This is a genomic window from Paracoccus haematequi (assembly GCF_900631945.1).
Lineage (GTDB): Bacteria > Pseudomonadota > Alphaproteobacteria > Rhodobacterales > Rhodobacteraceae > Paracoccus > Paracoccus haematequi_A.
The window spans coordinates 1-54,465 of the sequence record NZ_UZWE01000057.1 but is presented as its reverse complement, the minus strand read 5'-3'; the positions used below and the strand labels follow the sequence as shown (position 1 = coordinate 54,465).

At 66.4% G+C, this 54,465-nt stretch carries 50 protein-coding genes and 2 pseudogenes; 15 read left to right on the top strand and 37 right to left on the bottom strand.

Going from position 1 to position 54,465, the window contains the following annotated elements; genetic code table 11:
- Positions 1–278: 278 nt before the first annotated feature.
- The 7 genes from PARHAE_RS17625 to PARHAE_RS17595 all read right to left on the bottom strand — a co-directional run bounded on the left by PARHAE_RS17625 (position 279) and on the right by PARHAE_RS17595 (position 8,302).
- Entirely contained in the window at positions 279–1,301 is a 1,023-nt protein-coding gene (locus tag PARHAE_RS17625; RefSeq protein WP_126155866.1) for an ABC transporter ATP-binding protein, read from the bottom strand.
- A complete protein-coding gene (locus PARHAE_RS17620) occupies positions 1,301–2,272 on the bottom strand; it encodes an ABC transporter ATP-binding protein (protein WP_126155865.1) in 972 nt (323 codons plus the stop codon). The genes PARHAE_RS17625 and PARHAE_RS17620 overlap by 1 nt, the downstream gene beginning before the upstream one ends.
- On the bottom strand, positions 2,269–3,186 hold the full coding sequence (locus PARHAE_RS17615; protein ID WP_126155864.1) for an ABC transporter permease: 918 nt from the start codon (positions 3,184–3,186) through the stop codon (positions 2,269–2,271). Before PARHAE_RS17615 ends, PARHAE_RS17620 begins: the two co-directional genes overlap by 4 nt.
- 4 nt (positions 3,187–3,190) lie before the next feature.
- Positions 3,191–4,165, bottom strand: a complete 975-nt coding sequence (locus tag PARHAE_RS17610) for an ABC transporter permease (protein WP_126155863.1) — start codon at positions 4,163–4,165, stop codon at positions 3,191–3,193.
- 20 nt (positions 4,166–4,185) lie between these two features.
- Entirely contained in the window at positions 4,186–5,799 is a 1,614-nt protein-coding gene (gene ggt, locus PARHAE_RS17605; protein ID WP_206437017.1) for a gamma-glutamyltransferase, read from the bottom strand.
- The gene (locus PARHAE_RS17600; protein WP_126155862.1) at positions 5,796–6,647 is read right to left on the bottom strand and encodes an alpha/beta hydrolase family protein; all 852 of its coding nucleotides are present in this window, start codon (positions 6,645–6,647) and stop codon (positions 5,796–5,798) included. Before PARHAE_RS17600 ends, ggt begins: the two co-directional genes overlap by 4 nt.
- Before the next feature lie 65 nt (positions 6,648–6,712).
- Positions 6,713–8,302: an ABC transporter substrate-binding protein gene (locus PARHAE_RS17595; protein WP_126155861.1), complete on the bottom strand. Its 1,590-nt coding sequence runs from the start codon at positions 8,300–8,302 to the stop codon at positions 6,713–6,715.
- Positions 8,303–8,482: 180 nt separating this feature from the next.
- Here PARHAE_RS17595 and PARHAE_RS22195 point away from each other — a divergent pair.
- A pseudogene (locus tag PARHAE_RS22195) lies at positions 8,483–8,641 on the top strand (helix-turn-helix domain-containing protein); the annotation flags it as partial.
- Between the two features lie 39 nt (positions 8,642–8,680).
- Positions 8,681–9,238 carry an IclR family transcriptional regulator gene (locus tag PARHAE_RS17590; RefSeq protein WP_241232870.1) on the top strand — a complete coding sequence of 186 codons (558 nt, stop codon included), beginning with the start codon at positions 8,681–8,683 and terminating at the stop codon, positions 9,236–9,238.
- A gap of 70 nt (positions 9,239–9,308) precedes the next feature.
- Here the strand turns inward: PARHAE_RS17590 and PARHAE_RS17585 are convergent, their stop codons facing one another.
- Positions 9,309–9,653, bottom strand: coding sequence for an NUDIX hydrolase (locus tag PARHAE_RS17585; protein ID WP_420899421.1), 345 nt, complete (start codon positions 9,651–9,653; stop codon positions 9,309–9,311).
- On the opposite strand from PARHAE_RS17585, the pseudogene istA reads away from it, so the two are divergent.
- Both istA and istB read left to right on the top strand, forming a co-directional pair.
- Positions 9,577–10,980 (top strand): annotated as a pseudogene (gene istA / locus PARHAE_RS17580) (IS21 family transposase); the annotation flags it as partial. The gene PARHAE_RS17585 and the pseudogene istA overlap by 77 nt on opposite strands.
- Positions 10,970–11,761, top strand: a complete 792-nt coding sequence (istB, locus tag PARHAE_RS17575) for an IS21-like element helper ATPase IstB (protein ID WP_019352161.1) — start codon at positions 10,970–10,972, stop codon at positions 11,759–11,761. The pseudogene istA and the gene istB, both read left to right, overlap by 11 nt.
- A gap of 57 nt (positions 11,762–11,818) precedes the next feature.
- Here the strand turns inward: istB and PARHAE_RS17570 are convergent, their stop codons facing one another.
- Both PARHAE_RS17570 and guaA read right to left on the bottom strand, forming a co-directional pair.
- The gene (locus PARHAE_RS17570; protein WP_126155858.1) at positions 11,819–12,931 is read right to left on the bottom strand and encodes a tyrosine-type recombinase/integrase; all 1,113 of its coding nucleotides are present in this window, start codon (positions 12,929–12,931) and stop codon (positions 11,819–11,821) included.
- A 318-nt stretch (positions 12,932–13,249) separates the two neighbouring features.
- Positions 13,250–14,809: a glutamine-hydrolyzing GMP synthase gene (gene guaA, locus PARHAE_RS17565; protein ID WP_126155857.1), complete on the bottom strand. Its 1,560-nt coding sequence runs from the start codon at positions 14,807–14,809 to the stop codon at positions 13,250–13,252.
- Positions 14,810–14,911: 102 nt separating this feature from the next.
- Between guaA and PARHAE_RS17560 the strand changes: the two genes are divergently transcribed.
- On the top strand, positions 14,912–15,442 hold the full coding sequence (locus tag PARHAE_RS17560; protein ID WP_164555308.1) for a CAP domain-containing protein: 531 nt from the start codon (positions 14,912–14,914) through the stop codon (positions 15,440–15,442).
- 103 nt (positions 15,443–15,545) lie between these two features.
- Here PARHAE_RS17560 and PARHAE_RS17555 read toward each other — a convergent pair whose 3' ends face one another.
- The 7 genes from PARHAE_RS17555 to proS all read right to left on the bottom strand — a co-directional run bounded on the left by PARHAE_RS17555 (position 15,546) and on the right by proS (position 22,691).
- Positions 15,546–16,877 (bottom strand): branched-chain amino acid ABC transporter permease, encoded by a 1,332-nt coding sequence (locus tag PARHAE_RS17555; RefSeq protein WP_126155855.1) that lies wholly within the window; start codon positions 16,875–16,877, stop codon positions 15,546–15,548.
- Between the two features lie 14 nt (positions 16,878–16,891).
- The gene (locus PARHAE_RS17550; RefSeq protein WP_126155854.1) at positions 16,892–17,899 is read right to left on the bottom strand and encodes a branched-chain amino acid ABC transporter permease; all 1,008 of its coding nucleotides are present in this window, start codon (positions 17,897–17,899) and stop codon (positions 16,892–16,894) included.
- 3 nt (positions 17,900–17,902) lie between these two features.
- Positions 17,903–18,637 (bottom strand): ABC transporter ATP-binding protein, encoded by a 735-nt coding sequence (locus PARHAE_RS17545; RefSeq protein WP_126155853.1) that lies wholly within the window; start codon positions 18,635–18,637, stop codon positions 17,903–17,905.
- The gene (locus PARHAE_RS17540; RefSeq protein WP_126155852.1) at positions 18,637–19,428 is read right to left on the bottom strand and encodes an ABC transporter ATP-binding protein; all 792 of its coding nucleotides are present in this window, start codon (positions 19,426–19,428) and stop codon (positions 18,637–18,639) included. Before PARHAE_RS17540 ends, PARHAE_RS17545 begins: the two co-directional genes overlap by 1 nt.
- A 114-nt stretch (positions 19,429–19,542) precedes the next feature.
- Positions 19,543–20,727, bottom strand: a complete 1,185-nt coding sequence (locus PARHAE_RS17535; protein WP_126155851.1) for an ABC transporter substrate-binding protein — start codon at positions 20,725–20,727, stop codon at positions 19,543–19,545.
- A gap of 114 nt (positions 20,728–20,841) precedes the next feature.
- Positions 20,842–21,333 carry a DUF2937 family protein gene (locus PARHAE_RS17530; RefSeq protein ID WP_126155850.1) on the bottom strand — a complete coding sequence of 164 codons (492 nt, stop codon included), beginning with the start codon at positions 21,331–21,333 and terminating at the stop codon, positions 20,842–20,844.
- Positions 21,330–22,691, bottom strand: coding sequence for a proline--tRNA ligase (proS, locus tag PARHAE_RS17525; RefSeq protein ID WP_126155849.1), 1,362 nt, complete (start codon positions 22,689–22,691; stop codon positions 21,330–21,332). The genes PARHAE_RS17530 and proS overlap by 4 nt, the downstream gene beginning before the upstream one ends.
- Before the next feature lie 131 nt (positions 22,692–22,822).
- Between proS and PARHAE_RS17520 the strand changes: the two genes are divergently transcribed.
- Genes PARHAE_RS17520 through PARHAE_RS17505 form a run of 4 tightly spaced genes read left to right on the top strand, consistent with a single transcriptional unit; the run spans position 22,823 to position 28,514 of the window.
- Positions 22,823–24,037, top strand: a complete 1,215-nt coding sequence (locus tag PARHAE_RS17520; protein WP_126155848.1) for an AI-2E family transporter — start codon at positions 22,823–22,825, stop codon at positions 24,035–24,037.
- The gene (locus PARHAE_RS17515) at positions 24,038–24,736 is read left to right on the top strand and encodes a P-loop NTPase family protein (RefSeq protein WP_126155847.1); all 699 of its coding nucleotides are present in this window, start codon (positions 24,038–24,040) and stop codon (positions 24,734–24,736) included.
- A gap of 23 nt (positions 24,737–24,759) precedes the next feature.
- On the top strand, positions 24,760–26,925 hold the full coding sequence (locus tag PARHAE_RS17510) for an RNA degradosome polyphosphate kinase (protein WP_126155846.1): 2,166 nt from the start codon (positions 24,760–24,762) through the stop codon (positions 26,923–26,925).
- A gap of 59 nt (positions 26,926–26,984) precedes the next feature.
- Entirely contained in the window at positions 26,985–28,514 is a 1,530-nt protein-coding gene (locus PARHAE_RS17505) for a Ppx/GppA family phosphatase (protein WP_126155845.1), read from the top strand.
- A gap of 7 nt (positions 28,515–28,521) precedes the next feature.
- Here the strand turns inward: PARHAE_RS17505 and PARHAE_RS17500 are convergent, their stop codons facing one another.
- From PARHAE_RS17500 to groES, 3 genes are all read right to left on the bottom strand, one after another.
- The gene (locus PARHAE_RS17500; RefSeq protein WP_126155844.1) at positions 28,522–28,785 is read right to left on the bottom strand and encodes a hypothetical protein; all 264 of its coding nucleotides are present in this window, start codon (positions 28,783–28,785) and stop codon (positions 28,522–28,524) included.
- Positions 28,786–28,916: 131 nt separating this feature from the next.
- Positions 28,917–30,554 (bottom strand): chaperonin GroEL, encoded by a 1,638-nt coding sequence (gene groL, locus PARHAE_RS17495; RefSeq protein ID WP_126155843.1) that lies wholly within the window; start codon positions 30,552–30,554, stop codon positions 28,917–28,919.
- 35 nt (positions 30,555–30,589) lie between these two features.
- Positions 30,590–30,877 carry a co-chaperone GroES gene (groES, locus tag PARHAE_RS17490; RefSeq protein ID WP_126155842.1) on the bottom strand — a complete coding sequence of 96 codons (288 nt, stop codon included), beginning with the start codon at positions 30,875–30,877 and terminating at the stop codon, positions 30,590–30,592.
- A gap of 194 nt (positions 30,878–31,071) precedes the next feature.
- Here groES and PARHAE_RS17485 point away from each other — a divergent pair, with 194 nt between their 5' ends.
- Positions 31,072–32,088: a TraB/GumN family protein gene (locus tag PARHAE_RS17485; RefSeq protein ID WP_126155841.1), complete on the top strand. Its 1,017-nt coding sequence runs from the start codon at positions 31,072–31,074 to the stop codon at positions 32,086–32,088.
- Positions 32,089–32,128: 40 nt separating this feature from the next.
- Positions 32,129–32,749, top strand: coding sequence for a DUF1345 domain-containing protein (locus tag PARHAE_RS17480; RefSeq protein WP_126155840.1), 621 nt, complete (start codon positions 32,129–32,131; stop codon positions 32,747–32,749).
- 5 nt (positions 32,750–32,754) lie between these two features.
- Here the strand turns inward: PARHAE_RS17480 and PARHAE_RS17475 are convergent, their stop codons facing one another.
- Positions 32,755–35,655: a hypothetical protein gene (locus PARHAE_RS17475; protein WP_126155839.1), complete on the bottom strand. Its 2,901-nt coding sequence runs from the start codon at positions 35,653–35,655 to the stop codon at positions 32,755–32,757.
- Positions 35,656–35,843: 188 nt separating this feature from the next.
- Between PARHAE_RS17475 and PARHAE_RS17470 the strand changes: the two genes are divergently transcribed.
- On the top strand, positions 35,844–36,854 hold the full coding sequence (locus PARHAE_RS17470; protein WP_126155838.1) for an SIMPL domain-containing protein: 1,011 nt from the start codon (positions 35,844–35,846) through the stop codon (positions 36,852–36,854).
- Positions 36,855–36,881: 27 nt separating this feature from the next.
- Here PARHAE_RS17470 and PARHAE_RS17465 read toward each other — a convergent pair whose 3' ends face one another.
- The 3 genes from PARHAE_RS17465 to PARHAE_RS17455 form a co-directional block, all read right to left on the bottom strand.
- On the bottom strand, positions 36,882–38,162 hold the full coding sequence (locus tag PARHAE_RS17465; protein WP_126155837.1) for an O-acetylhomoserine aminocarboxypropyltransferase/cysteine synthase family protein: 1,281 nt from the start codon (positions 38,160–38,162) through the stop codon (positions 36,882–36,884).
- A 98-nt stretch (positions 38,163–38,260) separates the two neighbouring features.
- Positions 38,261–38,704, bottom strand: a complete 444-nt coding sequence (locus PARHAE_RS17460) for a GNAT family N-acetyltransferase (RefSeq protein ID WP_164555307.1) — start codon at positions 38,702–38,704, stop codon at positions 38,261–38,263.
- Complete coding sequence (locus PARHAE_RS17455; RefSeq protein WP_126155836.1) at positions 38,701–39,540, bottom strand: AAA family ATPase; 840 nt, start codon at positions 39,538–39,540, stop codon at positions 38,701–38,703. Before PARHAE_RS17455 ends, PARHAE_RS17460 begins: the two co-directional genes overlap by 4 nt.
- A gap of 161 nt (positions 39,541–39,701) precedes the next feature.
- Between PARHAE_RS17455 and dksA the strand changes: the two genes are divergently transcribed.
- Entirely contained in the window at positions 39,702–40,124 is a 423-nt protein-coding gene (dksA, locus tag PARHAE_RS17450; protein WP_126155835.1) for an RNA polymerase-binding protein DksA, read from the top strand.
- A gap of 7 nt (positions 40,125–40,131) precedes the next feature.
- Positions 40,132–41,259, top strand: a complete 1,128-nt coding sequence (locus tag PARHAE_RS17445) for an FAD-dependent monooxygenase (protein WP_126155834.1) — start codon at positions 40,132–40,134, stop codon at positions 41,257–41,259.
- 60 nt (positions 41,260–41,319) lie between these two features.
- On the opposite strand, the gene glmM is transcribed toward PARHAE_RS17445, so the two are convergent.
- From glmM to PARHAE_RS17410, 7 genes are all read right to left on the bottom strand, one after another.
- The gene (glmM, locus tag PARHAE_RS17440) at positions 41,320–42,666 is read right to left on the bottom strand and encodes a phosphoglucosamine mutase (RefSeq protein WP_126155833.1); all 1,347 of its coding nucleotides are present in this window, start codon (positions 42,664–42,666) and stop codon (positions 41,320–41,322) included.
- Positions 42,667–43,638 carry a dihydropteroate synthase gene (gene folP / locus PARHAE_RS17435; RefSeq protein ID WP_126155832.1) on the bottom strand — a complete coding sequence of 324 codons (972 nt, stop codon included), beginning with the start codon at positions 43,636–43,638 and terminating at the stop codon, positions 42,667–42,669.
- Positions 43,635–44,411 carry a dihydroneopterin aldolase gene (locus PARHAE_RS17430; RefSeq protein WP_164555306.1) on the bottom strand — a complete coding sequence of 259 codons (777 nt, stop codon included), beginning with the start codon at positions 44,409–44,411 and terminating at the stop codon, positions 43,635–43,637. The genes folP and PARHAE_RS17430 overlap by 4 nt, the downstream gene beginning before the upstream one ends.
- Positions 44,412–44,457: 46 nt before the next feature.
- Entirely contained in the window at positions 44,458–45,123 is a 666-nt protein-coding gene (locus tag PARHAE_RS17425) for a cell wall hydrolase (protein WP_241232868.1), read from the bottom strand.
- Positions 45,124–45,406: 283 nt separating this feature from the next.
- Complete coding sequence (locus tag PARHAE_RS17420; protein ID WP_126155868.1) at positions 45,407–47,950, bottom strand: putative PEP-binding protein; 2,544 nt, start codon at positions 47,948–47,950, stop codon at positions 45,407–45,409.
- 76 nt (positions 47,951–48,026) lie between these two features.
- Positions 48,027–48,617 carry a peptidylprolyl isomerase gene (locus PARHAE_RS17415; RefSeq protein WP_126155829.1) on the bottom strand — a complete coding sequence of 197 codons (591 nt, stop codon included), beginning with the start codon at positions 48,615–48,617 and terminating at the stop codon, positions 48,027–48,029.
- Complete coding sequence (locus PARHAE_RS17410; protein WP_126155828.1) at positions 48,610–49,116, bottom strand: peptidylprolyl isomerase; 507 nt, start codon at positions 49,114–49,116, stop codon at positions 48,610–48,612. The genes PARHAE_RS17415 and PARHAE_RS17410 overlap by 8 nt, the downstream gene beginning before the upstream one ends.
- Before the next feature lie 162 nt (positions 49,117–49,278).
- On the opposite strand from PARHAE_RS17410, the gene PARHAE_RS17405 reads away from it, so the two are divergent.
- Positions 49,279–50,481, top strand: a complete 1,203-nt coding sequence (locus PARHAE_RS17405; RefSeq protein ID WP_126155827.1) for a phosphoglycerate kinase — start codon at positions 49,279–49,281, stop codon at positions 50,479–50,481.
- Positions 50,482–50,526: 45 nt separating this feature from the next.
- Here PARHAE_RS17405 and PARHAE_RS17400 read toward each other — a convergent pair whose 3' ends face one another.
- From PARHAE_RS17400 to odhB, 6 genes are all read right to left on the bottom strand, one after another.
- On the bottom strand, positions 50,527–50,859 hold the full coding sequence (locus PARHAE_RS17400; RefSeq protein WP_126155826.1) for a hypothetical protein: 333 nt from the start codon (positions 50,857–50,859) through the stop codon (positions 50,527–50,529).
- A gap of 154 nt (positions 50,860–51,013) precedes the next feature.
- Positions 51,014–51,472: a lytic transglycosylase domain-containing protein gene (locus PARHAE_RS17395; RefSeq protein ID WP_126155867.1), complete on the bottom strand. Its 459-nt coding sequence runs from the start codon at positions 51,470–51,472 to the stop codon at positions 51,014–51,016.
- Positions 51,473–51,542: 70 nt separating this feature from the next.
- A complete protein-coding gene (gene lpdA / locus PARHAE_RS17390) occupies positions 51,543–52,937 on the bottom strand; it encodes a dihydrolipoyl dehydrogenase (RefSeq protein WP_126155825.1) in 1,395 nt (464 codons plus the stop codon).
- 53 nt (positions 52,938–52,990) lie between these two features.
- On the bottom strand, positions 52,991–53,380 hold the full coding sequence (locus PARHAE_RS17385; RefSeq protein ID WP_126155824.1) for an MAPEG family protein: 390 nt from the start codon (positions 53,378–53,380) through the stop codon (positions 52,991–52,993).
- Positions 53,380–53,634 (bottom strand): hypothetical protein, encoded by a 255-nt coding sequence (locus PARHAE_RS17380; protein WP_126155823.1) that lies wholly within the window; start codon positions 53,632–53,634, stop codon positions 53,380–53,382. Before PARHAE_RS17380 ends, PARHAE_RS17385 begins: the two co-directional genes overlap by 1 nt.
- Positions 53,635–53,684: 50 nt before the next feature.
- On the bottom strand, positions 53,685–54,465 hold a 781-nt coding region (gene odhB, locus PARHAE_RS17375), incomplete at its 5' end, for a 2-oxoglutarate dehydrogenase complex dihydrolipoyllysine-residue succinyltransferase (RefSeq protein WP_241232867.1).

Below are 54,465 nucleotides of genomic sequence, written 5' to 3'. Positions count from 1 at the left end.
GCAGAAACCTGGCACCAGTTCCTCGACGACTTCGTTAGCGATCCTGAACTCGCGCAACGCTTCAAGGCTCAACCGCCGCGGTAACAATCGGCCGGTTACCAGACATCGGAGGACGAGCGCGGATCCAGCCCTTTACCGGCAGGCGAAGGATAGCGGCAAGTCCCGTGGCGCTCATAGCGCCGAGCATCCAAGCCAGAGGCATGTCGGCCCACGCAAAGGCCACGCCTCCGGCCGTTCCAATGACAATGGCCAGAGCGAATGTCGGGCGAAGGTCCAAATTAGGCTGCTGCCGCGTCGTTCAGGTGGCAGGCCGAGACATGTCCGGGCGCGATTTCCTGGCGCGCGGGGACCTCGATACGGCAGCGGTCATGCGCGAAGGGGCAGCGCGGGTGGAAGTGGCAGCCCTTCGGCGGGTCCAGCGGGCTGGGCAGTTCGCCCTTCACCGCGGAAAAGCGGCGTTTGCCCTTCTGGATCCGCGGTACCTCGGCGAGAAGCTGCTGAGTATAAGGATGGTTTGGACGCGCGAAAACCTCGGCGACTGGTGCCTCTTCGACGATACGGCCCAAGTACATGATCGCGACCCGGTCCGAGATATGCTCGACGACGCCCAGATCGTGACTGACGAAGAGGTAGGTCAGGCTCAGCTGTTCGCGCAGGTCCATAAAGAGATTCAGAATCTGCGCCTGGATCGACACGTCTAGCGCCGCCACGCTCTCATCGCAGACTAGAAATTCGGGCTGCACCGCGAGGGCGCGGGCGATGTTGACGCGCGCCCGCTGCCCGCCCGAGAACTGGTGCGGCAAACGCCCCTTCATCGAGGGATCGAAACCCGCTTGACGTAGATAGTTGTCGACATAGTCTGCGCGACTGCCCTTGATCATGCCATGGATCCGGGGTGCCTCAGCCACCAGAGCTTCTACATTCATGCGCGGGTTTAGCGCCGCCATCGGGTTTTGGAAGATCATCTGCGCCTTCAGGTCTGCCGCGAAGCGCTGGCCCGTGCTCATCTCGGCGCGGTCCTGGCCCTGCCAGAGGACTGAGCCGCTTGAGGGAGGCAGGATGCCCGCTGCAATACGCCCCAAGGTGGACTTGCCGCAGCCGGATTCGCCAACAAGGCCCATCACCTCGCCCTGGCGGATGGTCAGGTCTACGATGTCAATTGCATGGACTACTGGCGGGCTTTTTGCGGCGCCAAGGGCTATCGAGATGCGGCCGGCAAGGTCGGGCTTGTGGCCAAAGCGGCGCGAGACGCCGCGGAGTTCCAGCAATGGCGCAGCGGCGCCGCTGGTTGGTGTGGGCATCACGCGGTCTCCTCATGCGGATGGAAGCAGCGGTGGAAGGCCTGCGGTCCGCCGAAGCGGCCGGGTCGAGATTCGCAGGCCGCATCCGCTCGGGCGCAGCGGGTCCGGAAGGCGCAACCCTTAGGCATGTTCGCCAAGTTCGGCGTCACGCCGGGGATCTGGGCCAGCCGCGTGCCCCGGCTGTTCTGCGACGGGACCGACCGGATCAGCCCTCGCGTATAAGGATGGCGGGGCGCTGAGAGCACGTCGTCCGTCTGGCCCATCTCAACGATCCGGCCGCCATACATGACCGCGATCCGGTCGGCGAGGCCGGAGGCGATCGCCAAATCATGCGTGATCCAGATGACCGAGGTGCCGCGCTCCTCCGTCAGCCTCTGGAACTCGGCGATGATCTGCGCCTGGATCGTGACGTCCAGCGCGGTCGTCGGCTCATCCGCGATGATCAGGTCTGGCTGGTGCAGAAGGGCGATGGCGATCGCCACGCGCTGCCGCATCCCGCCCGAAAACTGGTGGGGATAGGCGTCAAGCCGCTCTTCGGGGCTCGGAATCCCGACCAGGGCCAACGCGTCCCGGGCACGGGCGTGCGCCTCGTTATGACCGATCTGCAGATGGGCGTGAAGCGTCTCGGTTAGCTGGGTGCCGATGCGCAGCACCGGGTTCAAGGTCATCATCGGGTCCTGGAACACCATCGCAATGCGGCGCCCGCGCAGCGAGCGTCGCGCCTCGGGGTTGGCCTGCGTTAGGTCCATCCCGTCGAACATGATCTGTCCCGAGCTGACCCGACCCGGCCCGTCGACGAGCCCCATGATCGAAAAGCCCGTAACGCTCTTGCCCGAGCCGCTTTCGCCGACCAGCCCCAGCACCTCACCCCGGCCCAGCTGGAACGACACCTCGTCCACGGCGCGCAGGGTGCGGCCATGCCCCACGGGGAATTCGGTCACCAGCTTGCGGACATCCAGCAGCGGGGTCATCGCGTACTCCTTGGGTTCAAAACATCGCGCAACCGATCACCGACCAAGTTGATCGCGACGATGGTGATCAGAAGCGCAATGCCGGGATAGAAACTGATCCAGTAGAGGCCCGAGAGCAGATACTGGTAGCCGTTCGAGATCAGCATTCCCAGAGAGGGCTGCGTCACCGATGCGCCGAGGCCCAGGAAAGACAGCGTCGCCTCCAGCCCGATGGCGCGGGCGACCTGCATCGTCGCGATGACGATGATCGGCGCCAGGCAGTTGGGCAGCAGGTGGCGCAGCAGGATGCGATGGGCGGGAATGCGCAGGCAGCGCGCGGCCTCGATATATTCCTTCTCGCGTTCGACCAAGGCGGTACCGCGCGAGGTGCGTGCATAGGTGGCCCATTCTGCGATAATGATCGCCAGGATCACATTGGTCACACCGTTGCCCAGAAACGCCAGCACCATCAGCGCCATCAGGATGGTGGGAAAGGACAGCTGCAGATCGACGAGGCGCATCAAAAAACCCTCGGTCCGGCCGCCGACATAGGCGGCCATCAGGCCCACCGTCGTGCCCATCAGCGCTGCCGCGACGGCCGAGACCAGCCCTACCAATAGGGAGGTTCGCAGCCCGTACATGATGCCCGACAGGATGTCTCTACCCTGGCCGTCAGTGCCGAGGTGATAGGGCACGCCGTTGAAGCTGGACGATCCGGGAGGCAGGCGGCTGTCCATGATGTCCAGCTGCATCAGGTCATAGGGGTTTTGGGGCGACAGCACTGGCGCGAGGATTGCGACCAGGACAACAGCCAGAAGCACGATCGCGCCCAGGGCTGCTAGAGGCGCCGCGAAGAACCGCGCTAGTCCCGTCCGTAAGCGCCCTGACTCTGCCAGGGCCGACGCGTCGGGGAGAATTGGGACATTCGCGTTCATCCTGTTACCCCTTTCCGTCCAGCCGCACGCGGGGATCAAGCAGCGTGTAGCTGATGTCGATGATGAAATTTAGTGTCACGAACAGCACCACCATCATCATCAGATAGGCGACCACCACAGGCCGATCCAAAAGGTTGATGCTGTCGATGATCAACTTGCCGGTCCCTGGCCATCCGAAGATGCTTTCCGTCACGACCGAAAACGCGATGAGCGAGCCAAATTCCAGTCCGATGATTGTCACGACGGGAATCATCAGGTTCTTGAGGATGTGCACCAGGATCACGCGGTTCTCCCTCAGGCCCTTGGCGCGGGCGAACTTGACGTAATCTTGGGCGACGACCTCCTGCACCCCGGCACGGGTCAGTCGCAAGATCAGCGAAGTTTTGAACAGCGCCAGGTTGAGCGCTGGCAGAATCATGTGCTGCAGCCCGTCCGCCGTTAGAAAGGACCAGCGCGCGCCCAGAAACTCCACCGTGCTACCGCGCCCGTTCGACGGCAGCCAACCCAACTCCACCGCGAAGAGGAGGATGAACATCAGCCCCACCCAAAAGGTCGGCAGCGAGAAGCCTAAGATCGAGCCGGTCATAATGACGCGCGACGAGATCCGGTTAGGGTAGAGTCCAGCATAAAGCCCCAGCGGCAGACCGATCACCAGCGCGATCACCATGGCAAGCAGTGCCAGCTCCAGCGTTGCCGGTAGCCGATCCAGGATGACGTCCAGCGCGGGACGGCCATAGACGAAACTGGTGCCAAAATCGCCCTGCGTCAGCCCCTTTAAAAAGGTCAGGTATTGCTGCCAGAGCGGCTGATCGAGGCCGAGACGCTCCACCACGCGCAGCCGTTCGGCCTGGTTGAGGTCGGGATTGACCAGGATATCGACGGGATTGCCGATGACATTGACGCCCAGGAAGACGATCAGCGTCATTGCAAAGATGACGAACATTGCCTGAATGCCGCGCCGGATGATGGTGGTGATCATGTACCAGTCCTTCTGGGGGCTCAGGCGACGCTGATTGCCATGCCGTCGCGCTGCGGATCCGCGGCACCCGACGACAGCCCATCCTTGATGCGAATGCCATGAAGGGCCGCGAAGGCATAGGTTTGGGCTGAGCGGACGACATCATAGCCATCTGCGCGCAGGGCATCTGAAACCGAGCGGCGAATGCGATTGCAGATATCGATCGAGTTCGACACGCCGACCAGCCGCGGTGCCGCGACCGCCTCAAAGATGCCCATGTCGAAATCCACTATGTTGACGATGCCCTGCGCCACGGTCGGCGCAATATAGCTGCCCCCTGGTGCCCCGATGACAATCGAGGGAACGTCGCCCTCGAAAACAATGGTCGGCGCGGCCGAACTGGCCCGGCGCTTGCCCGGCGCGATCGATGCTGGCCTGCCCGGCCGCGGATCGAAGCGTCCCATCAACCCGTTATACATGAAGCCGAGCCCGTCTGTGATCGCGCCCGACGGGCTCCCCAGCGAGTGGGTCAGGGCGACAGCGTTGCCCTCCTTGTCAACGACCGAGATATGGGTGGTGTCGCGCTGCGACATGTCCAGCCGCTCGACATTCGCGCGCTCGCCCCGCTTGATGCGTGCTGCGATTTCGGCGGCGTGCTCCTTGGCCAAAAGTTGTTCCACCGGGACATCGACATAGGCCGGATCGCCCATGTGAAGGTCCTTGTCGATCGTCATGTGCTTCATCGCCTCGAACATGGTGCGCACATATTCGGTCGAACCGTGTCCCATCGCCCTAAGGTCAAAGTTCTCCAAGATGTGCAGCAGCTCGATCATGGGAAAGCCCGAGCCGGGCGGAGGGCTGGATGCGATCCGATGCCCCCGATAGTCGCCCCAGACCGGCTGCGCCTTGGTGATCCGGTACTGCGCCAGATCCTCTTGCCCGATCAGGCCGCCGCCTGCAGCAAAGTCCGCGGCAATCTGCTGAGCAATCTCGCCTGTGTAGAAGATGTCCGACGATCCGCTTTGAGCAATCCGCTCGAGGGTCCGGGCGAGATCCGGGTTCTTCAGCAGATCCCCCACCCGACGCAGCACGCCGTCCTCGTTGAAATAAACCTGCCGCCCGGTCTTGGAAAAGCGCAGCTTGTCTACCGTATTGATCTGGCCGTCCCCGGCTTGGTCCTTGGCCCAGTACCAGTTCATGTGCGGCCGGATCATGAAACCCTCAGCGGCATAGCGAATTGCTGGCGCGATCAGGTCCGCCCAATCCCAACTGCCATAGTCCTGCAGCGCTGTCTCGTAGCCCTTCAGCGATCCGGGCGTGCAGCATGCCAAGTAACCAATCTCGGAAATGTTGTCTTGCAGTATGAAGCCAAAGCCGTCCCGGCTCTGCCCGATCAGCTTGTCCAGCCACATTTCGGGAGTCGCGGCCAAGGGTGCCAGAGCATAGAATTCCAAGATCTCATGGATGCCGCGCTTGGGCATGTAGACCTGCATCGAGCCGAAGCCACCGATCCCGCACATCTGCGGATCAACGACGCCTTGCACGAATGCGCAGGCCAGCGCCGCATCTATCGCGTTTCCACCGCGTTCCAGAACTTCTGCACCGGCCTCGACAGCTTCGGGTTGGGGGGCAACGATGGTTGCATTGCGGATCACGCGCGGATCTCCTTCAGGATGCGGGTCAGGAACGCCTTCACAGCGCCGATGCATTTCAGCCGGTCATGGGACACACCGGCAATCTCGTCAAAGGTGACGGTGACGCCAGCCGCCTCAAACGAGCGCTGCAGGCTGCGCAGCCGCTCGGGTCGGGTCTGGCCGGCCTCATTGGCGCCCTCCATGTAGTAGGCTGACCCAGGCCGGTGCGTGATCTCCCAAGTCTCCAAGTCCAGCGCGCCGACAACCATCTGTATCGGCACCCGCGCCAGAGCCTTAGCGTCGAACGGTCGGCCGAAGCGGGTAGGAAGGTTGCGCAAGCCGACCCACCAGTCGCGATCCGGGTCCAGCAGCGTCACCGAGCCCGGCGCGCCGATCGAGGCCGCCCACAGCCGTTCGGGATGAAGAATGGCGAAGCGGTGGGTGAAATGCCCGCCGCCCGAATAGCCGAACATCGCGAACTGCGACCAGTCTTGCCCGTATTTCTCCGCCATCTCGGCAACCATAGACAGCAGTACCCGATCGTAGCGAATGTCACCCTCGATCATGTATTTGTAGCCTGAGCGCGCGCCATCACCTCGCACGCCCACTGGGAAGATCGGGCAGAGGATCGCGCAATCGTTGTAAAGGCCGAACTCGGCGAAGCCGTCGCGGAATTCCAAGGCCGATGTGCGGCCTGTTCCATGCACCGCGACAAGCAGATCGATCTTGCGCCCCTCGGCAGCAGCAGGCGGCACGTAAAGAAGCATGTGAAAGCGGGGATCAGCGGCCGAGGCAAAAATCGCGGTCTCGCCATAGTCATACACCGCGCGTGCGCGCTCGGCCGCGCCGCTCGTTCCCAATTCCTGCATTGTCTCTCCTGGAGGGTCTTTTTACTCTGGGGCAGGGCACAGGGCCCCGCCCGATGAGGATGGCCTTACTCGTCGGCCAGCCGAACCTCGTAGGCCAGCGTGTACATGTCGGCGCGGGGCTCGAACCGGATATCGGCCCGCGTGCCAACGACGACATTCTCGTAATGCATCGGCAGCAGCCACTGATCATTGAAGACCAGCTTCGAAACCTCTTGCAACAGCGGCTCGCGCTCGGCCTCTTCCAAGATAGCAGTTGCCTGATCCAGCAGCGCGTTTACTTCGGGGATATCGACGCCGCCGCCATTATAGCGTCCGGTACCCTTGTCAGCATCGCGGCCCGCGATCAGCGCCACGGCGGGGTTGGACACCTCACCTGTATTGACGCCCCAAGAACCCAGAAACATCGAATATTCGCCATCCGAGTAGCGACCCGAATAGACAGACCAAGGCACGACCTCAACCTTGGTCTCGATGCCAATGCGGGTCAGCATCTGCCCGGCTGCCTGGAGGATCTGGCTGTCATTGGTGTAGCGCCCGGCGGGGCCGTGGATTGTCATTGCGAAACCGTCGGGATAGCCAGCTTCGGCCAGAAGAGCGCGGGCGGCCTCGGGGTCATAGGGGACCTCCTCGACGTCGTCCGAATGACCAAAGAAGCCTTCGGCCACGAATTGATGCGCGACGGTACCGTTGTTCTGCATCACTCGCTCAACGATGGCATCACGGTTCATCGCCATCAGCATCGCCTTGCGTACACGCTGATCCTTGAAAGGGTTGTCGATCGCCGAACCGTCCTTTGCCGTCACAAAGGGAGTTTGATCGCGCGCAACGTCCATGCCCATGTAGACAATCCGTGAGGATTGTCCGCGAACGATCTGCAAGTCGTCGCGCGCCTCGACGCGTGCGACGCCCTCGGCGGGGAGGGCTTCTATCAGGCTCAGATCGCCGGCTAAAAGCGAGGCAAGGCGACCACCCTGATCGGGAACCATCCGCAGCGTAACTTCGCTCCAGTCTGCGGGCCCGTCCATGTAGTCGTCGTTGCGCTCCAGTTGGACGCGGTCGCCGGGCGTGTAGGACACCAGCCGGAATGGCCCAGTGCCGACCGCCGCCGCGCCGCTTTCGAATGCGGCAACGTCGGCATCGGCAAATTCGCTGCTGATGATTCTGATCCGGCTGAGCGAGTTCAAGATCATCGGGTCGGGCACCGTCGTCTCGACCAGAACGGTATGCGGATCCTCGGCCGTGACCGAGGCGATGTTGCGGGTATAGGCCGCGAAGGCCTGGCTCGGCTTGTCACGAGCCCTCAGCAGCGAAGCGACGACATCGTCGGCGTCGAACCCCGATCCGTCGTGGAAGCTGACGCCTTCGCGCAGGTGGAAGCGCCAATGGGTGTCATCGACGATCTCCCATTCGGTCGCCAGCTGCGGCTTGTTTTCGGCGGCGCCGCCGCGATTGATTAGGCTGTCCCAGATATGCCGGCTGGTGGCGTTGTTGGGCGAGTTGGAATCCTCGTGCGGGTCCAGTGTCGTGATTGGAGAGGCCATCCCAATGGCCAGAGTGGCGTCCTGCGCGGCTGCCGGACCTGTGACAAGCGCAGCGGCGGCCATTGCTGAGGTCACGCAGAGGGTCGTTCGAATGCTCTTCAGGCTGATCGTCATGTCATCTCCCATGTGTCGAACCAAAGGACGATCCAGCCTTCTTGTAGGGGCTGTAGGGGTCGTCGTTGCCGGATCAAAGAGGAAACGAAACGCATGTGTCAAATTATTATTTCGGTTGTTTCGGCAGATGATACCGACAAAATAGGAAGGCTCTTGTCTTAGCCGGAAAGGGGAACGAGCGTGGAATATAGCGTAGAATCAGTAGAGAAGGCTTTTGATCTCCTGATGCAAGTCGCGCGGGATCAAGGGCTAGGTGTGACGGAGCTAGCAAAAAAATGTGGAATTACTAAGTCTCGGGCATTTCGCCTGTTGCATACAATGGAACAGCGTAGAATAGTCTCAAGGACCGAAAAGAGCACATACCGGCTCGGGACCGGGATGCTCGTGCTCGGAATCACCGCCAGCTCGCAGATCGACCTCATCCGCTTTGCGACTCCAATCCTTGAGGATCTGTGCCAGCGCGTGAACGAGACCGTACAGTTGCGCGCGGTGGACGGGACAGAGGCGCTGTGCATTGCCAAAGCCGAGCCTTCGCGGGACCTGCGCGTGCATGCGAATGTCGGCCGGCGTCGGCCGCTGTACGCCGGCTCGCCCAAATGCTTGCTGGCTTTTCAGAATGCGGCCTTCATCGACCGCTGCGTGCCGGCCAGGCCAGTGCCGCTGACCGACAACACTCCCCGCTCACGCAGGCTGATCTTAGCTGAACTGGAACGCATTCGCGAGCAGGGCTACTGCGTCAGCCGGGGTGAGGTGAGCGAGCATCAGGTGTCCTGCGCTGCACCAGTCTTCACGATCGACCACTCAATCGTTGCGACTATCCATGTCGTGGCGCCGGCATTCCGGATCGGCGATTCTGAGCTTGACCACATCATTCGGTTGACCACCCAGTCCGCCAGACGCCTGTCCACCGCCTTGGGTTGGGGCGAAAATCAATAGACGAGCATTATAGATCATTGCGGCTTTGCATACGACTTTGGATGCGAAACAACGGACCCTCTGCTGTCATTCAGCCTTCCGCCCAAATTGCAGGCAGAACCATGTCCCGCGTCAGTGGTGCCAGAACCAGCTGTCCTTGCATCTCGGGATGAACCCAGACAACTTCCTCGATCTCCGCTTGAGCTTCGAAGTCATTGTTCATCTGCAGGCGGAACACTTCGGCGGACACAAGATAGCCAGGCTCGTTCGCAGCGGGAGCGGAAAAGCAACCGAGGTAGACCGCGTCCTCCGCCTGGATGTTCAGCCCAAGCTCCTCGAAGAGTTCCCGACGGAGCGCCGCGACAGGAGTTTCACCGGCATCGATCTTCCCGCCGGGCTGCATGAAGGCTGTCGTTCCGCGCTTTCTGACAAGCAGGATTGCTCCGTCCTCGCGCAGGATCGCTGCAGCGGCTATGTGGATTTCCATATCAGCCTTTCCTCGAAGTGTGACCTTGGTCTGTGCAATAGTTGATGCCCGCTCCTGGCGCGCGGATCGGTTGCGCGATGAGCAGTCCATTGGTCGCGGCGTCTTCGTGCCCTTGGCATTCGCGCCGGGGGAGGCTTTCCAGTTCGACTGGAGTGAGAACTGGGCCGTGATCGGCGGGGTTCGCACGAAACTGCAGGTTGCCCACATCAAACTCGCACATAGTCGGGCTTTCCTGCTGCGGGCTTATCTGCTGCAGACGCATGAGATGCTATTCGACGCCCACTGGCACGGGTTCCGCGTCTTCGGCGGTGTGCCCGGCCGCGGCATCTATGACAACATGAAGACAGCTGTCGACAAGGTGCTGGTCGGCAAGGACCGGCAGGTCAACCTGCGCTTTATGGCTATGGCCAGCCACTACGTCTTTGATCCCGATTTCTGCAATCGGGCTGCGGGCTGGGAAAAGGGGCAGGTCGAGAAGAACGTTCAGGATGGCAGGAACCAGCTCTGGCAGACAATGCCGGCTTTTGCGGATCTGGCGAGCTTGAACATCTGGTTGGAGGAGAATTCTGTTCGTCTTTGGCATGAGACGCCGCACGGCACCTTGCCGGGCACGATCGCCGATATCTGGGAAGCGGAGAAGGAGGCGCTGATGGCCCTTCCTCCCGCATTCGATGGGTTCATCGAACATGGCAAGCGCGTCTCCCCGACCTGTCTGGTAACATTTGAACGTGCCCGCTACAGCGTTCCCGCCTCGTTCGCGAACCATCCGGTCAGCCTGCGGGTCTACCCAGAGAAAATTGTCATCGCGGCTGAGGGGCAGATCCTGTGCGAGCATGATCGGGTCATCGAGCGCGCCCATCACGCGCTGCCTCGCACGGTTTACGATTGGCGGCATTATCTCACGGTGATCCAGCGCAAGCCTGGTGCCTTACGCAACGGCGCCCCGTTTGCCGAGATGCCAGAAGCCTTCCGGCTGCTTCAGCAGCATCTGCTCAAGCAGCGCGGCGGAGACCGGGAAATGGCTGAGATCCTGGCGCTGGTGCTGCAGCATGACGAGCATGATGTCCTGGCCGCCGTCGAAATGGCGCTTGAGGCCGGCGTGCCGACCAAAACCCATGTGCTGAATCTTTTGCATCGCCTGGTGGATGACGGACCCATTGCAACGCCTGACCTGGACCCACCGCGGGCTCTGGCCCTTCGGGAAGAACCAAAAGCCAATGTCGCCCGGTATGACGACCTGCGCCGCCAGTTGAAGGGAGCACGACATGCGTCATGATCCCGCCAGTGCCGCTATCGTCATCATGCTCAAGAGCCTGAAGTTGCACGGGATGGCACAAGCCGTTGCCGACCTTATGGAGCAAGGCGCGCCCGCCTTTGAGGCCGCAGTGCCCATGCTCTCGCAGCTTCTGAAAGCCGAAATGGCTGAACGTGAGGTCCGCTCGATCGCCTATCATCTGAAGATCGCCCGCTTCCCCGCCTATAAAGATCTGTCGGGCTTCGACTTCGCTGCCAGCGATGTAAACGAGCCCCTGGTTCGGCAACTCCACCGGTGTGACTTCCTCGATGGCGCCCAGAATGTCGTATTGATCGGGGGGCCGGGCACAGGGAAATCGCATGTCGCGACCGCCTTCGGTATCCAGGCCATCGAACACCATCGCAAAAAGGTGCGCTTCTTCTCGACCGTCGAGCTGGTCAATGCCCTTGAGCAGGAAAAGATGCGCGGCAAGGCCGGGCAGATCGCTGACAACCTGACACGCCTTGATCTGGTCATCCTGGATGAGCTTGGATACCTGCCCTTCAGCGCCTCGGGCGGGGCGCTGCTCTTCCATCTGCTGAGCAGGCTCTACGAGCGCACAAGCGTTGTCATCACCACCAATCTCAGCTTCGCCGAATGGGCCACCGTCTTCGGCGACGCCAAAATGACCACGGCGCTGCTCGACCGCCTCACCCATCGCTGCCACATTCTGGAGACCGGAAACGACAGCTTCAGGTTCAGGGCGAGCACCGCGGCCGCCAAAACAAAGAAGGGAGCTTCAAGTGCATTGACCCAGGCATGACCCACAGAACATAACCGAAGGGTGGGTCAGTTCTCGATGACAAACCCGGGTCAGTTCTCAGCGACATTCAACAGACCGCCCATCCTCATGCGCTAGGCACTTCTCGATCCAGTCGCTATTGAAACCCAGCTCGTTGAGTAGCGTCGAGCCCGTGCGGCGCAGGTCATGCACCGTGAACGGCTCCAGCGGCAGTCCCTCCTTCTTGGCCTGTTCGACCACCGCATAGGTGACGCGGTTGAAGGTCGCGCGCGACATCGGCGCGTCCGCATCATAGCGCGACGGCAGCAGGTATCTCGAATTGCCGGCGCAGGTCTTGAGCGCGACCAGGATGTCGATGGCTTGCGCCGGCAAATAGACGTTGTGCGCCTTCGAGCGCTTCATCCGCTCCTTCGGAATCGTCCACACCGCATTCTCGAAATCGACCTCATCCCATGTGGCGTCCTGCAACTCGCTCTTGCGGACCATGGTGATGAGAAACAGCTTCATGCCGAGCCGGATAGTCGGCAGCGTGGCAACATGCTCAAGCTGGCCCAGCATGACCCGGATCTCGGCGGGCGATAGCGAACGGTCCTTGGGAACGAATGTCGCGATTGAGGAAGGACCGACCTCATCGGCGGGATTCGCGACCTTCTCCCCGTGCAGGATCGCGAAGGCGTAAACCAGCTTCACGATGTCTCGAACGTGGACCGCCGTGGCCGGCGCTCCACGGTCCTTCACCTTTGCGCACATCGCCCGCAAATCGTCGGGGCTGATTTCCGTCAGCAGACGATTCCGAAACGTCGGAAGGATGTCCCGCTCATAGATCGTGCGGCGCATGGCGCGGGTGCTGTCGGCCATCTTCGCCTCTTGTAGCCAGCGTTCGCCAAACTCGCCGAAACTCTTTGCTTCCTTGAGGCGGCGCTTTTCTCGCTGCTTCTCCTGGGCAGGTGACCGACCTTCGAGAATAGCCCGCTGCGCGTCGATCAGCTTCTCCCGCGCACGCGCCAGTGACAGGCCAGCGGCTCCATACCGGCCGAGCGTCAGGGTCTCGCGGCGGCCATTCAATCGGTAGTCGTAACGGAAGACGACCGCCCCTGAGGGCTGGACCACGACGTACATACCGTCACGGTCAGCGACCTTATATAATTTATCCTTTGATTTCAGGGCTTTGATGCCCGCATCAGTCAGCATTGGACCCTCCGAGATCGCTCATAAAACGCGAGAGAGCCCTCAAATATACCGTCAGGCCAAAATCGGCCTTCCTGAACGGCAAAATTCCCTTTTGTATCAGGGTCATAATGCCTAAAAAATACCGTCACAAGCTCTCTAAGCCGTGACGGTATAGGCATTCTGCCAATGCGACAAGAGTCGCCATACCGTCAGCCATACCGTCTATCACGAGGCTTTCCCCGCGATAGACAGCGATAGAAGACGTAGGATTTATCGAGCTATTTCAGTGCCTTATGGAGGGCTATGGCGTAAAATCGGCGGCGTTTGGATAGGCCTGAATCATTCCCATTCGATGGTGCCCGGCGGCTTCGAGGTGATGTCGTAGGTGCAGCGGTTGATGCCCTTGACCTCGTTGATGATCCGGGTCGCCGTCTCGCCCAGGAAGTCGTGGGTGAAGGGATAGTAGTCCGCCGTCATGCCGTCCACGGACGTGACCGCCCGCAGCGCGCAGGCATAGTCATAGGTGCGCCCGTCGCCCATCACGCCCACGGTGCGCACCGGCAGGATCGCGACGAAAGCCTGCCAGATTTCGTCGTAAAGGCCGTGTTTGCGGATCTGGTCGATGAAGACCGCGTCGGCCTTGCGCAGGATCTCCAGCTTGTCGCGGGTGATTTCGCCGGGGCAGCGGATCGCCAGGCCGGGGCCGGGGAAGGGGTGGCGGCCGATGAATTTTTCCGGCAGGCCCAGTTCGCGGCCCAGGGCGCGGACTTCGTCCTTGAACAGCTCGCGCAGGGGTTCGACCAGCTTCAGGCCCATCTTCTCGGGCAGGCCGCCGACATTGTGGTGGCTCTTGATCGTGACCGAGGGGCCGCCCGAGAAGCTGACGCTTTCGATCACGTCGGGATAGAGCGTGCCTTGCGCCAGGAATTCCGCGCCCTCGATGCCGTTGGCGTAACGCTGGAACACGTCGATGAACAGCCGGCCGATGGTCTTGCGCTTGACCTCGGGGTCCGAGACGCCTTCCAGCGCGCCCAGGAACAGTTCGGATTCGTCGGCATGGATCAGCGGGATGTTGTAGGTGTCGCGGAACATGGTCACGACTTCCTCGGCCTCGTTCAGCCGCAGAAGCCCGTGGTCCACGAAGACGCAGGTCAGCTGGTCGCCGATCGCCTCGTGGATCAGCACCGCCGCGACGGAACTGTCCACGCCGCCCGACAGGCCGCAGATGACCCGTCTGTCGCCGACCTGTTCGCGGATCTTGCGGATCGCCTCGTCCCGGTAACCGGCCATGGTCCAGTCGCCGGTGAAGCCCGCCAGCCGGACGAAGTTTTCCAGCATCTGGCGGCCGCCCGGCGTGTGGTGCACCTCGGGGTGGAACTGCACGGCATAGAAGCGGCGACCTTCATCCGCGATCATCGCGAAGGGCGCGCCTTGGGAGGTGCCGATGACCTGGAAACCCGGCGCCAGGGCGGTGACGCGGTCGCCATGGCTCATCCAGACTTCCTCGCGGCCGGTCTGGAACAGGCCCGCGAAGATGCCGTCGCCTTTGTGACCCTCGGCGGGGGCGATGAAGGCGCGGCCGTATTCGGCGTGGTGCCCGGCCTCGACCTTGCCGCCCAGTTGCTCCATCATCACCTGCTGGCCATAGCAGATGCCGAAGACCGGCACGCCCAGTTCGAAGACCGCCTGCGGCGCGCGCGGGCTGCCGGGGCGCGTCACGCTGTCCGGCCCGCCCGACAGGATCACCGCCTGTGGGTTCAGGCCGCGCAGGATCTCGTCGGTCAGCAGGTTATAGGGATGGATTTCGCAGAAGACGTTCAGTTCCCGCAGGCGGCGCGCGATCAGCTGCGTGACCTGGGATCCGAAGTCGATGATGAGAAGGCGCTGGTGCTGGGTCATGGATGCGCTTTAAGCGCGCCCATGCCGCCGCGCAAGGGATTCGGGCGCCGGAACTGGCCCGGTCGGGTCCGCGTTTTCGGCCCGAACATCACAGGTCATCCTATGCCCGTCCTTCGCGCCCTTGCCGCTGTTGCCTGCCTGTCCCTCCTTGCCGCCTGCCAGCAGGGCATCGGCACCGCATTGCCGTGGCAGACCCCGACGGTTCCCCTGGCCGAGGAAGCCCTGGCCGTGCCATGCGGGGGCGATGCGCAGATCGCCGCGCGGATCGACGCCGCCGTCAATGCCGCCCGCCAAGGCCAGGGCAAGACGCCGCTGGCGGGCGCGCCGTTGCTGGCGCGGATCGCCCAGAGCCATGCCTGCGACATGGCCCGGACGGGGCGCGTGGATGTCGAGGGATCGAACGGATCCAGCGTCCTGGACCGGGCGCGGGCGGTCGGATACCCGGTCTGCGGCGTGGCGCAGCTTGTCGGGCGCGGCGGTGGCCCGGCGGATGCCGTCGCCCGCTGGATGGGGCAGGAGGCGCAGCGGACCGAACTGCTGGACCAGTCCAGCCGACAGGTGGGCAGCGGTTATGCCATCGGGCCGGACGGCGCGGCGTATTACAGCGTGGTGCTGGGGGACGACTGCGGCTGATCCCCTGCGAGGGAAGAAAAGGGGGGGGCTGACTGCCCCCCCATCGCCGTTCCGGCGATGTCCCCCCGTGGATATTTCGACCAAGGCAAAGCCGGGAGGGCCGCTATCTTTCGGGCACCAGGCCGCGCGGCGCGAAGCGCAGCACCAGAAGCAGGACCAGGCCCATGGCGATGAAGCGCATATGGGCGGCGCTGTCCAGAAGATGCGCCTTGATGTCGCCGTCGGGCAGGGGGCCGACCAGAAGGCCGATCAGGCCGGGGCCCCAGACCTCGACCTTGATCCAGAGGAACCAGATCAGCACGGCGCCCAGCACCGCGCCCCAGTTGTTGCCCGAGCCGCCGACGATCACCATCACCCAGATCAGGAAGGTGTAGCGCAGCGGGTTATAGCTGTTGGGCGCCATCAGCCCGTCCAGCGTGATCATCATCGCCCCCGCGATGCCGATCACCGCCGAACCCAGCACGAAGACTTGCAGGTGGCGGGCGGTCACGTCTTTGCCCATCGCCTCGGCGGCGGTTTCGTTGTCGCGGATGGCGCGCATCATCCGGCCCCAGGGTGATTTCAGCGCCAGTTCCGCCAGCAGGATGATGCCCAGCAGCACCACCAGGAACAGCGACAGGTAGCACAGCTTGACCCAGATTCCCGAGGCCTCGGCCGTGCCGAATCCCCAGCGGGCGGCGAAATCGACGAAGGCGGGGTTCTGTTGCAGGTCGATCTCGTACGGGACAGGCCGGGGGATCGAGGTGACGTTCTTGACGCCGCGCGCCAGCCAGTCCTCGTTGCGCAGGACCGCCACGATGATCTCGCCGATGCCCAAGGTGGCGATGGCCAGGTAGTCCGAGCGCAGCCCGAGCGCGACCTTGCCCACCGCCCAGGCGGCGGCTGCGGCGAAGGCGCCGCCCACGGCCCAGGACAGCAGCACGGGCAGGCCCAGCCCGCCGATATTGCCGGTGCGGGCGCTGTCATTCGCCTCGATCGCGGTGACGGCGGGGTCGAACAGCCAGCGATAGGCGATGAAGCCCAGGATCAGGACCAGGGCCACAGTCCAGGCGCGGCGGGTGCGGGCATAGACGATCCTGGCCAGGGCCAGGGTGCCGAGGCCCACCAGCAGCGACAGGATCAGGCGCGGCCCGCCCGCGGCCCAGGCGCCCTCGACCGGGGGCAGCGAGACCAGCACCGGGGCCAGCCCGCCGATGGCCAGGAAGCCCACGACGCCGGTGTTGAACAGCCCCGCATAGCCCCATTGCATGTTCACGCCCAGGGCGGCGACGGCCGAGATCAGGCCCATGTTCAGGATCGCCAGCGAGGTGTTCCAGGATCCCGAGAACATGCCGTTCCTGACCGTGCCCTCCAGCACGAAAAGGACGGCCAGGATCAGGAACAGGACGGGCGCGCGCCAGGGGCTGACGGCGGCGGCTTGACGGTTGGTGGACATGACGGACCCCCCCCTTAGACCGACTTGCCGCGGAACAGCCCGGTCGGGCGGAACAGCAGGACCACGATCAGGATGACGAAGCTGACGGCGAACTTGTATTCGGTCCCCAGCAGTTGCAGCAGCCCGCCGGGCTGCCAGCCGGGGAACAGATAGCCCGCGACCTTGACCCAAGGGTAGGTCACCGCGACCTCGGAGAAGGCCACCAGGAAGCCGCCGGCGATGGCGCCGATGGGGTTGCCCAGGCCGCCGACGATGGCGGCGGCGAAGATCGGCAGCAGGATCTGGAAATAGTTGAAGGGCCGGAAGGACTTGTCCAATCCATAGAGGACACCGGCGATGGTCATCAGCGCGGCGGCGATGATCCAGGTCAGGCGCACGACGCGTTCGGGGTCGATGCCCGACAGCAGCGCAAGATCCTCGTTGTCGGAATAGGCGCGCATGGCCTTGCCGGACTTGGTGCGGTTCAGGAACCAGAACAGCGCCGCGCAGGTGACGACGGTCACAACCAGCGTCAGGGCCTGGGTGGATCGCAGGGCCAGCCCCTCGGACAGGCCGGTCCATTCGCGGAAATCGCGCACGCCGATCAGGAAGCGCGCGCCGTCGTCGAAGCGCTGTTCGTCGACGCCGATCAGCAGCCGGGTCAGCCCGTTCATCACGAACATCACGCCCACCGAGGCCATCACGAAGATGATCGGCGCGGCCTTCTGCGCGCGATAGAAGCGATAGACGGATCGGTCGATGCCCAGCACCAGCAGCGCGGTGGCCGCGATCCCCACCGGCAGGGCCAGCAGCGCGGTCGGCAGCGGTCCCAGCGACACGCCCAGCGATTGCAGCCCCCAGGTGACCAGGATGGTGATGGCGGTGCCGAAGGCCATCGTGTCGCCATGGGCGAAGTTCGAGAACCGCAGGATGGCATAGATCAGCGTCACCCCAAGCGCGCCGAGCGCAAGCTGCGCGCCATAGGCGGCGGCGGGGATGAAGACGAAGTTCAGGAATGCCACAAGGGCGTTGAGGATATCCAAGGCTCAGCCCCCCAGGAAGGTGCGGCGGACTTCCGGGTCGGCCAGCAGCGCCTGCCCGGTGTCGGTGTAACGGTTGGCGCCCTGCACCAGGACATAGCCGATGTCCGCGATCTCGAGCGCCTGGCGGGCGTTCTGTTCGACCATCAGGATGGAAATGCCGGTGCGCGCGACCTCGATGATGCGGTCGAACAGCTCGTCCATGACGATGGGGCTGACGCCGGCGGTGGGTTCATCCAGCATCAGAAGCTGGGGCCGCGTCATCAGCGCGCGGCCCACGGCGACCTGCTGGCGCTGGCCGCCCGACAGTTCGCCCGCCGCCTGCCTGCGCTTCTCGGCCACGGCGGGGAACAGGTGATAGACCTGCTCCATCGTCTGGCGCACGTCGTCGTCGCGGATGAAGGCGCCCATTTCCAGGTTCTCCTCGACCGTCATGGTCGGGAAGATGTTGTGGGTCTGGGGCACGAAGCCCATGCCCTTGCGGACGCGCTGCTGCGGGGACAGGGCGGTGATGTCCTCTCCGCCCAGGGTGACGCGGCCCTCGCGCAGCGGCAGCATTCCGAACACGGCCTTCATGGCGGTGGACTTGCCCGCGCCGTTCGGGCCGACGATCACGGCGATCTGGCCCTTGTCCACGGTCAGGGTGCAGCCCATCAGGATGTCGGCCTTGCCGTATCCGCCGCGCATCCCCTGCGCCGACAGGAAGGGCTGCGCGCCCTGCGATTGGGATTGAGACTGCATCACAGCGCCCCTCCTGCGGCCTTGACCTTGTTCTTCAGGCCGGTGCCCAGATAGGCCTCGATCACGTCCTCGTTCTGCATGATGTGGTCGGCGGGGCCTTGTGCCAGAACCTTGCCCGCCGCCATCACGATGACCGGGTCGCACAGCTTGCCGATGAAATCCATGTCGTGTTCGATCACGCAGAAGGTATAGCCGCGTTCGCGGTTCAGCCGCACGATGGCGTCGCCGATGGTGCCCAGCAGGGTGCGGTTCACGCCCGCGCCCACCTCGTCCAGGAACACCACCTTCGCGTCGACCATCATCGTGCGGCCCAGTTCCAGCAGCTTCTTCTGCCCGCCCGACAGGTTTCCCGCCTTTTCGTGGGTCAGGTGGCGGATGGTCAGGAAATCCAGAACCTCGTCGGCCTTCTTGCGCAGCGCGGCTTCCTCGCGTTCGATGCGGGCACGTTGCAGCCAGGTCTTCCAGATCGTCTCGCCCGACTGGCCGCCGGGCACCATCATCAGGTTTTCCCGCACCGTCATCGACGAAAATTCATGCGCCAACTGGAAGGTGCGCAGCAGCCCCTTGTGGAACAGCGCGTGCGGCGGCAGGCCGGTGATATCCTCGCCATCCATGAAGACGCGACCCGATGTCGGCGGCAGAACGCCCGCGATCACGTTGAACAGCGTGGACTTGCCCGCGCCATTCGGGCCGATCAGCCCGGTGATGGATCCCGTCTCGATCGTCACGCTGGCGCCATCGACGGCCCGGAAGCCGCCGAAATGCCGGTGGAGGTCTTCGACCCTTATCATTCTTGTTACCCCGTCTTCACGCCATTGGTGAAGTGTGACCGCATTCAGCGGCTTTTGTCATGAAAAATGGCCCGGCAACCGAAATGGCTGCCGGGCCGGAGCATGAAAGAGGCTTCAGCGGAAGCCGACGACTTCCATCTTGCCGTCCTTGATCTCGATCTGGCGATAGACCCCGGCGGATTCGCCCTCGCCGACCAGCTCGACGGCGGTGGCGCCGACATAATCGACATCGCCGCCATCCTTCAGGATTTGCAGCGCCTTGCCCAGTTCGCCCGGCAGGATCTTTTCGCCCGGCGCGTTGGCCACGTCCATCACCTTGTCCTTGTAGACGGCGGGGTCGCTGCTGCCGGCGGCCGCCATCGACAGCAGGATCAGCGCGGCGGCGTCATAGGATTCGCCCGCATAGGTCGCGGTGCCGTCGAAGCCCGCAGCCTTGGCCAGTTCCACGAACTTGTCGCGGCCCTCGCCCTCGGCCGCCGGGTTCTGGCCGAAGCTGCCCTCGATCTCGGATCCGAAATTGCTGACCAGGGTGTCGTTGACCATGCCGTCGGGGAACACGAAGGTCTCGAACGCGCCGCTGTCCAGGGCGCCGCGCACGATGCCCGACCCGCCCTGATCGACATAGCCCGCCACGACCAGGGCATCGCCCCCGGCGGCGGCCAGGGCCGCGACCTCGGCCGAATAGTCGGCCTTGCCGTCGTCATGGGCGGAATTGACGGTCACGGTGCCGCCCTTGGCCGTGAAGGCCGCCGCGAAGCTGTCGGCCAGGCCCTTGCCATAGTCGTTGTTGGTATAGGTCACCGCGACCGACTTGATGCCCTTTTCCAGAATGATGTCGGCCATCACCTCGCCCTGGCGCGCGTCCGACGGCGAGGTGCGGAAGAACAGCCCCTGATCGTCGATGGTGGACAGCGCCGGAGAGGTCGCCGAGGGCGAGATCATCACCACGCCGTTCGGCACCGCGACGTTCTGCAACGAGGCGATGGTTTCGCCCGAGCACATGCCGCCGATGATGCCGCGCACCTTTTCGGCGGTGATCAGGCGTTCGACGGTCGCGCTGGCGGCGGCGGCGTCGATGCAGGTGGAATCGCCCTGCACCACGGACACGGTCGACCCGTCCAGCAGCAGCCCGCTGTCCGTCACCTCTTTCGCGGCCAGCGTGACGCCGTTCTGCATCGGCGGCGCCATGGATTCCAGCGGTCCCGTGAACCCGAACGAGGTGCCCAGCTTGACATCCTCGGCGCTTGCCGCACCGGCCAGCAACGCCCCTGCGGCGGTGGCCAGAAGAAGTTTTTTCATATGATTGTCTCCCAGTTGGAACAATGTCCTGCCAGGCAGGTTAGAAGCGCCTTGCCTAAAAGAAAAGCGGGATATTGCCAAGAAACCCTGCCTTTTCGGGCGGGTGACGCATGGTCAGCGCCAGCCCAGGCGGTCGTCGCGGCGGCGCAGGGCCAGTCCGGGCAGGGCGCTCAGCAGCCAGCCCAAGGCCAGCCCGATGCCCGCGGCCCAGAAGCCCGCAACCGTGACGGGCACCGCGGGCAGGAAATCGCCCCAGGTGGCGGCCAGCGTTTCCGCGTCGCGCAGGCGGTGGGGCAGGGCCATGCGTTCCAGCGGCCCGGCAAGCCGCAGCATCTGCAAGTCCGCGCGCGCCCGGTCGAGGCGGGCGAAGACATCGCGCATGGTCGCCTGATGCGCGTCGCGGAAGGCGCTGCCCGACAGGTCGGCCAGGGCCTGCGCGCGGGTCAGCCCGGCGGCCTGGGCGCTGGCGTCGAATTCGGCGGCGACGCGGGACAGGGCGTCGACCTGCCCGCCCAGCCGCTGCACATACTGGTCGGAAAAGGCCGGGAACTGCGACAGGACGACGGCGCAGCAGACCGCCGCCGCCAGCCGCAGCACGCCGATCACCGATCCTGCGCCTTCAGGCCCAGAACCGGCGCATAGATCTGTTCCAGCCGGGCGATGGCGTCCTTGGGCGACATCTCCTCGGTCTCGCCGGTGCGGCGGCTGGTCAGTTCGACCTTGTTCGCCGCCAGCCCGCGCGGGCCGACGGTGATGCGCCAGGGCAGGCCGATCAGGTCCATGGTGGCGAATTTCGCCCCCGCCCGGTCGTCGCGGTCGTCATACAGCGGATCCAGCCCGCGCGCCTGCAATTCCGCATAGATCGCGTCGCAGGCGCTGTCGGTCGAATTGTCGCCCTGTTTCAGGTTCACGATGCCGACATGGAACGGGGTCACGCCCTCGGGCCAGACGATGCCCTTGTCGTCGTGGCTGGCCTCGATGATGGCGCCCAGCAGGCGCGAGACGCCGATGCCGTGGCTGCCCATGTGGACCGGCGTGCGCGCGCCGTCCGGCCCGACCACCGTGGCGCCCAGCGGTTCCGAGTATTTGGTGCCGAAATAGAAGATCTGCCCGACCTCGATCCCGCGCGCGCTGCGGCGGCGTTCCTCGGGGACCTGGTTGAACAGCGCCTCGTCATGGGTCTCGTCGGTGCGGGCGTAACGGCTGGTGAATTCCTCCAGCACGGCCTGGCACTGCTCCACGCTGTCATAGTCGATCTCGCGGTCGCCGAAGGTCAGGTCGGTGATCTGGCTGTCATAGAACACCTCGGATTCGCCGGTTTCCGCCAGCACCAGGAATTCGTGGGTGTAATCGCCGCCGATCGGCCCGCCGTCGGCGCGCATCGGGATCGCCCGCAGCCCCATGCGCTCATAGGTGCGCAGATAGCTGACCAGATGCCGGTTATAGGCGTGCAGCGCGTCTTCCTTGGTCAGGTCGAAGTTGTAGCCGTCCTTCATCAGGAACTCGCGGCCCCGCATCACGCCGAAGCGGGGGCGGATCTCGTCGCGGAACTTCCACTGGATCTGGTACAGCGTCAGCGGCAGATCCTTGTAGCTGTTCACGTGGGCGCGGAAGATGTCGGTGATGACCTCCTCGTTCGTGGGGCCGTACAGCATGTCGCGCTTGTGGCGGTCGGTGATGCGCAGCATCTCGTCGCCGTAATCGTCATAGCGGCCGCTTTCGCGCCACAGGTCGGCCGACTGGATGGTCGGCATCAGCACCGGGATATGGCCCGCGCGCTGCTGTTCCTCGTGGACGATCTGCTGGATGCGGTTCAGCACCCGCAGCCCCAGCGGCAGCCAGGAATAGATCCCCGCCGACTGCTGCTTGATCATGCCCGCGCGCAGCATCAGCCGGTGGCTGACGATCTGAGCCTCTTTCGGGTCTTCCTTCAGCACCGGCAGGAAATAGCGCGACAGACGCATGGGCGGGATCCTTTGATCGAATATGGCGCAAAGCGTTACCGGATCGGCCCCGCCTTGCCAAGAACCGCCCGCTTGCAACTGCCGCGCGCGCCGTTCACATTCCGGGCGAACAGGACACCTCAGGAACCGCCATGCGCATACCGATTCACAAGCAACTGATGTGGTGGGGCGTTGCGGCTGTGTCGCTGCTGCTGGCGATGTGGCTGCTGGGCAACGCCATCCTGCCCTTCATCCTGGGGGCGGGCGTCGCCTATCTGCTGGATCCGGTGGCCGACCGGCTGGAACGCGCGGGCCTGTCGCGGGTCATGTCGGTGGTGGTCATCACCGTCATCGCGGTGCTGGCCTTCGCCGCCGTGGTGCTGCTGGTGGTGCCGGTCATGCTGCGCCAGGCCACGTCGCTGATCGAGACCGCGCCCGCCATGCTGGAACAGGGCCGCCTGTTCCTGTCGAACCGTTTTCCCGAACTGCTGCCCGCCGACGGCGATATCGGCACGGCGCTGACCGACCTGGGCGCGGCGATGGGCGAACAGATGGGCACGCTGGCGTCCCGCCTGCTGTCGTCGGTGGGCGGCATCATCAGCGCCGTCGCGATCCTGGTGATCGTGCCGGTGGTCGCCTTCTATCTGCTGCTGGACTGGGATCACCTGGTCGATCGGGTGGACACCCTGCTGCCGCGCGAGCACGCCCCCACCCTGCGCCGCCTGTCGCGAGAGATCGACGAGGCGCTGTCGGGCTTCGTGCGCGGACAGGGGCTGGTGATGCTGATCCTGGGCACCTGGTATGCCTTCGGCCTGATGATCGTGGGGCTGCCTTTCGGATTCTTCATCGGCATCATGGCGGCGCTGCTGTCCTTCATCCCCTATGTCGGCGTGCTGATCGGCGGGGCCACCGCCATCGGTGTCGCCCTGTTCAGCTTCTGGGGCGACCCGCTGTGGATCGGGATGGTGGTGGCGATCTTCGCCCTGGGCCAGATCGTCGAGGGCAATTACCTGCAACCCAAGATCGTCGGCCATCATGTCGGCCTGCACCCGGTCTGGCTGCTGCTGGCCCTGTCGGTCTTCGGCGCGCTGTTCGGCTTCGTCGGCATGGTCATGGCGGTGCCGCTGGCCGCCGCCCTGGGGGTGATTGCCCGGTTCCTGACGCAGCGATACCAGGAAAGCGCGCTGTTCACCGGCCAGGCGCTGCCTCCCGATCCGGGGCAGCCGGTGCTGGTCGAACTGGTCCCCGAAGGCACCGTCGCCAATGCCATCCGCGAGGCGCGCATCAGCGCCGACCAGCACCGGGCGCAAGGCCAGATCCAGATGATGCGCGAGGAAATCGCCCGCAGGCATCCCGAAGCCGAATAGATGGGCACGACCTTCCGCCAGTTGACGCTGGACCTGACCACGCCGCCCGCCCATTCGCGTGCCGATTTCCTGCCCGCGCCCGCCAATCGGGCGGCGCTTGCCGCGCTTGACGCGCCGCAGGACTGGCCGCAGGGGCGGATGCTGCTGATCGGGCCGGAAGGGGCCGGCAAGTCGCATCTGGCGGCCTTCTGGGCGGCCGAGAACGGCGCCCGCCGGACCAAGGCGGCGGCGCTGCGCCCGGACGCCGCCGACGCCCTGGCGGTCGAAGGCGGCGCCCTGGTGGTCGAGGACGCCGACCGCGCGGGCCGGGCGGCGGGGGCCGAACAGGCGCTGTTTCACCTGTGGAACCTGTGCGCGCCGCGCGATTGCCTGCTGCTGCTGACGGCGCGGACGCCGCCGCGCGACTGGGGTCTGGTGCTGCCCGATCTGCGGTCGCGCATGGATGCGATGCCCCAGGTCCGGCTGGGGCCGCCCGACGAAGCGCTGCTGGCCGCCGTGCTGGTGAAGCTGTTCGCCGACCGCCAGCAGGCCGTTCCCGCCGACCTGATCGACTGGCTGGTCCTGCACATGCCGCGCGACCTGGGGCTGGCCCGCCGCCTTGTCGCCGCGATGGACCGCGCCGCCATGTCCGACAAGCGCCCGATCACCCGCCGCATTGCCGCCGACCTGCTGAACGGTCTATCCGAGACCGAGACCTGATTCATCCGCTGAAGGCCAGGACCATGACGCAAGCCGATTTCCTTCGAACGCCCTTCCCGGAACCCCAGGATCTGCCCGAGGGCGTGCCCCAGAACGGCGCGCGCTTCTTCAACCGCGAGATCAGCTGGCTGTCCTTCAACTGGCGCGTCCTGGACGAGGCGCGCAACCCCCGCGTGCCGCTGCTGGAACGGCTGCGCTTCGTGTCGATCAGCGCGACCAACCTGGACGAATTCTATACCGTCCGCGTCGCGGGCCTGCGCGAACTGGTGCGAGAGGGCAACGCCACGCCCTCGGACGACGGGCTGACGCCTGCGGAACAGCTGTCGATGATCAATGCCGACGCCCGCCGCCTGATGGGCGCGCAGCAGGGCGTCTGGAACCGGATCCGCCGGGAAATGGAGGAGGCGGGCATCGTCATCCTGTCCCGGTCCCGCCTGACCCGCGCCGAAGAGGAATTCCTGCACGACTATTTCGAACGCAAGGTGTTCCCGGTCCTGTCGCCGTTGGCCATCGACCCGGCGCACCCCTTCCCCTTCATCCCGAACGCGGGTTTCTCGCTGGCGCTTGAACTGGCCCGCGAGACCGACGGGCGGCAGATGCAGGCGCTGCTGCCGATCCCCGCGCAATTGGACCGCTTCATCCCCCTGCCGGGCGGAGAGCGGTTCTTCAAGCTGGAAGATCTGCTGCTGATGCACCTGTCCAGCCTGTTTCCGGGCTATCGCGACACGGGCCATTGCGCTTTCCGCGTGCTGCGCGACAGCGACCTGGAGGTCGAGGAGGAAGCCGAGGATCTGGTCCGCGAATTCGAGACCGCGCTGAAACGCCGCCGCCGGGGCAGCGTGATCCGCCTGAAGATCACGCGCGGCGCCCCCGACCGGCTGCGCCGCCTGATCATGGAGGAACTTGAGGTCGGTCCCGACGAGGTGATCGAGGTCGAGGGGCTGCTGGGCGTGGCCGACCTGCGCGAACTGGTGCTGGATTCGCGCCGCGACCTGCAATGGCCCGCCTTCACGCCGCGCGTTCCCGAACGGGTGCAGGACCATGACGGCGACATGTTCGCCGCCATCAAGCAAAAGGACATGCTGCTGCACCACCCCTATGAGACCTTCGACATGGTGATCCGCTTCCTGGCCCAGGCCGCACGCGATCCGAACGTGCTGGCGATCAAGCAGACGCTGTACCGCACCAGCCGCGACAGCCCGATCGTCGATGCGCTGTGCGAGGCCGCAGAATCCGGCAAGTCCGTCACCGCGCTTGTCGAACTGAAGGCCCGCTTCGACGAGGCCGCGAACATCCGCCAGTCGCGCCGCCTGGAACGGGCCGGGGCGCATGTCGTCTATGGCTTCGTGAACTACAAGACCCATGCCAAGATCAGCACGGTGGTGCGCCGGGAGGGCGACAACCTGGTCACCTATACCCATTACGGGACCGGCAACTATCACCCGATCACGGCGCGGATCTATACCGACCTGTCGCTGTTCACCTGCGACCCGGCGCTTGGGCGCGATGCGACCAAGGTCTTCAACTACCTGTCGGGCTATGTGCAGCCGGCAGGGCTGGAAAACATTTCCATCTCGCCCATCGACCTCAAGGACCGGCTGATTTCCTTGATCGCCAGAGAGGCCGAACTGGCCCGTCAGGGACGTCCCGCCGCGATCTGGGCCAAGATGAATTCGCTGATCGAAAGGGATGTGATCGACGCGCTGTATGCGGCAAGTGCTGCGGGCGTGAAGATCAGCCTGGTGGTGCGCGGCATCTGCGGGATTCGGCCCGGCATCCGGGGGCTGTCGGACAATATCCGCGTGAAATCCATCGTCGGGCGATATCTGGAACATTCGCGGATCGTCTGCTTCGGCAACGGCTATGGCCTGCCGTCGAAGCGGGCGCGGGTCTTCATCAGCTCGGCCGACTGGATGGACCGCAACCTGAACCGCCGTGTCGAAACCCTGGTCGAATGCGTGAACGATACCGTCAAGGCGCAGATCGTCAGCCAGATCATGGCCGCCAACATGGCGGACGAGGCGCAAAGCTGGCTTTTGCAACCCGATGGCCGGTTCGTGCGCTATCTGCCCGAGGGGCGCGACGACCTGTTCAACTGTCACCGTTTCTTCATGGACCATCCGTCACTGTCCGGGCGGGGTACTGCGGGGGCCGGGGACGTTCCGGCATTAACCCATTCGAACGATTGACGCACCCGTCAGGGCGGTTCATTAACAGCGGCGATGCGGACCAAGCAGGAGAGGCGGCGATGAACGGCGTGCGGACGACGACCGGCAAGAAGGTCGAGCCTTTCGGCAAGATGTTCGCGACCCTGCCCAAGCGCGCCCTGTCGCGCGTGGGCGTGGTCGACGTGGGGTCGAACTCGATCCGGCTGGTGGTCTTCGACGGCGCGGCCCGGTCGCCTGCCTATTTCTATAACGAAAAGATCATGGCCGGGCTGGGGGCCAAGATGGCCCAGACCGGCCGCCTGAACCCCGAGGGCGTCAAGCGCGGCTTCGCGGCGCTGCAACGCTTCGCGGCGCTTGCCAAGGGGATGGATATCGGCCCGCTGACCTGCGTCGCCACCGCCGCCGTGCGCGAGGCCGCAGACGGTCCCGAATTCCAGGCCCGCGTCGAACGCGAGACCGGCATCAAGATGTGGGTCATCGATGGCGAGGAAGAGGCCCGCCTGTCCGCCCAGGGCGTGCTGTTGGGCTGGCCCGACGCGCGCGGCCTGGTCTGCGACATCGGCGGCAACTCGATGGAACTGGCCGAGGTCGCGGACGGGCAGGTCGGGCGGCGCGTGTCCTCGCAGCTGGGACCGTTCCGCCTGCAACAGGTGCCCGGCGGCAAGGACGGGCTGCGCAAGTATATCAGGAAGGTCGTGACCGAACTGGCTGCCGTCATGGGCACCCATCACGAACGCATCTATCTGGTGGGCGGCAGCTGGCGCGCCATCGCCCGGCTGGACATGGAGCGCGTGGCTTATCCGATGACCGTGCTGCACGAATACCGCATGACGCCCAAGGCGGTGGCCGATACGGTGGCCTGGATCGGCACGCATGACCTGAACGAGCTGCGCAGCCAGGTCGACATCTCGTCCTCTCGGATGGAACTGGTGCCGCTGGCCTCGCAGGTGCTGCTGCAACTGGCCGAGACCTTCGCGCCGACCGAACTGGCCGTCAGCAGCTATGGCATCCGCGAGGGGTTGCTGTACGAACAGATGCCCGACAGCCTGCGCAAGCGCGACCCGCTGATCGAGGCCGCGCGCTTTACCGAACGCCAGATGGCGCGGATGCCGGGATCCGGCAAGAAGCTGTACCAGTTCCTGCAACCCCTGTTCCAGAACGCGCCGCCGGAACGCGACCGCCTGATCCGCGTGGCCTGCCTGCTGCACGACACAAGCTGGCGCGCCCATCCCGATTACCGCGCCGAGGCCTGCTTCGACAATGTGACCCGCGCCAACATGGCCGCGCTGTCCCACCCCGAGCGCGTCTTCCTGGGCTTGGCGCTGCTGCACCGCTACAAGAACAGCCGCTCGGGGTCGCCCATGGCGCCGCTGTTCAAGCTGCTGGACGAGGGCGACATCCGCGATGCCGAGGTGCTGGGAAAGGCGATGCGGTTCGGCGCGATGCTGGCGCTGGACGACCCGGCGGACGCGGGCAGGCTGACCTTCGACGCCACGCAACTGCGCCTGCACCTGACGCCCGTCGGCCGCAAGCTGATGGGCGAGGTGGCCGAGGCCCGGTTCAAGGCGCTGTGCAGCGCCCTGGGAGTGGAAGGCGTGATCGAGGGCTGATCCCGGATCACAACTGCCCGTCATCCTCGGAAGGCGTGTCCACGACCACCGCCCCTTCGACATAGATTCCATCGCCGGACGGATCCGTCGCGTCGCCAGGCCATCCGCCCCCTTGGGAATCGCCCCCGCTGTCCGGCCCAAGCGCTTTGGCGGGCTGCTGCGCGACCCAGCCATCGGCGCAAAAGGTGCTGCTGGCGCCGCTGCCGCAGGCCTGCGCCGGTTGGGCCGGACCAAGGACAACCAAGGCTAGGACTGCGATGATGCGGATCATGTGATTCCCCTGCGGCATGTCCGATGATCTAGCGCGAAATCCTTCACATCCGGTTAGCGGCCGCCTGCCGCGCCAAGCAAAAAGGGCGCCCGAAGGCGCCCTTTCCGTGTCTGCCGCAGGGCAGGGGATGATTACATCATCCCGCCCATGCCGCCCATGTCGGGCATCCCGCCGGCCGCGGCCTTCGGCTCGGGCTTCTCGGCGATCATGGCTTCGGTGGTGATCAGCAGGCCCGCGACCGAGGCCGCGTCTTCCAGGGCCGTGCGAACCACCTTGGCCGGGTCGATCACGCCGAACTTGAACATGTCGCCATATTCTTCGGTCTGGGCGTTGAAGCCGAACGACTTGTCGGTGGATTCGCGGACCTTGCCGGCAACCACGGCACCGTCGACACCGGCGTTTTCGGCGATCTGGCGCATCGGGGCTTCCAGAGCGCGGCGCACGATGGCGATGCCGGCTTCCTGGTCGCTGTTCTCGGCGGTCAGGCCTTCCAGGGCCTTGCCGCCCTGAACCAGGGCCACGCCGCCGCCGACGACAACGCCTTCCTGCACGGCCGCGCGGGTCGCGTTCAGCGCGTCGTCCACACGGTCCTTGCGTTCCTTCACCTCGACCTCGGTCATGCCGCCGACGCGGATGACGGCGACGCCGCCGGCCAGCTTCGCGACACGCTCTTGCAGCTTCTCGCGATCGTAGTCCGAGGTGGTTTCCTCGATCTGCTGGCGGATTTGGGAAACGCGGGCCTCGATCTCGGACTTCTCACCGGCGCCGTCGACGATGGTGGTGTTGTCCTTGTTGATCGTGATCTTCTTGGCGCGGCCCAGCATGTCGATGCCGACATTTTCCAGCTTCATGCCCAGATCTTCGCTGATGACCTGACCGCCGGTCAGAATGGCGATGTCTTGCAGCATGGCCTTGCGGCGGTCGCCGAAGCCCGGAGCCTTCACCGCCGCGATCTTCAGACCGCCGCGCAGCTTGTTGACGACCAGGGTCGCCAGGGCCTCGCCTTCCACGTCCTCGGCCACGATGACCAGCGGCTTGCCCGACTGGATGACGGCTTCCAGCAGCGGAACCATTGGTTGCAGCGAGGACAGTTTCTTCTCGTGCAGCAGGATGTAGGCGTCTTCCAGATCCGCGATCATCTTGTCGGGATTGGTGACGAAATAGGGCGACAGATAGCCGCGGTCGAACTGCATGCCTTCGACGACTTCGACCTCGGTCTCCATCCCCTTGTTTTCTTCGACGGTGATGACACCCTCGTTGCCGACCTTCTGCATCGCGTCGGCGATGAAGCGGCCGATATTGGCTTCGCCGTTGGCCGAGATGGTGCCGACCTGGGCGACTTCGTCGCTGTCGTTCACCGGGCGCGAGGCGGCCTTGATGGCCTCGACAACCTTCGAGGTCGCCAGGTCGATGCCGCGCTTCAGATCCATCGGGTTCATGCCGGCGGCGACCGCCTTCATGCCCTCTTTCACGATGGCCTGGGCCAGCACGGTGGCGGTGGTGGTGCCGTCGCCGGCCTCGTCATTGGTGCGCGAGGCCACTTCGCGGACCATCTGGGCGCCCATGTTCTCGAACTTGTCGGCCAGCTCGATTTCCTTGGCGACCGAGACGCCGTCCTTGGTGATGCGCGGGGCGCCGAAGGACTTGTCGATCACCACGTTGCGGCCTTTCGGGCCCAGCGTGACCTTCACGGCGTCTGCCAGGATGTTGACGCCTTTCAGCATCCGGTCGCGGGCGTCCGTGTTGAACTTGACTTCTTTCGCAGCCATGTGAATCTCCTGAATTTATGGGTGAAGGATGCGGATCAGGCGATGACGCCCAGGATGTCGCTTTCCTTCATGATCAGCAGCTCCTCGCCGTCGATCGTGACTTCCGTGCCCGACCATTTGCCGAACAGCACGCGGTCGCCCGCCTTGACGCTGGGCGCGATCAGCTCGCCCGAATCCTTGCGCGCGCCCTCGCCGACGGCGATGATCTCGCCTTCCGCGGGCTTTTCCTTGGCGCTGTCGGGGATGATCAGGCCGCCCTTGGTCTTTTCGTCCGACTGGACGCGACGGACCAGGACGCGGTCGTGCAGCGGTTTGAATGCCATTGGTGAACACTCCGTGTTTCAGGTTGCAGTGTTGCGGTGTTGGCACTCACACCGGATGAGTGCCAATGACGGTGATCTAGGCCACCCGAGCGGCCCTGTCAACGCCGCCGCGACGCCAAATTCTTGGGCCGGGCGGCTGGTCAAGGCGGCGGGGCTGTGCCAGCCTTCAGGCGGCAACAGCGGGGAAGCAGCGGATGAGGGTCTTGGTGGCGGCGGTTTTTGCGCTGTGGGCGGCGGCCCCGGCATGGGCGCAGGCATCCGAATGCGTGGGCGCCAACCTGTTCGACGCAATGACCCCCGACCAGCGGGCCGAAATCGACGCGGCGGTGGCCGACATCCCCTATCATCAGGGCCTGCTGTGGCGGGCCAGCAAGGGCGATCAGGAGATGACCCTGGTCGGAACCTATCATTTCGGCGATCCGCGCCACGACGCGATGCTGGCACGGATCGAGCCGCTGCTGGCCGATGCCGCCGCCCTCTTCGTCGAGGCCGGGCCCGAGGAGGAACGCAGGCTGACCGAGGCCCTGGCCTCGGATCCCACGCTGATGGTGGATCCCGATGGCCCGACCCTGCCCGAGCGGCTGGACGACCGGGACTGGGGCCTGCTGTCGGCGGCGATGGCCGAACGGGGCACCCCCGCCGTCGTCACGTCGAAGCTGCGGCCCTGGTATGTGGCGATGATGCTGGGGATCAGCCCCTGCATGATCCGGCAGATGGCCGAAAGCGGCGCCCAGGGGCTGGACCACCGCCTTGTCGAGCGGGCCGAGGCCCTGGATCTGCCGGTTCGCGCCCTGGAACCCTGGGATACCGTCTTCACCCTGTTCGGCCACCTGACCCCGCAGCAGGAGATCGAGATGATCCGCGCCGCGCTGCCCGCCGCCGCCCATGCCGACGATTACGCGGTGACGCTGACCGATGCCTATTTCGCGGGCGATGTCTGGGCGATCTGGGAGTTCGGCCGCTTCGATGCCTATCGCAATTCGGGCCTGACGCGTGATCAGGTGGATGCGCAGATGCGGCTGGCGAAAGAGCAGTTGATGGACCGCCGGAACCAGTCCTGGATCGCCCCGCTGACCCAAGGGGCGCGCGATGCCGCCCGGCAGGGCAAGGGCATCGTCGCGGGCTTTGGCGCGCTGCATCTGCCGGGCGACCAGGGGGTCCTGCGGCTGCTGGAGAGAGACGGCTGGACCATCGAGAGGCTGGACGGATGACCGGCACCCTTCGGCCGGCGCGCGACGGTCGGGCCTTGGGATGAACTGGCGCCGTCATGCCCGGTTCCTGGCCGCCCTGGCGGTGGGGGTTGCGGCGGGTCTGGCGCTGCCGATGGCGCTGATCGACCGCACGCTGGCGGGCGGCAACCTGTTCTTTGCCGCCTATCTGGCCTTGGCGGCGCGCTTCGCCCATCGCCTGACAGGCGCCGACCTGCGCCGTCACGGGACCGAGGATGACGAGGGCGGCCATGTCATCGTGCTGCTGGCCGTGGGCGCGGTGGCGCTGTGCCTGTGGGCGGTGTTCGGCACGCTGGGGGACAGGACCGGGGCGGGCTGGCTGCGCCCGGCGATGGCCGTCGCCTCGGTCCCGCTGGGCTGGGCCACGCTGCACATGGTGATGGCGTTCCATTACGCGCGGCTGTTCTATGCCGTCGAAGCCGGGCAGCGCGCGGGGGGCCTGGATTTTCCCGGAACCAGGGATCCGGGGCCATGGGATTTCATCTATTTCAGCATGACCCTGGGCATGACGGCCCAGACATCGGACGTGGCGATCCGTGATACCCGGCTGCGCCGCGTGGTGGTGCTGCATTCGGCGCTGTCGTTCTTTTTCAACACCGTGCTTCTGGCCCTGGCGGTCAATGTCGCGCTGTCGCAGGGCTGACGGGATCAGCGCCCGCCCAGCACCGACAGGGCCTGCGCCTGGCCGCCCTTGACGAAGGTGATGCGGCTGTCGCCGATGTCGGTGATGGTGCCGCCGTTGATCTTGTCGCCCAGACGCAGGGTCAGGACGCGGCCGTTCGACAGCCGCACAAGCGCGCGGCTGGCCTTGCCCGCGCCGATGGTGCCGATGATCTGGGTGCGGTTGATCTGGATGCCGTCCTTGACCGTCGCAGCGACTCCGGCCGTGGTCGGCGTGCGCCCGTCGGGGATGGCGGCGGTGACCTCGGGTTCGTCCTCGGCCTCGGGCGGGGCATAGCGCTGCTGACGGGCGGCTGCGGCGCGCGCTTCTGCTTCGGCTTGGGCGCGGGCGCGGGCTTCGGCCTGGGCGCGGGCCTGCGCCTCGGCCTGGGCGTCCTGGGCGGCACGGGCGCGGGCGCGGGCCTCGGCCTGGGCCTGCAATTCGGCGTCCTGGCGGCGCTGTTCGGCCAAGGCAGCCTCTTGCGACTGCGCCTGGGCGGCGGCGCGCAGGTCGTCGGCGGTGGGGGCCAACGGGGCTGCGGCCACGGCGGCCGCCACTGCGGCGGCCCCGGCGCCCGCCGCACGGCGCGGCGGCAGCGCAGATGAACGAAGCGCCGTCAAAGCGACGGCGCCCGGCAGAGGAGAGCTTTCCGAAACGGCTGCGGCGACGGCCCGGTCGATGGCCCCGCCCGACAGGCTGGCGCTGCCGGGGCCGGGATCGCTGCGGACGGCAGGGCGCGCCCCGCCGGGCCGCGCATGGGGCCGGGCCGATTGCCCCAGACCCGACCGGGCACGGGGCGCATCGGCGACGGCCGCCGCGACCGCATCGCGCACCGCCTGTTGCGACGGCCCGCCGACCGCCATGGGCTTGCGGGACGGGCGGGCCTCGGCCAGCCGGATCACCGCGCCGCGTTCCGCATCGCCGAGGCCCCGCGCCCCCGCCTGGGCGGTGCGCAGGTCGCGCAGCAGGTCGGTCAAGGCGCGGCGTTCGGCCTGGCTCAGGCGAGTCGGCTGGCCATCCTCGGACCGGCTGCCTTCCTCGATCAGGCTTTGCCGCTGGGGCCGCGCGGGCGGCCTGCCGGAAGACGCGGCAGGCGGCGCAGCGCGGGCCGGGTCGGCGGCAGGGGCGGCTTCAGGCGCGCGGGCCGGGCTGCTGGCAGGCGTGACCGAGGCCGGACGTTCCGGCGGACGCGATCCGGTCAACCGCGCGGGGGTCTGCGGGCGGGCGCGTTCCGCGAAGGGCGGCGGGCTGGCGGGAACCACCGGGCGCGCATCGGCGGGCGCCGGGGCCGCCGCCCGCACCGGGGCCACGCGCGGCGGACGGGCGGAACTGGCCAGCCGCTGCGCCGGTGGCGTCACTCGCGTCGCAGGGACAGCGGTCGCCGGGGCCGTCGCTGCCGGGGCAGGCGTTGCGGCCGGAGCGGGTGCGGGCGCTTCCGTCATGGTGGCCGCGCTGATCGGCCTTTGGGTCGCGGAAGTGGCGGCGGGGGCCGCGGCCATCGCTTCGGTCAGCGCCTGGCTGAGGGCGTCGTCGCCCTGCGCGGTCGGTGTGGCAGGCTGCGGCGCGGGGGCAGGCTGCTGCGGCGTGGGCTGGGGACGAGCGGCGGAAAGTGCGGTCGCGGGATCGGCCGGAACCGGGACCGGAGCCGCCGCAACCGGGGCGGGTTCCTGTTCCACCGGCGCCGTCGGCGCGGCGACAGGGACTGCCGCGACCTCGGCCGGTTCGGCCGCAGCCTCGGCCTGGCGGGGTTCCGCGGCGGGATCGGCTGCGACAGGATCGACGGCGGGCGGAAGAACCGCCGCCTGATCCGGGGCGGGGGCCGTCGCCGCCAGCTCTGGTGCCGGATCGGCGGGCAGGTCGGGGACGGCCACAGGCTGCGTCGTTGCCACCGGCGCTTCTTCGTTCGACGGCGCGCCGAAGAAGGCCAGCACCGCGACAAGGCCCAGAACCAGGATCCCCATCAGGACCGGCAAGCGGCCCGGATCCAGGCGACGCAGGCGGGCCATCAGGGATTCGGCGGCCACGGCGTCCTGCGGCGCGGCGGGCCGGGCGCGGGCTTCTCGGGCGCGGTCGTGGACGGCCTGGGCGCGCGGAGACAGGGGGCGGGGGGCCGCGACGGGGGACTTGACCTCTTTGTGGCGGATCACGCTGGCGGCGGTGGCGGCGGCAGGTTCAGAGACAGGCCCGACAGAAGGTTTCGCTGCGGGTTGTTCCGGTTCGGGGCTGGCCTTGACCGGCGGAACCGCCACCACATGCGGCACGATGCGGCTGATGACGGCGGGCGCCTCGGCCTTGGTCCCGGCGGGTTCCGGGACGGCCACCACCGGATCGGTCACGCGCGCCTGGGTCAGGTCGGGCTGGCTGAAGGGCGGGCGGGTGACCTGATCCTCGGCCAGGCGGCTGGGGCCGAAATCGGGCTGGCCGTCGAAGCGGTCGTCCCCCGGACGCGCCACGAAGCCCGAGGGGCGGAAGCCCTGGGACCGGGCGAAATCCTCGGCCTCTTCCAGGGTCCGGCGGGCGACGGCGGCGATGCGCAGCGTCTCGATATCGCCGCTGGCCGAGGGGCACCAGTCGAAGGCCAGTTCGTCCGCCGCATAGGGAGTCATCCCCTCAAGCGCGCGGGCGATGGCCAGGGGCGTATCCGATCCAACCGGAACCGTCAGCGTGCTGTACAGGATCTGGTCGTCGGGAATGACCAGCACGGTGTCCAGCTGGCTGGGCGGCGCGCCCGCCTGGTCGCGCAGCGCGGCCAACCGGGCGGTCATCTCGCGGCCCGCGAAGGGCGCCTGGCCCAGGGGCCGCCACCCCAGGCCGTCGCGGTGTTCCAGCATGACCGCCTCGGACGTAAAGCTCATGGCGAAATCGGGCGGGGCGATATGTCTGTTCATGGTGGATCACTGCTCATGATGATCGCGTGTTCTATGGGTCCGCGATTTGGTTTGATTACCCCAGATTTAGCGGATTTCGCCGGTTGAGGAAAGCCAAACTGGCGGATCCGTGAACGCATTTGCTTTGAACTTCCCGGCAGGATCGCGGTTAGTGGGGCCAGGGAAATTTCCGCAAAGAGGACAGAGACATGACACAGTTTCCGCGCAGGCTGGCACGGGCCGCCCTGGTGGCCTCAACGGCGCTGGCGCTTGGCGCCCCGGCGATGGCCGCGCCCGGCAAGGGCGGGCATGGCACGTGCCATCCCGGCATGTCGCGCCTGACCGTGACCGGCCAGGGCGAAGCGCGCGTGGCCCCCGACCTGGCGACCATCCAGCTGGGCGTCACCACCCAGGCCGCCGGTGCCGCCGACGCGATGCGCCAGAATTCGCAGCAGCAGACGGCGGTGTTCGAGGCGCTGGCGGGCGCGGGGATCGATGCGGCGGATGTCCAGACCTCGGGTCTGAACCTGAACCCGGTGATGGATTACGGCGAAGGGCGCGCGCCCACGGTGACCGGCTATCAGGCCAGCAACATGGTGTCGGTGCGCGTCAAGGACGTGGCCCGCCTGGGCGAGGTGCTGGATGCCATCGTCGCCGCAGGCGCGAACGAGATCAACGGCATCAGCTTCATCCGCGACGACAGCAGCGCGACCGAGGACGAAGCCCGCCGCGCGGCGGTCGAGGACGCGCGCCACAAGGCCGAGGTTCTGGCCGAGGCTGCGGGCCTGACGCTTGGCCCGGTGCTGGTGCTGCGCGACACGCCGACGCCTGAAGGACCGCGTCCGATGATGATGGAGGCGCGGGCCGCCGCGGATTCCGCCAAGGTGCCGATCGCGGCGGGCGAGGTGGCGCTGTCCGCCCTGGTCGAGATGCAGTTCGCCCTGGGCGGGCAGGACTGCGGCCCGATGGGCGGCAAGGGCGGTCGTGGCCACCACAACCACGGCCTTCCCGAGGGCCACCCGCCGATGCCGGGCGATGACACGGGCGCGCCCGTGCCGGGGGATGACGCGGATGCGCCCGTGCCGGGCGACGATGCGGGCGTGCCCGTGCCGGGCGACGTGCCGCCGCCGCTGGGCACCGATACCGGCGCGCCGGAACCCGGCCAGCCGGTGGTGCCGATGGGCACGCCCCCGGCCGAAGGGCAGACCCCCGCGAATTGATCGGGCAGGGGGCTTCGGCCCCCTTTCCTATGCCACCGCGGCGGCCAGGGCCTGATCCAGGTCGGCGATCAGGTCCGCCGGATCCTCGATGCCGATGGACAGGCGCAGCAGGTCGGGGGCGGCCCCTGCGGCGCGCTGCTGATCCTCGGTCAGCTGGCGGTGGGTGGTCGATGCCGAATGGATCACCAGCGACCGCGCGTCGCCCAGGTTCGCGACATGGCTGAACAGCTTCAGCGCGCCGACCACCTTGACTGCCGCGTCATAGCCGCCCTTGACCGCAAAGGTGAACAGCGCCCCCGCGCCCTTGGGATACAGCCGCTTCGCCGTCGCGCTCCAGGGCGAGGACGCCAGCCCCGCATAGGTCACGGCCGTGACGCGCGGATCCTTTTCCAGCCATTCCGCGACCTTCTGGGCGTTTTCGACATGGCGGGCCATGCGCAGGCCCAGCGTCTCGATCCCCATCAGCGTGTAATGGGCGCCCTGCGGGTTCATCGTCATGCCCAAGTCGCGCAAGCCAATGGCGATGGAGTGAAAGGTGAAGGCCAGATTGCCGAAGGTCTCGTGGAATTTCAGGCCGTGATAGGCGGGTTCCGGGTCCGACAGGCTGGGGAACTTGCCCGAGGCCGACCAATCGAAGCTGCCGCTGTCCACCACCGCGCCGCCGGTGACCGTGCCGTTGCCGGTCATGTATTTGGTCAGGCTGTGGACGACCAGGGTGGCGCCCTGTTCGATGGGTTTGCACAGATAGGGCGTCGCCAGCGTATTGTCCACGATCAGCGGGATGCCTGCGGTCTTTGCGATGTCGGCCACCGCCGGGATGTCGGTGACATAGCCGCCGGGATTGCTGATCGATTCGCAGAAGATCGCGCGGGTGTCGCCGTCGATGGCGGCGCGCAGGGCCTCCAGATCGTCGAAATCGACGAATTTCGCCGACCAGCCGAACCGCTTGATGGTCTGGCTGAACTGCGTGACGGTCCCGCCGTACAGCCGGGTCGAGGCGATGATGTTCAGCCCCGGTCCCATCAGCGGGAACAGCGCCATGATCTGCGCCGCATGGCCCGACGAACAGCAGACCGCCCCCGCGCCTCCTTCAAGCGCCGCGATGCGGTTCTGCAAGGCGGCGACGGTTGGGTTGGTCAGGCGCGAATAGATGTATCCGACCTCTTGCAGCCCGAACAGCCGCGCGGCGTGGTCGGCGTCCTTGAAGACATAGGATGTGGTCTGATAGATCGGCACCTGCCGCGCGCCGGTCGCCGGATCGGGCTCCGTGCCCGCGTGAATCGCTGTCGTGTCAAAGCCCTGGGTCATCTGCCCCTCCTTCTGGTCGGGCAGAGCCTAGGCCGACGGGGCCAAGTCCCGCAACGGCAAAGAAATCTCTTTTGCCGGGGCGGCCCGGCCGCCACGTTCTACAACGGCCGGTTATAGCGGATGAAGGGCGTCCGCACCCCAACCCGGTCATAGAGCATCCGCCCCGCATAGTTGAATTCCTGCGTCAGCCAATAGACGCGCGGACGGCCCGCCGCATCGGCGGCGGCATAGACGCCCTGGATCAGCGCCCGGCCCACCCCACGCCCCCGCGCGCCATCGGCGGTGAACAGGTCTTGCAGATAACAGGTGCCCTCGGGGAACCACAGATGCGGGTGAAAGACGTAATGCGTCAGGCCCAGCAGCGCCCCGCCGTCATCGGCCACCAGGCAATGGAAATCGCCCGGATCCCCCGCCGTCAGCCGTGCGAAGGCCGCATCGAAGAACTCCTGCGGCAGGCCGGGCCGATCGTAGAAGCTGTGATAGGCGTCATACAGCGCCTGCCACTGGTCCTTGTCCTCGGTGCGCAGCGGCCGGACGATCATCGCTGCCTCCGCGCCATGAAGGCCAGCTTCTCGAACAGCGCCACGTCCTGTTCGTTCTTCAACAGCGCGCCATGCAGGCGGGGCAGCATGGTCTGGGGATCGCGCTTCAGATCCTCGGGCGCCAGATCCTCGGCCAGGATCAGCTTCAGCCAGTCCAGCAATTCGCTGGTCGAGGGCTTTTTCTTCAGCCCCGGCGTCTCGCGCAGATCGAAGAACTGGGTCAGCGCCTGGTCCAGCAGGGCGCGCTTCAGGCCGGGATAATGCACCTCGACGATGGCGCGCAGCGTGTCGGCATCGGGAAAGCGGATGTAGTGGAAAAAGCAGCGCCGCAGGAAGGCGTCCGGCAATTCCTTTTCGTTGTTCGAGGTGATGATGACCACCGGCCGGTGCGCGGCGCGGATCGTTTCGCCCGTCTCGTAAACGTGAAACTCCATCCGGTCGAGTTCCTGCAGCAGATCATTGGGGAACTCGATGTCGGCCTTGTCGATCTCGTCGATCAGCAGGACCACCTTCTGCGGCGCGGTGAAGGCCTGCCACAGCTTGCCCTGGCGGATGTAGTTGCCGACATCATGGACCCGCGCATCGCCCAGCTGGCTGTCGCGCAGCCGCGACACCGCGTCGTATTCAAACAACCCCTGTTGCGCCTTGGTCGTTGATTTGACGTGCCATTCGATGATCGGCAGGCCCAGGCTGTCGGCCACCTGCCGGGCCAGCTCGGTCTTGCCGGTTCCCGGTTCTCCCTTGACCAGCAGCGGACGTTCCAGCGTCACGGCGGCATTGACGGCAATCGCCAGGTCGGGCGGGGCGACATATCGGCCGGTGCCGGTGAACTGCATCAAACTCTCCTTTCAGGTGAGATACTTGAAGGAAAACAACGCATGGGATGCCCGTCCTCCGTTCATGTTCGTTTCGCCTAGTGACAAGCAGCACGTCATACTTTAAGGGGGCGCGCAAGGTGCCGGTTCGCAGTCCAGCCCGGCGCCGCCGGAGAGGATTTATGAAAGCCCAGACCTTCCTTCCCCAGGACTATCGTCCCGCCGAGGATGAGCCGTTCATGAACGACCGGCAGCTTGAATATTTCCGGCGCAAGCTGGAAGCCTGGAAGCAGGAGTTGCTGGATCAATCCGCCGAAACGCTGGAAGGCTTGCAGGACAGCGCCCGCTCGGTGCCCGACCTGGCCGACCGCGCGTCCGAGGAAACCGACCGCGCGCTGGAACTGCGCACCCGCGACCGCCAGCGCAAGCTGGTCAGCAAGATCGACGCGGCTCTGCGCCGGATCGAGACGGGCGAATACGGTTATTGCGAGATGACCGGGGAACCGATCAGCCTGAAGCGCCTGGACGCGCGGCCCATCGCCACCATGACGCTGGAAGCGCAGGAACGCCACGAACGCCGCGAACGCGTCCATCGCGACGACTGACGCGGCCATGGGCGGCGCCCTGCACGCACGACCTGTCACCATCGTCGGCGGCGGCGTCGCGGGCCTGACGGCCGCCATCGCCCTGCGCCGGCGCGGCGCCCAGGTCGACGTCCTGGAACGCGCCCCCGCCATCACCGAGGTCGGCGCGGGCCTGCAACTGTCCCCCAACGCGCTGCGCGTCATGCAGGCGCTTGGCCTGCTGCCCGCGCTTGACGCGGTGTCCCTGCCCAGCCGCGCCGTCGTCCTGCGCGAGGCTGCGGGCGCCCAGGTCGTGCGGCTGGATCTGGCCCGCCACCGGCCCGGCGCCCCCTTCCGGCTGATCCACCGCGCCCGCCTGATCGAGGTTCTGGAACAATCCGCCCGCGAACAGGGCGTGACGATCCATCTGGACCGGACGGTCGAAATCCCGCCCGAAGCGCCCCTTCTGATCGGCGCCGACGGGCTGCACAGCCGCATCCGCGCAGCGCTGAACGGGCGCGAGGTGCCGTTCTTCACCGGCCAGACCGCCTGGCGCGCCGTCATCGCCGATGATGACGACACGCCCGAGGCGCAGGTCTTCATGGGACCGGGCCGCCATCTGGTCAGCTATCCGCTGTCGGGCGGGCTGCGCAATATCGTGGCCGTTCTGGAAACCCGCGACTGGCGCGACGAAGGCTGGTCGCATCCCGACGATCCCGCCAACCTGCGCGGGGCCTTCGCCGGGTTCGGCGGTCCGGTTCCGGGCTGGCTGGCGCGGGTCGATGCCGTCCATGTCTGGGGCCTGTTCCGGCACGAGGTCGCGTCCCGCTGGCAGGACGGCCGCATGGCGATCCTGGGCGACGCCGCCCACCCGACGCTGCCCTTCATGGCGCAGGGCGCCTGCATGGCGATAGAGGATGCCTGGACGCTGGCCGCCTGTCTGGACGCGACCCCCGACCAGCCCGCAGCCCTGGCGCGATACGAATCGCTGCGCAAGCCGCGCGCGGCCCGCATCGTCGCCGCCGCGAACGACAACGCCCGCAACTATCACCTGACGGGGCCGAAACGGCTGGCCGCCCATGCCGCACTGCGCCTGGGCGGCAAACTGGCGCCGGGGGCGATCCTGTCGCGCTTCGACTGGATCTATGACTTCGATCCCGTGACGGAAATGTCCTGATCTTCTGTGCGGAAATATCCCACGGGGGTCCGGGGATGTGAAACCCCCGGCCTTGCCGCCTCAGGCGGCCTTTTCCACCGCCGCGACGATTCCGTCCACGACCTCGCGCAGAACCGCCTCGTTCTCGGCCTCGGCCATCACGCGGATCAGGGGCTCGGTGCCGGATTTGCGGATCAGCACGCGGCCCGTGCCCGCCAGCCGCGCCTCGGCGTCGGCGATGACGGCGCGCACCTCGACCGCCGACAGCGGGTCGGCGCCGGCGGCATAGCGGACGTTCTTCAGCATCTGCGGCACCGGGTCGAATTGCGCGGCAAGGGTGCTGGCGCTGTCCCCGGTCTCGGCCATGGCGGCCAGGAACTGCATCGCCGCGATCAGCCCGTCGCCGGTGGTGGCATAGTCGGTCATCACGATATGGCCGGACTGTTCGCCGCCCAGGTTGAAGCCGCCCTCTCGCATCCGTTCGACCACATAGCGATCGCCGACCTTGGTGCGTTCCAGCCGCAGGCCGCGCCCCGACAGGAAATGTTCCAGCCCCAGGTTCGACATCACGGTGGCGACCAGGGCGTCGCCCCGCAGCCGTCCCTGAGCCGCCCAGCGGGCCGCCATCAGCGCCATGATCTGGTCGCCGTCGGCCACCCGGCCCTTTTCGTCGATGATGATGACCCGGTCCGCGTCGCCGTCCAGGCTGATGCCCAGATGCGCGCCATGGGCCAGGACCGCCGCGGCGCAGGCCTCGGGGTGGGTCGAACCCACGCCCGCGTTGATGTTGCGCCCGTCGGGGTCCACCCCGATCGGGATCACCTCGGCGCCCAGTTCCCACAGCACGTCCGGGGCGGCGCGATAGGCCGCGCCGTTCGCGCAGTCGATCACGACGCGCAGCCCGTCCAGCCGTCGTCCGGCCGGAAAGGTGGTCTTGGCATATTCGACATAGCGGCCGCGCCCGTCCTCGATCCGCTTGGCGCGGCCGATATTGGCGGGCTGGGCGGGGATGATGTCGCCCGCGACGATGGCTTCGATGGCGGCCTCGGCCTCGTCCGACAGTTTGAAGCCGTCGGGGCCGAAGAACTTGATGCCGTTATCCTCGGCCGGGTTGTGGCTGGCGGAAATCATGATGCCCACATCCGCCCGCATCGACCGGGTCAGGAACCCCACGGCGGGGGTGGGCACTGGACCCAGCAGCAGCACATTCATGCCGGTGCTGGTCAGCCCGGCGGTCAGGGCGTTTTCCAGCATGTATCCCGACAGGCGCGTGTCCTTGCCGATCACCACGCGATGCGCGCTGTCGTCGCCCTCGCGCCGGAAATAGCGCCCCGCCGCCGCGCCCAGCCGCAGCGCCATCTCGGCGGTCATGGGATGGGTGTTAGCGCGCCCGCGCACGCCGTCTGTCCCGAACAAGCCTCTGCTCATCTAGTCTGCCTTTTCGTTGTTGACGGCCTGCCACAGCCGCAGTCCTTGAATCAGTCCCCGCACATCGTGGACGCGGTGGATTTGCACCCCCTGCGCCACAGCCGCCAGCGTCAGCGCAAGCGTTCCCGGCGACCGATCGGCCGGGTCGTCCGCCCCGCCGATCGTCCCGATGAACCGCTTGCGCGAGACGCCCAGCAGGATCGCGCAGCCCAAGCCATGATACAGCGAAATCCGCCGCAGGATGGCAAGATTATGCGCCTGCGTCTTGCCGAAGCCGATGCCCGGATCGACGACGATGCGCGCGCGCGGAATGCCCGCCGCCTCGGCCCGCCGGATCCGCGCCTCCAGCGCGTCATACACGTCCAGCAGCACGTCATCATAGCGCGGATCGTCCTGCATCGTCGCGGGCAGGCCCTGCGCATGCATCAGGCAGACCGGCACCCTGGCGTCGGCGACCACCTGCGCCAGCGCGGGGTCGAAATCGAAGCCCGACACGTCGTTGACCATCGCCGCGCCCGCCTTCAGCGCGGCGCGGGCAACGGCGGCCTTGCGCGTATCGACCGAGACGGGGATATGGGCCAGAGCCTGGATCGCCGGGACGATGCGGGCGGTTTCCTCGGTCGCGGGCACCTCGGCCGCGCCGGGACGGGTCGATTCGCCGCCGATGTCCAGGATGTCGGCCCCGTCCCGGATCAGATCCGCGCCGTGGCTGGCGGCGTCATACCGCCCGCCGTCCGAAAAGCTGTCGGGCGTCGCGTTGACGATGCCCATCACGCGCGGCCTGTCCAAAGGCAAGCCCGCGACGGCCGGGCGCCGCGCGGTCAGGCGGTCCAGCAGGTCGGGGGGGATGTCGTCGCTGATCCGAGGGGGCTTGCCGCGTTCCAGGATCTCGACCTGCGAAAAGCGCGTCCAGCCGCCCGCCAAGGGGTATCGGCCATGGGGCAGCGGGATGGGACGGGCATAGACGTTCATGCCGCGCCCGCGATCCGGCCCAGGGCGATGCCGTCGGGCGCGTCGGGCAGGGGCGCGTCGGATGCGATATCGACGCGGGTGGCGGACAGGCGCGCGGCCAGCCAGAAGGCGAGAGGCGCGGCCTGGGGCGCGACCGAGGGCGCCTCGACCGCCAGCCTTGCGGGCGCCCAGACCACGGGCGATTCCGCGCGGATCGCGGCGTCCAGTTCGGTGCGGGTCTCGGCGACCTCGATCCCCAGCCGGGCGCACAGGATCCAGGCCGCCTGGTCGAATCCCAGCAAGGCAATTCGCCGGGGATCCCCGCCGCCGGGCAGGGGGGGTGGCGCATCGGGGATTACGATCACCGCGCCTGGCGGCAAGGCGGCGGGCTGTCCCACGACGATCCGCACGGGCAGCACATGCCGGGCGACCGGCATCCGGCCGGCCTCGCGCGTGATGGTGATGCCAAGCGCGCCCGGCCCGCGATCCAGCTTTTCCACCGTCACGGCGATGCTGGCCGCCTGGGGATGGGCCAGAACCTCGGCCGCGATGCGTTCGGCCAGGGTTTCCACCAGATTGTAGCGCTGATCGGCAAGCGCGGTTTCGACCGCCTGGACCAGCACGTCATAGGACAGGATCCGGTCCACATGATCGTCCCCGGCATCGACCGGATCGCGCAGGTCCACCGTCAGCGAGAACCGCAGCCGCTGGGTGCGGCCGCGTTCGGACTGGAAGGCGCCGATGTCGGCTTCGACAAGGTGGTCGCGCAGGTGGATGCGGTCGGGCTGGCTCATCATGCCTGCCATTCACAGGAAAACCAGGCGGCAGGCAAGCCCGGCGTCAGTTCGACGCGACGCGCTGGCCGCCGGGGCGATAGAAGATGTGCTGTCCGATCCGCACGGTGCGCTGGAAGCGGCGCGACCAGTCGGGGCGGACGGCGGGCGTGTGGAAATAGGTGGCCCCGCCGGTCAGGACGCGCGGCGCGCCGCCAAGCGCCCGGCGGGCGATCTCGCGGGCGCGCAGATAGGCGGCCTTGTTGCCGATCGCCTTGCGGCCGCCGATGGTATAGCTGAACTGGCTGGGCTGGTTCACCACCCCGCAGACCGAGGACGGGAATTGCCGGCTTTCGACGCGATTCAGGATCACCTCGGCCACGGCGGCCTGGCCCTGGGTGCTTTCGCCGCGCGCTTCGTGATAGATCGCCTCGGCCATGCAGTTGAGGTCGCGTTCGTCGAACCGGCCCCGCGTCGCCTTGCCGGTGCTGGCCAGCAGCAGTTGGGCCTGCGGTTTGTCGTCGGCGACGGCGGTTTCGGCCTTCACAGGTTCATTGCCGGTGTATAGAACCGGCGTCGGTCGCGGGGCGGCCTGCGTCTTGGGCGCGGCGCCGAACAGGCCGGTATCGGATGCGAACAACGATCCGTTGCCCGCAATGGCGCCTGTCGCCGTGAAGGTCAGGGCAGCGGCGCACAGGCAAAACGGCGCCAGCCGCTGAAGCAGCGTTTCCATATTCATTCCTATAGCCGTGTCGAATGGACAGGGTGTTAAGATCGCCGCGGTCCCGAGCAGAAGGATGGCGCGGCGGCTGGCGAAATGATTACGGTTTTAGGAATTGGCCCCGCCACGGAACTTGTTCGTGAAACCCCTTTAAGGGCCGAAACCGGCCGTTTCCGGCAGCATCCCGCCGACCTTCAGGCGCGAAACCGGCAAGTTTCGGCAAGAAGACAACCATCGCGGGTTTGTTAAGGCGCTGTCACAACGCCGAAAAATCCGAGACGCGGCCTCGAATCGGTCAGGAAACCGTATCGCGGCGACCCGCACGCAGGGCTGCGTGGGCCGCCGCCAGGCGCGCCACCGGCACCCGGAACGGCGAACAGGACACATAGTCGAAACCCGCATCATGGCAGAAGCCGATGGATTCGGGGTTGCCGCCATGTTCCCCGCAGACCGAGATGGTGATGCCGGGATGCTGCGCGCGCGCGCGCTGCGCCCCGGTCAGCAGCAATTCCCCCACGCCGTCCTGATCCAGGCAGTGGAACGGATCCTCGGCATAGACGCCCTGACCGACATAGGTGCCCATGAACCGTCCGGCATCGTCGCGCGACAACCCATAGGTCATCTGCGTCAGGTCATTGGTGCCGAAGGACAGGAAGGCGGAATGCGCGGCGATGTCGCCCGCCCGCAGGCAGGCGCGCGGCGTTTCCACCATCACCCCCAGGCGATAGGCGAAATCGGTGCGGCGGTCGTTCCTGACCTCGGCGGCCACGGCGTCGATGCGGTTCTTGACCAGCTCGACCTCTCGCATGGCGCTGACCAGCGGGATCATGATCTCGGGCACCACCGGATCGCCCTTGCGGCTGGCGTCCACGGTGGCCTCGAAGATGGCGCGGGCCTGCATGTCATAGATTTCGGGAACGGTGATCCCCAATCGGACCCCGCGCATTCCCAGCATCGGGTTGAATTCCGACAGCGCCTCGACCCGGCGGGTCACGTCGGACAGCGGCAGGTCCATCGAATCGGCCAGTTCGCGCAAGCCTTCGCGGTCATGGGGCAGGAATTCGTGCAGCGGCGGGTCGAACAGTCGGATGGTGACGGGCAGCCCCGCCATGATCTCGAACAGGGCGGTGAAATCCTGGCGCTGCATGGGCAGGATCCGGTCCAGGGCCAGGCGCCGATCCTCGGGCTTGTCGGCAAAGATCATCTCGCGCATGGCGGGCAGGCGGTCGGCATCGAAGAACATATGCTCGGTCCGGCACAGCCCGATGCCCTGCGCATTGAAGCGCCGCGCGGTGCGGGCGTCCTCGGGCGTGTCGGCATTGGCGCGCACGCTGATGCCCCCGGCCGCGTCGGCCCAGTCCAGCAGTTGCGTGAAATTGTCGTCAAGCGCCGGCTCCAGCAGGGGAACGCGGCCCGCCAGAACCTCTCCGGTCGATCCGTCGATGGTGATCTCGTCGCCTTCCAGCAGGGTGGTGGCGCCCGCGCGCAGGGTCCGCTGCCGGGCGTCGATGCTGATCCCGGTGGCGCCGACGATGCAGGGCAGGCCCATGCCGCGCGCGATCACCGCCGCGTGGCTGGTGGTGCCGCCGCGTTCGGTCAGCACCCCGACGGAGGCGTGCATCCCGCGCACGTCTTCCGGGACCGTTTCGCGGCGGACCAGGATGCAGGCCTCGTCCCGCGCGGCGGCGGCTTGGGCGGCGGCGGCGGTGAAGACGATCCGGCCGGTCGCGGCGCCGGGGCTGGCGTTGATGCCGCGCGCGATCACCTCGCGCGGGGCGCGCGGATCGACCTGGCGGTGCAGAAGGTCGGCCAGCGCGCGGGGTTCGACGCGCATCACCGCCTCGGATTCCGGGATGATGCCGTCGCGCGCCAGGGCCACCGCGATGCGGATCCCGGCCCGAGAGCTGCGCTGCACCCGCGTGGCGTCGATGACCGAGACCTGGCCGTCGACCACCACGAATTCGATCTGCATCTCCTCGCGCAGGCGTTCGCGGGCGGCGACGCCAAAGCGGATCAGGTCGGCAAAGACCTCGGGCGCGGTATCCTCAAGCGAGGGGCCGCGTTCGTCGCGGGTCAGGAACTGGGTCTGGGCGTCGGCGCCCTGGGTGCCGCCGTGATGCTGGCGGCGGAAGCGGCCGGTGATGCGGGGGGTGCCGGTGACGGAATCGACGAACTGGATGCTGCCCGACCCGCAAAGGCCCGGCCCCAGGCCAAGCGCCATCTGCTGCACCACCAGCCCCAGCGGCGCATCGGGGGGCGCGCCCTTGGCCTGGCGCAGCAGCCGCGCGGTCGGGCCGTCCCAAGCGCGGGCCATGGACCGCAGAACCTCGGCCAGTTGGGTGGCGGGATCCTGGGGGAAATCCTCGTCGGTTTCCTCGCGATAGCTGCGCAGGGCCTCGGCCAGGGCGTCCTCGCCCTCCTGGGCGAACATGTCGGGATCCAGCCGGGCGATGTGGATGGCATAGCCCTGGACGAAGCGGCGATACAGCGTGTCCGCGTTTTCCTTGCCGATGCGTCGGGCCAGGCGGTCGTGGGTCCGGTCGTTGATGCCGACGTTCAGGATCGTGCCCGGCCCGCCCCATTCGGGCATCAGCGCCGAGGGGCGAACGCTGACCAGCCCGTCGCCTTCCGCGAACAGCTCGGACAGCGCGCCCAGATCGACGCGCTTGCCGGTGGCGATGGATTGCACGGATTCCGAGGGGATGGCGAAGCTGCGCGGCACCGGCAGGTGCATCCTGACAAGCCGTTGCAGGCATTTCGCCCGCCAGCCATGACAGGCGCGTTCGACCCCGGCCGAGGGGGTGATTTCCGTCACATCGGGAAGGTTGCGCGGGTCCATGTCGCGCGCAAGATAGGCGTTGGGCAGCCGATGCCGCAAGCGCGAAAAAGGGGGCCGCGGCCCCCTTCGTCCTGTCTTATTCGACGATCGTGACCTTGGCCATGTAATCGGGGCTTTCGACCGCGCCGTTGGCGTTCGCATCGCCCTTCTTGACCTGGTTCAGCACGTCCCAGCCGTCGATCAGCTGGCCGACGACCGTGTATTGCCCGTCCAGGAAGGTCGCGGGCGCCAGGTCGATGAAGAACTGGCTGTTGGCGCTGTTCGGATCCTGGGCGCGGGCCATGCCGACGGTGCCCGCCTGGAACGAGACATCGTTGAACTCGGCTTCCAGATCCGGCAGGTCGGATCCGCCCATGCCCGCCATGCTGACGCTGGCGCCGCCCTGCTTGCCATGTTCGACGTCGCCGGTCTGGGCCATGAAGCCGTCGATGACGCGGTGGAACACCACGCCGTCATAGGCCCCGGCCTTGGCCAGTTCCACCAGCCGGGCGACATGGTTCGGCGCCTTGTCGGCCAGCAGATCCAGCGTGATGGTGCCCTTGGGCGTACCATCGGCGGCGGCGACCTCGATCACCATGTTCGGGCCGGGGCCGTCCTCATGGGCGGGGGCCTGGGCATGGGCCGCCGATGCGGCCAGCACCAGTGCGGGGATCAGCAGCTTACGCATCGGCCGCCACCTTGACGCTGATCATGCGGTCCGGGTTCGCAGGCGGTTCGCCCCGCGCGATCTTGTCCACATGCTCCATCCCCGAAATCACCCGGCCATAGACGGTGTACTGGCCGTTCAGGAAATGGTTGTCCTTGAAGTTGATGAAGAACTGGCTGTTGGCGCTGTTGGGGTTCTGCGACCGCGCCGCGCCCAGGGTGCCGCGATCATGCGGCAGCTTGGAAAATTCCGCCGGAAGGTCGGGCAGGTCGGAACCGCCGGTGCCGGACCGGCCGGGGTTGTAGTTGTTTTCCATGTTGGCGTGCTGCACGTCGCCGGTCTGGGCCATGAAGCCCTCGATCACGCGGTGGAAGGCCACGTTGTCGTATTTCCCGGCGCGGGCCAGTTCCTTCATGCGTTCGGCATGTTTCGGGGCCACATCGCTCAGCAGTTCGATGACGACGGGACCGTCCTTCAACTGGATGATGATGGTGTTTTCGGGATCCTTGATCTCGGCCATGCGGCCCTCCTTTGCCACGTTCGGTCCTTGGTCTAGGGCTTTGCCGCCCCAAGGGCAACGCGCAAACCCGTTCACGGCGGGATCATACTTACGCGAGAGTTGACGCCGGGACGCCCATGCGGGACAAGCCATCCAAGCCCAAATGCCCGAAAGGACGACACGATGGCCGACTTCAAGACGATTGACGATCTGGACATGGACGGCAAGGTCGTCCTGACCCGCGTGGATGTGAACGTGCCGGTTGAAGACGGCCGCGTGACCGACGCGACGCGGATCGAAAAGATCGTGCCGACGGTCAAGGACATCCAGGCGCGCGGCGGCATCCCGGTGCTGCTGGCCCATTTCGATCGCCCCAAGGGCAAGCGGGTCGAGTCGATGAGCCTGAAGCAGATCGTCCCCGCGCTGGAGGCCGCCTTGGGCCAGCCGGTCGCCTTCGCCGACGACTGCATCGGCGGCCCGGCCAAGCGCGTGGTGGCCGACCTGAAGCCCGGCGATGTGGCGCTGCTGGAAAACACCCGCTTTCACGAGGGCGAGGAAGCCAACGACCCGACTTTCGCCGCATCCATCGCGGCGCTTGGCAAGGTTTATATCAACGACGCCTTTTCCGCCGCGCATCGCGCCCATGCCTCGACCGAGGGTTTGGCGCGGCTTCTGCCCTCGGGCGCGGGACGGCTGATGGAGGCCGAGCTGAAGGCGCTGGATGCGGCGCTTGGCAATCCGCTTCGTCCGGTGATGGCGGTGGTGGGCGGGGCCAAGGTCTCGACCAAGCTGGATCTGCTGATGAACCTGGTCGACAAGGTGGACCATCTGGTGATCGGCGGCGGCATGGCCAACACCTTCCTTGTCGCCAAGGGGGTCGAGGTCGGCAAGTCGCTGGCCGAACGCGACATGGCCGACACTGCGCGCCAAATCCTGGACAAGGCCGACCAGGGCGGCTGCGTGATCCATCTGCCGCTGGACATCGTGGTGGCGCGCGAATTCAAGGCGGGCGCGGAATCCCAGGTGCTGCCGGTCGATCAATGCCCGGTCGACGCGATGATCCTGGACGCCGGTCCCGCCACGGTCGACGCGCTGCGGGACGCGATGGCCAAATGCAAGACGCTGATCTGGAACGGACCCCTCGGCGCTTTCGAGATCGAGCCGTTCGACCGCGCCACCAATGCGGCGGCGCAGGCGGCCGCATCGCTGACCCGCGACGGCAAGCTGATTTCCGTGGCCGGAGGCGGGGATACCGTTGCCGCGCTGAACAAGGCGGGCGTCGCGGGGGACTTCACCTTCATCTCGACCGCCGGAGGCGCTTTCCTGGAATGGATGGAGGGCAAGGAACTGCCCGGTGTCGCGGCACTGAAGGACGCGAAGCACTGATCCGACAAGCCGCCCTGCCTGGCGCCGGGCCGCGCGGCCCCGGCGTCAGGCGGTTCGCTGGCTGTGCGCCATCGCATCCTGGGTGGGGCCTTCCGCTGGGACCGGGACCGGGTCTGCCACGGGCTTCCGCTGGGGCATGGCGGGCGCGGCCTGCTCTGCCTCGGCGACCGACGGCGGATCGGCCGGCTGGGTGCCGCGCGCGGCCTCGGCATAGGTTTTCAGCTTTTCCATCCATGCCCGGAATTCCAGCGGCGGCGTGATGCGTTCGATGACATCCTCGAACAGCGAGACGGGCGCCACCTTGGGGATCAGCGACACGGCGGCGGTGGATGTCGGCGTGACGGGCGTAACGTGAACGACGGAGATGCTGGTCTGCATGACGCCTCCGGGTTGATGTGAAACAATGCCTTCATCATTTCTTAACCCAGCTTGCGCCCGGCACCAAATTCCAACTTCCTAAGGTTTTACCGATCCCGCCCAGCCCATGAAAAAGGCGCCCCCAGGGCGCCCTTCGTTCCGCATGGCAGGCCTGTCAGCCCCTCAGCCCGGTCTGCTTCAACAGCCCCTTGCGCTTGGCTTCATAGTAATAGCCGCGCGAATACCACATCACCGTCTTGTCCGGGTTGCCGTCCGCCACCATCCAGGCGCCGCGCAGATATTTGACGCCATAGCGCAGGTTGGTGTCCGCATCAAGCAGGCTGGCGGGGGAACCGCGATGGCCCATGGTGCGGGCGGTCTGCGGATTGATCTGCATCAGCCCATAGTAAGGACCGTTGCGCGCGCCGGGCCGGTGCTGCGATTCGCGCAGGATGATCCGCTGCACCATCGCCGAGGGAACCTCGTAATGGCGCGACCAGTAATTGATACGCGACCGCAGTTCCGGCGTTTCGTTGGGGTAAAGTCCGTTGCGGCCCAGCCCGTCCGGCATCCGCTGCCCGCCGCCGCAGGCCGCCAGGGCCAGCACCGCCAGGATCAGCCCTCGACGCCCCATCTTCTGTGCGGAAATATCCCGAGGGGTGAGACGCGTCAGCGTCGAGGGGGGCAGCGCCCCCCTTTCCAGGTCAGACATGGATCGCCCCGTCGCCGCAGGCAAGCGCCGCTTCCCGCACCGCTTCCGAGGTGGTCGGATGCGCGTGGCAGGTCAGCGCCAGATCCTGGGCGGCGGCGCCGAATTCCATCGCCACGCAGACCTCGTGGATCATCTCTCCGGCATTCGGGCCGATGATGTGGCAACCCAGGATCCGGTCGGTTTGCGCATCCGCGATCAGCTTGACGAAGCCGTCCGCCTGCATCATCGCCTTGGCCCGTGCGTTGCCCATGAAGGGGAACTTGCCGACCTTGATCTTGCGCCCGTCCGCCTTGGCCGATTCCTCGGTCAGGCCGACGCTGGCGACTTCGGGGGTGGTGTAGATCACGCCGGGGATCACGGCATAGTTCACATGACCATGCTTGCCCGCGATGACCTCGGCCACCGCCATGCCCTCGTCCTCGGCCTTGTGGGCCAGCATCGGGCCAGGCACTGCGTCGCCGATCGCATAGATGCCCTTCACGCTGGTCTGCCAATGGTCGTCGATCTTGACGAAGCCGCGATCGGTCAGCGCCACGCCCAAGGCGTCCAGACCCAGCCCTTCGACATAGGGACGGCGGCCGGTCGCGACCAGAACCACCTCGGCGTCAAGGCTGTGCTGGCTGTCGTCCTTGCGCAGGGTATAGGCGACCTTGGCCCCGCCCTGGGCCTCCTCGACCCCCGACACGGCGGCGCCCAGGACGAACTTCAGGCCCTGCTTGCTCAGGATCTTCTGGAACTGCTTCTGCACCTCGCCGTCCATGCCCGGCGTGATCGCGTCCAGGTATTCGACCACCGTCACCTCGGCGCCCAGACGCGCATAGACCGAGCCAAGCTCCAGCCCGATCACGCCCGCGCCGATCACTACCATGGATTTCGGGATCTTCGGCAGCGCCAGCGCGCCGGTGGAATCGACCACCACGCCCGCGTCATTGTCCACCGTAACGCCCTTCAGCGCGGACGGCACCGAGCCGCTGGCGATGACGATGTTCTTCGTCTCATGGGTCGTGTCGCCGACCTTGACCTTGCCTGCGGCCTCGATCACCGCCCAGCCTTTCAGCCAGTCGATCTTGTTCTTCTTGAACAGGAATTCGATGCCCTTGGTGTTGCCCGCGACGGTTTCCGCCTTGTAGCCCAGCATCTTCTGCCAATCGACGGTGACATGGGCGCCCATCAGGCCCATCTTCTCGAAATTCTCGTGCGTCTCGTGCAACAGGTGGCTGGCGTGCAGCAGCGCCTTGGAGGGGATGCAGCCGACGTTCAGGCAGGTGCCGCCCAGCGTCTCGCGGCCCTCGACGACGGCCACTTTCAGGCCCAGTTGCGCCGCGCGGATGGCGCAGACATAGCCGCCCGGCCCGGCGCCGATCACGATCAGATCATAGGTGGACATGGCTTGCTCCTTCTTGTCCCTCGCGCCCCTGGGGCGTTGTCGATGCCGCGCGGTCAGATCAGCGCGGCGATTATCATCACCATCGTCGCCGCGAAACCCACCCCCCAGATCACCGACCGCCAGGGCATCCAGCCCAGGATATAGGCCGGGACATAGAGGATCCGCGCCAGCAGATAAATCCACGCGCAGGCCGCCGTCAGGCCGCTGGCCTGCCCGCCCAGCGTCACCACGACGACCGCCAGCGTGAACAGGACCAGCCCTTCAAAGTGGTTCGCCAACGCGCGTTGCAGGCGGCCCGCGGTGCCGGTCAGCTTCGGCGTCTCGTCGCGCGGACCCATCGCCACCTTCGGGCCGACCTGCATGTTCGCCGCGACCGAAAAGGCGGCAAACTGGACGGCCTGCAACAGGCCCGCCAGGGCCAGAACGGTCAGTTCGGTGGTCATCACGCGGTTTCGACGAAATGGAAATCGGCCGCGCTGACGCCTGCCTGCGCATTGAAGGTCGCGGCGGCCCCCGACAGATAGGCCCGCGCCGCCTTGGCGTCGTTCACCTGATACAGCGCCCAGGCGTTCCCGTTGTCCTCTCGCCACAATTGCAGCAGCGACAGGCCGTTGTTGCCACGATCCTCGGCATCCGCATCGAAGGCGGTGCGGAAGGCGGCATAGTCGGCGACGGCGTAATGGGCGATCAGTTGCATGGCCTATCTCCTTCGGGAAAGGGCACTGCCATGCGGCAGTGCCCTGTGGCTTACAGATCCATCAGCAGGCGGCGGGGATCTTCCAGCGCCTCTTTCACCCGGACCAGGAAGGTCACGGCGCCCTTGCCGTCGACGATCCGGTGGTCATAGGACAGCGCCAGATACATCATCGGGCGGATGACGATCTGCCCGCCGACCACGACCGGGCGGTCCTGGATCTTGTGCATTCCCAGGATCCCCGACTGCGGCGGGTTCAGGATGGGCGAGGACATCAAGGATCCATAGACCCCGCCGTTGGAAATCGTGAAGGTGCCGCCCTGCATTTCCTGCATGGTCAGCTTGCCGTCGCGGCCCTTGGCGCCCAGTTCGGCGATTTCCTTCTCGATCTGGGCAAAGCCCTTCTGGTCGGCGTCGCGGACGACCGGCACGACCAGACCCGAGGGCGTGCCCACGGCAACGCCCATGTTGACGAAGTTCTTGTAGACCACGTCGGTGCCGTCGATCTCGGCATTGACCTCGGGGACTTCCTTCAGGGCGTGGCAGCAGGCCTTCACGAAGAAGGACATGAAGCCCAGCTTGACCTTGTGCTTCTTCTCGAAGGCGTCCTTGTATTCGTTGCGAAGCTGCATGATGCCGCTCATGTCGGCCTCATTATAGGTGGTCAGCATCGCGGCGGTGTTCTGCGCGTCCTTCAGACGCCGGGCGATGGTCTGGCGCAGGCGGGTCATCTTGACGCGTTCCTCGCGCGCGGCATCCTCGGCCGGGCGGGTGATGAAGGAAGACGTCGCCAAGGCCGCTGCGGCGCCGAAAGCCGCCTCCCCCGCCCCGGCG

Excerpts from the sequence above, each read along its gene's own strand:
- PARHAE_RS17625 (WP_126155866.1), bottom strand. The coding sequence starts at position 1,301 with ATGCCCACACCAACCAGCGGCGCCGCTGCGCCATTGCTGGAACTCCGC.
- PARHAE_RS17620 (WP_126155865.1), bottom strand. The coding sequence starts at position 2,272 with ATGACCCCGCTGCTGGATGTCCGCAAGCTGGTGACCGAATTCCCCGTG.
- PARHAE_RS17615 (WP_126155864.1), bottom strand. The coding sequence starts at position 3,186 with ATGAACGCGAATGTCCCAATTCTCCCCGACGCGTCGGCCCTGGCAGAG.
- PARHAE_RS17610 (WP_126155863.1), bottom strand. The coding sequence starts at position 4,165 with ATGATCACCACCATCATCCGGCGCGGCATTCAGGCAATGTTCGTCATC.
- PARHAE_RS17600 (WP_126155862.1), bottom strand. The coding sequence starts at position 6,647 with ATGCAGGAATTGGGAACGAGCGGCGCGGCCGAGCGCGCACGCGCGGTG.
- PARHAE_RS17595 (WP_126155861.1), bottom strand. The coding sequence starts at position 8,302 with ATGACGATCAGCCTGAAGAGCATTCGAACGACCCTCTGCGTGACCTCA.
- PARHAE_RS17590 (WP_241232870.1), top strand. The coding sequence starts at position 8,681 with ATGCTCGTGCTCGGAATCACCGCCAGCTCGCAGATCGACCTCATCCGC.
- istB (WP_019352161.1), top strand. The coding sequence starts at position 10,970 with ATGCGTCATGATCCCGCCAGTGCCGCTATCGTCATCATGCTCAAGAGC.
- PARHAE_RS17570 (WP_126155858.1), bottom strand. The coding sequence starts at position 12,931 with ATGCTGACTGATGCGGGCATCAAAGCCCTGAAATCAAAGGATAAATTA.
- guaA (WP_126155857.1), bottom strand. The coding sequence starts at position 14,809 with ATGACCCAGCACCAGCGCCTTCTCATCATCGACTTCGGATCCCAGGTC.
- PARHAE_RS17560 (WP_164555308.1), top strand. The coding sequence starts at position 14,912 with ATGCCCGTCCTTCGCGCCCTTGCCGCTGTTGCCTGCCTGTCCCTCCTT.
- PARHAE_RS17555 (WP_126155855.1), bottom strand. The coding sequence starts at position 16,877 with ATGTCCACCAACCGTCAAGCCGCCGCCGTCAGCCCCTGGCGCGCGCCC.
- PARHAE_RS17545 (WP_126155853.1), bottom strand. The coding sequence starts at position 18,637 with ATGCAGTCTCAATCCCAATCGCAGGGCGCGCAGCCCTTCCTGTCGGCG.
- PARHAE_RS17540 (WP_126155852.1), bottom strand. The coding sequence starts at position 19,428 with ATGATAAGGGTCGAAGACCTCCACCGGCATTTCGGCGGCTTCCGGGCC.
- PARHAE_RS17535 (WP_126155851.1), bottom strand. The coding sequence starts at position 20,727 with ATGAAAAAACTTCTTCTGGCCACCGCCGCAGGGGCGTTGCTGGCCGGT.
- proS (WP_126155849.1), bottom strand. The coding sequence starts at position 22,691 with ATGCGTCTGTCGCGCTATTTCCTGCCGGTGCTGAAGGAAGACCCGAAA.
- PARHAE_RS17520 (WP_126155848.1), top strand. The coding sequence starts at position 22,823 with ATGCGCATACCGATTCACAAGCAACTGATGTGGTGGGGCGTTGCGGCT.
- PARHAE_RS17515 (WP_126155847.1), top strand. The coding sequence starts at position 24,038 with ATGGGCACGACCTTCCGCCAGTTGACGCTGGACCTGACCACGCCGCCC.
- PARHAE_RS17510 (WP_126155846.1), top strand. The coding sequence starts at position 24,760 with ATGACGCAAGCCGATTTCCTTCGAACGCCCTTCCCGGAACCCCAGGAT.
- PARHAE_RS17505 (WP_126155845.1), top strand. The coding sequence starts at position 26,985 with ATGAACGGCGTGCGGACGACGACCGGCAAGAAGGTCGAGCCTTTCGGC.
- PARHAE_RS17500 (WP_126155844.1), bottom strand. The coding sequence starts at position 28,785 with ATGATCCGCATCATCGCAGTCCTAGCCTTGGTTGTCCTTGGTCCGGCC.
- groL (WP_126155843.1), bottom strand. The coding sequence starts at position 30,554 with ATGGCTGCGAAAGAAGTCAAGTTCAACACGGACGCCCGCGACCGGATG.
- groES (WP_126155842.1), bottom strand. The coding sequence starts at position 30,877 with ATGGCATTCAAACCGCTGCACGACCGCGTCCTGGTCCGTCGCGTCCAG.
- PARHAE_RS17485 (WP_126155841.1), top strand. The coding sequence starts at position 31,072 with ATGAGGGTCTTGGTGGCGGCGGTTTTTGCGCTGTGGGCGGCGGCCCCG.
- PARHAE_RS17480 (WP_126155840.1), top strand. The coding sequence starts at position 32,129 with ATGAACTGGCGCCGTCATGCCCGGTTCCTGGCCGCCCTGGCGGTGGGG.
- PARHAE_RS17475 (WP_126155839.1), bottom strand. The coding sequence starts at position 35,655 with ATGAACAGACATATCGCCCCGCCCGATTTCGCCATGAGCTTTACGTCC.
- PARHAE_RS17470 (WP_126155838.1), top strand. The coding sequence starts at position 35,844 with ATGACACAGTTTCCGCGCAGGCTGGCACGGGCCGCCCTGGTGGCCTCA.
- PARHAE_RS17465 (WP_126155837.1), bottom strand. The coding sequence starts at position 38,162 with ATGACCCAGGGCTTTGACACGACAGCGATTCACGCGGGCACGGAGCCC.
- PARHAE_RS17460 (WP_164555307.1), bottom strand. The coding sequence starts at position 38,704 with ATGATCGTCCGGCCGCTGCGCACCGAGGACAAGGACCAGTGGCAGGCG.
- PARHAE_RS17455 (WP_126155836.1), bottom strand. The coding sequence starts at position 39,540 with ATGCAGTTCACCGGCACCGGCCGATATGTCGCCCCGCCCGACCTGGCG.
- dksA (WP_126155835.1), top strand. The coding sequence starts at position 39,702 with ATGAAAGCCCAGACCTTCCTTCCCCAGGACTATCGTCCCGCCGAGGAT.
- PARHAE_RS17445 (WP_126155834.1), top strand. The coding sequence starts at position 40,132 with ATGGGCGGCGCCCTGCACGCACGACCTGTCACCATCGTCGGCGGCGGC.
- glmM (WP_126155833.1), bottom strand. The coding sequence starts at position 42,666 with ATGAGCAGAGGCTTGTTCGGGACAGACGGCGTGCGCGGGCGCGCTAAC.
- folP (WP_126155832.1), bottom strand. The coding sequence starts at position 43,638 with ATGAACGTCTATGCCCGTCCCATCCCGCTGCCCCATGGCCGATACCCC.
- PARHAE_RS17430 (WP_164555306.1), bottom strand. The coding sequence starts at position 44,411 with ATGAGCCAGCCCGACCGCATCCACCTGCGCGACCACCTTGTCGAAGCC.
- PARHAE_RS17425 (WP_241232868.1), bottom strand. The coding sequence starts at position 45,123 with ATGGAAACGCTGCTTCAGCGGCTGGCGCCGTTTTGCCTGTGCGCCGCT.
- PARHAE_RS17420 (WP_126155868.1), bottom strand. The coding sequence starts at position 47,950 with ATGGACCCGCGCAACCTTCCCGATGTGACGGAAATCACCCCCTCGGCC.
- PARHAE_RS17415 (WP_126155829.1), bottom strand. The coding sequence starts at position 48,617 with ATGCGTAAGCTGCTGATCCCCGCACTGGTGCTGGCCGCATCGGCGGCC.
- PARHAE_RS17410 (WP_126155828.1), bottom strand. The coding sequence starts at position 49,116 with ATGGCCGAGATCAAGGATCCCGAAAACACCATCATCATCCAGTTGAAG.
- PARHAE_RS17405 (WP_126155827.1), top strand. The coding sequence starts at position 49,279 with ATGGCCGACTTCAAGACGATTGACGATCTGGACATGGACGGCAAGGTC.
- PARHAE_RS17400 (WP_126155826.1), bottom strand. The coding sequence starts at position 50,859 with ATGCAGACCAGCATCTCCGTCGTTCACGTTACGCCCGTCACGCCGACA.
- PARHAE_RS17395 (WP_126155867.1), bottom strand. The coding sequence starts at position 51,472 with ATGGGGCGTCGAGGGCTGATCCTGGCGGTGCTGGCCCTGGCGGCCTGC.
- lpdA (WP_126155825.1), bottom strand. The coding sequence starts at position 52,937 with ATGTCCACCTATGATCTGATCGTGATCGGCGCCGGGCCGGGCGGCTAT.
- PARHAE_RS17385 (WP_126155824.1), bottom strand. The coding sequence starts at position 53,380 with ATGACCACCGAACTGACCGTTCTGGCCCTGGCGGGCCTGTTGCAGGCC.
- PARHAE_RS17380 (WP_126155823.1), bottom strand. The coding sequence starts at position 53,634 with ATGCAACTGATCGCCCATTACGCCGTCGCCGACTATGCCGCCTTCCGC.